The organism is Alteromonas sp., assembly GCF_984505615.1.
In genome coordinates this window covers 1-57,671 of record NZ_CFHOXV010000017.1, presented here as the reverse complement: position 1 = coordinate 57,671, position 57,671 = coordinate 1, and the positions used below count along the sequence as shown (strand labels likewise).

General features: G+C 48.3%; 44 protein-coding genes, 1 tRNA gene and 1 pseudogene (1 of these 46 running past the window's edge). 24 read left to right on the top strand and 22 right to left on the bottom strand.

The window, feature by feature from the left end; genetic code table 11:
* Together AC4PME_RS11350 and AC4PME_RS11345 are read left to right on the top strand one after the other, a co-directional pair.
* Positions 1-23, top strand: a tRNA-Leu gene (locus AC4PME_RS11350) (it extends 64 nt beyond the left edge of the window).
* A gap of 341 nt (positions 24-364) precedes the next feature.
* Positions 365-2,434, top strand: coding sequence for an EAL domain-containing protein (locus AC4PME_RS11345; RefSeq protein WP_491046002.1), 2,070 nt, complete (start codon positions 365-367; stop codon positions 2,432-2,434).
* 20 nt (positions 2,435-2,454) lie between these two features.
* Here the strand turns inward: AC4PME_RS11345 and AC4PME_RS11340 are convergent, their stop codons facing one another.
* From AC4PME_RS11340 to AC4PME_RS11325, 4 genes and pseudogenes are all read right to left on the bottom strand, one after another.
* Positions 2,455-2,802, bottom strand: a complete 348-nt coding sequence (locus tag AC4PME_RS11340; RefSeq protein WP_491046003.1) for an Hpt domain-containing protein — start codon at positions 2,800-2,802, stop codon at positions 2,455-2,457.
* The gene (locus AC4PME_RS11335) at positions 2,799-3,752 is read right to left on the bottom strand and encodes a GGDEF domain-containing response regulator (protein ID WP_491046004.1); all 954 of its coding nucleotides are present in this window, start codon (positions 3,750-3,752) and stop codon (positions 2,799-2,801) included. The genes AC4PME_RS11340 and AC4PME_RS11335 overlap by 4 nt, the downstream gene beginning before the upstream one ends.
* 97 nt (positions 3,753-3,849) lie before the next feature.
* Positions 3,850-4,505: pseudogene (gene grxB / locus AC4PME_RS11330) on the bottom strand (glutaredoxin 2).
* A gap of 252 nt (positions 4,506-4,757) precedes the next feature.
* Positions 4,758-5,528, bottom strand: coding sequence for a ParA family protein (locus AC4PME_RS11325; RefSeq protein WP_491046005.1), 771 nt, complete (start codon positions 5,526-5,528; stop codon positions 4,758-4,760).
* 212 nt (positions 5,529-5,740) lie between these two features.
* Here AC4PME_RS11325 and AC4PME_RS11320 point away from each other — a divergent pair, with 212 nt between their 5' ends.
* Positions 5,741-6,901 (top strand): tetratricopeptide repeat protein, encoded by a 1,161-nt coding sequence (locus tag AC4PME_RS11320; RefSeq protein WP_491046006.1) that lies wholly within the window; start codon positions 5,741-5,743, stop codon positions 6,899-6,901.
* Here the strand turns inward: AC4PME_RS11320 and AC4PME_RS11315 are convergent.
* From AC4PME_RS11315 to AC4PME_RS11295, 5 genes are all read right to left on the bottom strand, one after another.
* Positions 6,898-7,737, bottom strand: coding sequence for an isopenicillin N synthase family dioxygenase (locus tag AC4PME_RS11315; RefSeq protein WP_119502593.1), 840 nt, complete (start codon positions 7,735-7,737; stop codon positions 6,898-6,900). The genes AC4PME_RS11320 and AC4PME_RS11315 overlap by 4 nt on opposite strands.
* Positions 7,738-7,931: 194 nt before the next feature.
* On the bottom strand, positions 7,932-9,143 hold the full coding sequence (locus tag AC4PME_RS11310) for a NupC/NupG family nucleoside CNT transporter (RefSeq protein WP_119502592.1): 1,212 nt from the start codon (positions 9,141-9,143) through the stop codon (positions 7,932-7,934).
* A 15-nt stretch (positions 9,144-9,158) separates the two neighbouring features.
* Entirely contained in the window at positions 9,159-9,782 is a 624-nt protein-coding gene (gene udk, locus AC4PME_RS11305) for a uridine kinase (RefSeq protein WP_119502591.1), read from the bottom strand.
* Between the two features lie 177 nt (positions 9,783-9,959).
* Positions 9,960-10,925, bottom strand: a complete 966-nt coding sequence (locus AC4PME_RS11300) for a hypothetical protein (RefSeq protein ID WP_491046007.1) — start codon at positions 10,923-10,925, stop codon at positions 9,960-9,962.
* Positions 10,909-11,643: a PhnD/SsuA/transferrin family substrate-binding protein gene (locus AC4PME_RS11295; protein ID WP_491046008.1), complete on the bottom strand. Its 735-nt coding sequence runs from the start codon at positions 11,641-11,643 to the stop codon at positions 10,909-10,911. The genes AC4PME_RS11300 and AC4PME_RS11295 overlap by 17 nt, the downstream gene beginning before the upstream one ends.
* Before the next feature lie 459 nt (positions 11,644-12,102).
* Here AC4PME_RS11295 and AC4PME_RS11290 point away from each other — a divergent pair, with 459 nt between their 5' ends.
* From AC4PME_RS11290 to AC4PME_RS11280, 3 genes are all read left to right on the top strand, one after another.
* Positions 12,103-12,420 (top strand): hypothetical protein, encoded by a 318-nt coding sequence (locus AC4PME_RS11290; protein ID WP_491046009.1) that lies wholly within the window; start codon positions 12,103-12,105, stop codon positions 12,418-12,420.
* A gap of 198 nt (positions 12,421-12,618) precedes the next feature.
* Positions 12,619-15,738, top strand: coding sequence for a TonB-dependent receptor (locus AC4PME_RS11285; protein WP_491046010.1), 3,120 nt, complete (start codon positions 12,619-12,621; stop codon positions 15,736-15,738).
* Between the two features lie 294 nt (positions 15,739-16,032).
* Positions 16,033-19,062, top strand: a complete 3,030-nt coding sequence (locus AC4PME_RS11280) for a TonB-dependent receptor (protein ID WP_491046011.1) — start codon at positions 16,033-16,035, stop codon at positions 19,060-19,062.
* Positions 19,063-19,164: 102 nt separating this feature from the next.
* Here AC4PME_RS11280 and AC4PME_RS11275 read toward each other — a convergent pair whose 3' ends face one another.
* The 4 genes from AC4PME_RS11275 to argR form a co-directional block, all read right to left on the bottom strand.
* A complete protein-coding gene (locus AC4PME_RS11275; protein ID WP_119502586.1) occupies positions 19,165-20,646 on the bottom strand; it encodes an efflux transporter outer membrane subunit in 1,482 nt (493 codons plus the stop codon).
* 3 nt (positions 20,647-20,649) lie between these two features.
* The gene (locus AC4PME_RS11270; protein WP_119502585.1) at positions 20,650-23,796 is read right to left on the bottom strand and encodes an efflux RND transporter permease subunit; all 3,147 of its coding nucleotides are present in this window, start codon (positions 23,794-23,796) and stop codon (positions 20,650-20,652) included.
* Positions 23,796-24,968, bottom strand: a complete 1,173-nt coding sequence (locus AC4PME_RS11265; protein WP_491046012.1) for an efflux RND transporter periplasmic adaptor subunit — start codon at positions 24,966-24,968, stop codon at positions 23,796-23,798. Before AC4PME_RS11265 ends, AC4PME_RS11270 begins: the two co-directional genes overlap by 1 nt.
* A gap of 257 nt (positions 24,969-25,225) precedes the next feature.
* Positions 25,226-25,690: a transcriptional regulator ArgR gene (gene argR / locus AC4PME_RS11260; RefSeq protein WP_119502583.1), complete on the bottom strand. Its 465-nt coding sequence runs from the start codon at positions 25,688-25,690 to the stop codon at positions 25,226-25,228.
* Between the two features lie 225 nt (positions 25,691-25,915).
* On the opposite strand from argR, the gene mdh reads away from it, so the two are divergent.
* Positions 25,916-26,854, top strand: a complete 939-nt coding sequence (gene mdh, locus AC4PME_RS11255) for a malate dehydrogenase (protein ID WP_119502582.1) — start codon at positions 25,916-25,918, stop codon at positions 26,852-26,854.
* Between the two features lie 139 nt (positions 26,855-26,993).
* On the opposite strand, the gene AC4PME_RS11250 is transcribed toward mdh, so the two are convergent.
* The 3 genes from AC4PME_RS11250 to AC4PME_RS11240 form a co-directional block, all read right to left on the bottom strand.
* Positions 26,994-28,316, bottom strand: a complete 1,323-nt coding sequence (locus AC4PME_RS11250) for an NADPH cytochrome P450 oxidoreductase family protein (protein WP_491046013.1) — start codon at positions 28,314-28,316, stop codon at positions 26,994-26,996.
* Between the two features lie 12 nt (positions 28,317-28,328).
* Positions 28,329-28,928 carry a PepSY-associated TM helix domain-containing protein gene (locus AC4PME_RS11245; RefSeq protein ID WP_491046014.1) on the bottom strand — a complete coding sequence of 200 codons (600 nt, stop codon included), beginning with the start codon at positions 28,926-28,928 and terminating at the stop codon, positions 28,329-28,331.
* Between the two features lie 142 nt (positions 28,929-29,070).
* Positions 29,071-31,446 (bottom strand): TonB-dependent hemoglobin/transferrin/lactoferrin family receptor, encoded by a 2,376-nt coding sequence (locus AC4PME_RS11240; protein WP_491046015.1) that lies wholly within the window; start codon positions 31,444-31,446, stop codon positions 29,071-29,073.
* Between the two features lie 195 nt (positions 31,447-31,641).
* On the opposite strand from AC4PME_RS11240, the gene AC4PME_RS11235 reads away from it, so the two are divergent.
* From AC4PME_RS11235 to AC4PME_RS11225, 3 genes are read left to right on the top strand one after another with little or no spacing between them, the layout of a single operon-like run.
* Positions 31,642-32,430, top strand: a complete 789-nt coding sequence (locus tag AC4PME_RS11235; RefSeq protein ID WP_491046016.1) for a DUF4198 domain-containing protein — start codon at positions 31,642-31,644, stop codon at positions 32,428-32,430.
* A 10-nt stretch (positions 32,431-32,440) separates the two neighbouring features.
* The gene (locus AC4PME_RS11230) at positions 32,441-33,355 is read left to right on the top strand and encodes a calcium-binding protein (protein ID WP_491046017.1); all 915 of its coding nucleotides are present in this window, start codon (positions 32,441-32,443) and stop codon (positions 33,353-33,355) included.
* The gene (locus AC4PME_RS11225) at positions 33,352-34,758 is read left to right on the top strand and encodes a DUF2271 domain-containing protein (RefSeq protein ID WP_491046018.1); all 1,407 of its coding nucleotides are present in this window, start codon (positions 33,352-33,354) and stop codon (positions 34,756-34,758) included. Before AC4PME_RS11230 ends, AC4PME_RS11225 begins: the two co-directional genes overlap by 4 nt.
* A gap of 82 nt (positions 34,759-34,840) precedes the next feature.
* On the opposite strand, the gene ppc is transcribed toward AC4PME_RS11225, so the two are convergent.
* Positions 34,841-37,465, bottom strand: coding sequence for a phosphoenolpyruvate carboxylase (gene ppc / locus AC4PME_RS11220; RefSeq protein ID WP_119502575.1), 2,625 nt, complete (start codon positions 37,463-37,465; stop codon positions 34,841-34,843).
* Positions 37,466-37,698: 233 nt separating this feature from the next.
* Between ppc and bamJ the strand changes: the two genes are divergently transcribed.
* The 10 genes from bamJ (at position 37,699) to nqrM (ending at position 47,459) form a co-directional block, all read left to right on the top strand.
* Positions 37,699-38,319 (top strand): BamJ family beta-barrel-assembly machinery protein, encoded by a 621-nt coding sequence (bamJ, locus tag AC4PME_RS11215; protein ID WP_119502574.1) that lies wholly within the window; start codon positions 37,699-37,701, stop codon positions 38,317-38,319.
* 146 nt (positions 38,320-38,465) lie between these two features.
* Positions 38,466-39,644: an enoyl-ACP reductase FabV gene (gene fabV / locus AC4PME_RS11210; protein WP_491046019.1), complete on the top strand. Its 1,179-nt coding sequence runs from the start codon at positions 38,466-38,468 to the stop codon at positions 39,642-39,644.
* A 684-nt stretch (positions 39,645-40,328) separates the two neighbouring features.
* Positions 40,329-41,666: a Na(+)-translocating NADH-quinone reductase subunit A gene (locus AC4PME_RS11205; protein ID WP_119503487.1), complete on the top strand. Its 1,338-nt coding sequence runs from the start codon at positions 40,329-40,331 to the stop codon at positions 41,664-41,666.
* A gap of 3 nt (positions 41,667-41,669) precedes the next feature.
* Positions 41,670-42,869 carry an NADH:ubiquinone reductase (Na(+)-transporting) subunit B gene (locus tag AC4PME_RS11200; RefSeq protein ID WP_119502572.1) on the top strand — a complete coding sequence of 400 codons (1,200 nt, stop codon included), beginning with the start codon at positions 41,670-41,672 and terminating at the stop codon, positions 42,867-42,869.
* On the top strand, positions 42,859-43,623 hold the full coding sequence (locus AC4PME_RS11195) for a Na(+)-translocating NADH-quinone reductase subunit C (RefSeq protein WP_119502571.1): 765 nt from the start codon (positions 42,859-42,861) through the stop codon (positions 43,621-43,623). Before AC4PME_RS11200 ends, AC4PME_RS11195 begins: the two co-directional genes overlap by 11 nt.
* Before the next feature lie 12 nt (positions 43,624-43,635).
* A complete protein-coding gene (locus tag AC4PME_RS11190) occupies positions 43,636-44,268 on the top strand; it encodes an NADH:ubiquinone reductase (Na(+)-transporting) subunit D (RefSeq protein WP_119502570.1) in 633 nt (210 codons plus the stop codon).
* A 3-nt stretch (positions 44,269-44,271) separates the two neighbouring features.
* Entirely contained in the window at positions 44,272-44,880 is a 609-nt protein-coding gene (gene nqrE / locus AC4PME_RS11185; protein ID WP_119502569.1) for an NADH:ubiquinone reductase (Na(+)-transporting) subunit E, read from the top strand.
* Between the two features lie 20 nt (positions 44,881-44,900).
* Positions 44,901-46,130 (top strand): NADH:ubiquinone reductase (Na(+)-transporting) subunit F, encoded by a 1,230-nt coding sequence (gene nqrF, locus AC4PME_RS11180; RefSeq protein ID WP_119502568.1) that lies wholly within the window; start codon positions 44,901-44,903, stop codon positions 46,128-46,130.
* A gap of 66 nt (positions 46,131-46,196) precedes the next feature.
* Positions 46,197-47,216: an FAD:protein FMN transferase gene (locus AC4PME_RS11175; protein WP_442858467.1), complete on the top strand. Its 1,020-nt coding sequence runs from the start codon at positions 46,197-46,199 to the stop codon at positions 47,214-47,216.
* Between the two features lie 9 nt (positions 47,217-47,225).
* Positions 47,226-47,459 carry a (Na+)-NQR maturation NqrM gene (gene nqrM / locus AC4PME_RS11170; protein ID WP_119502567.1) on the top strand — a complete coding sequence of 78 codons (234 nt, stop codon included), beginning with the start codon at positions 47,226-47,228 and terminating at the stop codon, positions 47,457-47,459.
* A 71-nt stretch (positions 47,460-47,530) separates the two neighbouring features.
* On the opposite strand, the gene AC4PME_RS11165 is transcribed toward nqrM, so the two are convergent.
* Together AC4PME_RS11165 and AC4PME_RS11160 are read right to left on the bottom strand one after the other, a co-directional pair.
* A complete protein-coding gene (locus tag AC4PME_RS11165; protein WP_491046020.1) occupies positions 47,531-49,153 on the bottom strand; it encodes a S8 family serine peptidase in 1,623 nt (540 codons plus the stop codon).
* 450 nt (positions 49,154-49,603) lie between these two features.
* The gene (locus AC4PME_RS11160) at positions 49,604-50,116 is read right to left on the bottom strand and encodes a glycoside hydrolase family 108 protein (RefSeq protein WP_491046021.1); all 513 of its coding nucleotides are present in this window, start codon (positions 50,114-50,116) and stop codon (positions 49,604-49,606) included.
* Between the two features lie 186 nt (positions 50,117-50,302).
* Between AC4PME_RS11160 and dinB the strand changes: the two genes are divergently transcribed.
* Positions 50,303-51,379: a DNA polymerase IV gene (dinB, locus tag AC4PME_RS11155; protein ID WP_474846136.1), complete on the top strand. Its 1,077-nt coding sequence runs from the start codon at positions 50,303-50,305 to the stop codon at positions 51,377-51,379.
* 1 nt (position 51,380) lies between these two features.
* Entirely contained in the window at positions 51,381-51,611 is a 231-nt protein-coding gene (locus tag AC4PME_RS11150) for a DUF1653 domain-containing protein (RefSeq protein ID WP_491046022.1), read from the top strand.
* 75 nt (positions 51,612-51,686) lie between these two features.
* On the opposite strand, the gene AC4PME_RS11145 is transcribed toward AC4PME_RS11150, so the two are convergent.
* Together AC4PME_RS11145 and AC4PME_RS11140 are read right to left on the bottom strand one after the other, a co-directional pair.
* Complete coding sequence (locus tag AC4PME_RS11145) at positions 51,687-53,348, bottom strand: amidohydrolase (protein ID WP_491046023.1); 1,662 nt, start codon at positions 53,346-53,348, stop codon at positions 51,687-51,689.
* Between the two features lie 3 nt (positions 53,349-53,351).
* Positions 53,352-54,359: a serine/threonine dehydratase gene (locus AC4PME_RS11140; protein ID WP_491046033.1), complete on the bottom strand. Its 1,008-nt coding sequence runs from the start codon at positions 54,357-54,359 to the stop codon at positions 53,352-53,354.
* A 208-nt stretch (positions 54,360-54,567) separates the two neighbouring features.
* Here AC4PME_RS11140 and AC4PME_RS11135 point away from each other — a divergent pair, with 208 nt between their 5' ends.
* A complete protein-coding gene (locus AC4PME_RS11135) occupies positions 54,568-55,899 on the top strand; it encodes an EAL domain-containing protein (RefSeq protein ID WP_491046024.1) in 1,332 nt (443 codons plus the stop codon).
* Positions 55,900-55,920: 21 nt separating this feature from the next.
* Positions 55,921-56,295, top strand: coding sequence for a PH domain-containing protein (locus AC4PME_RS11130; protein WP_119502559.1), 375 nt, complete (start codon positions 55,921-55,923; stop codon positions 56,293-56,295).
* A gap of 52 nt (positions 56,296-56,347) precedes the next feature.
* On the opposite strand, the gene AC4PME_RS11125 is transcribed toward AC4PME_RS11130, so the two are convergent.
* A partial coding sequence (locus tag AC4PME_RS11125; RefSeq protein WP_491529593.1) for a S9 family peptidase occupies positions 56,348-57,671 on the bottom strand: 1,324 nt, incomplete at its 5' end.

The window sequence follows — 57,671 nt, the reverse complement described above, 5'->3', positions numbered from 1 at the left end:
TTCAAGTCCGCCCCTGGGCACCATTCTTTTTATACTCTTCTGTAGTAAACTTCAAAGCAGTACAATCTATTCTATATTCTCAGCAAGCTGCTGTTATTCTGAATATTCATTATTTCTTTGTTTTAGTTATTTTTTTGGCTGTTTCAGTGCAAATTGCTTATAAACTTATTATTTTCATCCTTTTGCTCTGTTAGCGGAAACGCTTGATTCCGCGCTGTATTATTAGACTAAAGTGTAGTTTTTCGTCATGTTGGTCATAACAACTTATCGAAAACTATACTTTATAAAAATGTCATATCGGTAAAATTATTGACATTAACCAATGGGTTATTGGATTTATAAATAGTTAGCAATTTTACCGGTAATGGTCAGCAGAACTCCTTCTTCACTACATTCAGCACTCTTTTCACTGCATCTGTATAAGTATGCCTTTTCCGGCCTCGCTTTTATCAGTCTGATGCTGGTGACGTTCAGCTATTCGCCATTTAATCTGGTGATTGAAGATGTGCTTGCAAATGGAAGCGTGGTAGATGTTGCCGGCTACCGGGAAGAAAGTCAGTTTGAAAAAACGAAATCAGGTTATGTTCTCGATTGTTCTGTGTCTGAGCCAAGGTTATTTGAATTATGTGGTTTGAAATTCAAATACACCGGTGCAGATAACACGTTATCACTGCCTTCATATGCGAATCTGGACGAAGTTGAAGTAGATGCATTCATTGAGTCAGATAACCCGGGGGCACAGCACCGGGCCGGTGTGACATTTATTTCTCTGAGGGATGACGTTGAGTACGACGAAAACGATCTCAGTACCAAGCGCTTTCAGTCCGTTTATTTTTTACCTGATGACGGTGTACAGCTCATCAACCGTGATCGTATCGTGGTGGATGCCTGGTGGGAAAAGCTCTATCAGGTACCCTACGACATCGCGGCAAGTGATTTGTCTGCGGTGGCCAGTATTTTGGTGTCGGTTGAAACGTTGAATCAACTGGATCCAGGACGCTATAAACTGTATCTCAATAGTTTGTTGTTAAAACGTCACATCATTACACCTGCATCGGTGAATTTGTTTCTCGCATTAATATGGCCGGCGGTAATGCTGGTTTTTCTGTGTCACTTTGTCGTCGTCAAGCGGGTAGAGATGCAAAAGCTCCAGCTGCTCGCAGACAGAGACCCCGACTCTGGATTTATTAATCTGAATGGTCTTAAGCGACTTTATCCGGGTAAGTTAAACACTCCGCTGACCATAGTGAATATCAGAGTGAGAAATTACCTTGCCCTGCAACGGGAATTTTCAAAGGAAACGGTCACATCACTGATCAAAGCCACATTTGGTCCTTTCACTCAGGATAAGCACCGTGAGGCGTTTCTGGTCCGGAAGCAGGATGAGAATATCCTGCTGGTGCTGAAGGATTTCGACGAGGCTTTCTTTGGTAATTTAATCTCGGCTTCCCAGAAAGGGGTGAATATTCCTTCTCTGGGGCATTTAAGACTGGATGTAAAGCTGGGGATTGCCCGTGGTGAGAGAGGAATGACTGTTGATGAGTTACTCGCTCAGACGACCATTGCCATCGACGCGATCATGGACAACGAACCCGGCTATAAAATTTATCAGCCTGAACTTAAGAAAGAATATCGTCAGGCGAGATTTGTTGAGCAGGAACTGCGGATCGCACTGGCGAACAAAGCCTTTCATCTGGTATTTATGCCTGTTTACGACAGTGAGGAAAACCGGATTGCCGGTGCAGAAGTGTTGTTACGGACGTCCCACTTGCCCCTTAAGAGCTTTTCTCCCGAAGTTTATATCAGAGTGGCTGAGAAGGCCGGACTCATTCGTGAAATAGACTTCTGGGTGCTTGAGCAGGCTATTCTGGCATTGCAGAAGATCCAGCAGCCGGATTTTGTCTTATCGGTAAACATTTCTTCAAAAGAGCTGATGGATACCCGGTTTGCGGAAGAACTCAGCAGGCTGATTGACCAGTATCACGTCAGGCCTGGCAGTCTGTGTCTGGAAGTCACAGAAACCTTTTTTATTGATGTAAATACCATCTGTTTTGAGTCTATTCAGGCCATCCGCAATCTTGGTGTTAAGTTATCGCTGGATGACTTCGGTACTGGTCATGCTTCTCTTCAACATTTGCTGAATATGCCGGTGAATGAAATTAAAATCGACCGCAGTTTTGTGTGGACGCTGGAGAGTGAGAAAAGTGCGGTGATTGTGGATGCTATCGTGTCGATTGCCCGCATATGTCAGTATGACGTAGTTGCAGAAGGGGTGGAGACTGCAGAGCAGCTGGATAAACTTATTGCATTGGGTTGCCGTTATTTCCAGGGTTACCTGATTGCAAAACCGGACTCACTGGATGCACTGTTGCGCTTTTGTCATGAAGTACGGCATAGCCCTGCGATGATTCAGAAAATAAGGGCTACCGGTTAGCGGTATCCTGATGCCGTAATTCAGGCGGCGGGGTTACCGGGAGCCGTTATGTTCAGTATGCGCCTGATTTCCGCAATCACATCTTCAATTTGATCTGCAGTGACATGCTCCGGCGCTGTTTTCAGGGTCTGATCAATTTGCTGCAGGGTGTAGAACAGTCTGGTGGCACCCACTTCTCCGGCAGATCCTTTCAGTGAATGCAGTGCAAGATGCTGATCTGCTATCTGGTCTTGCGGCAGTGTTTCCAGCATGGTCAGCATCTCTCCGGCCTGCTCAGTAAACATGACCAGCACTTTGTTATACAGGCTGTGATTATTTGCCAGCCGCGATAATGCGGTTTCTTTATCTAATACCGGAAAGTCATTCATCCTGCACCTACCTGTGATTCTCCGTCCGGACCGACAAACGCATAGGAGTTACGGCCGTTTTCTTTTGCCAGATATAAACATTTATCGGCCGCAAGCATGGTTTCATCAATCATGTCTGCAGAATTCGGGTGATAAGTTGCAGCACCGGCACTGACGGTTAAAAAACCGGAAGGAGACAGGGCGTGAGCAATATGCTCAGTACTCACTGTCTGAAGTATGCGCTCACATACTGTTTGCGCGCCTTCTTCATGGGTGCCCGGCAGGATAATCAGGAATTCCTCACCACCAACCCGTATTAATCTGTCCATCGGTCTTAGCAGTGAACCTTTTAAAGCCTTGGCAATTTTCCACAAGCAGGTGTCACCTTCAATGTGACCATACTTGTCGTTGTACTGCTTGAATAAATCGATATCGAAAATCGCAATCGAGAGCGGTGTGCCTGTGCGGTCGGACTCTCTGACAATATCCGGTAAGCTCTCTTCAAGATAATGCCTGTTAAAGCAGCCTGTTAGCCTGTCGGTATAAATAAGCTGCTCAAGCAGGTCAGTTTTTAGTTTATGGGCCAGGTGAGACTTTACGCGATTTATCAGTGTGGTGGCATTAACCGGCTTTTGCACAAAATCCACACCACCGGCATTCCAGCACTTTTCCTGCTCCTCATCGGACACTGAAGCAGTAACAAATACGACGGGAATGTGCTGGGTTTTGGGGTTGTTAGCCAGTTGACGGCACGCTTCGTGGCCATCCATATCTGGCATAAACACATCCATAAGGATTAAATCAGGCAGGGTTCTGCTGCAAAACTCCAGGGCTTCTTCTGCACTGGCAACAGAGTCACAACGGGCCACATTCTCCAGCAACGTCGACATGACCAGACGACTTGACGCCTGGTCATCAACGATAAGAACATGACAATCTGCCAGTGAGCGGGAAGTCGACCGGATTACCACCTGATTACTCCTTTAGTTGTACTCATTCGACCACTATAAATGCCACATTAACGGCAAGCCAAATTTAAGTACAACTTTTTTATTTTCTCTGAACGGATTATTTAGCTAAATCCGTGTACAACTTTATATCTGTAAGCTCTGCCACCGCAGCAACATACTGTGCCAGTTCATCGGGCATCGCCAAATCTTCTACCATTGTCAGGTTTCTTAAAACCGGGAAATAAAGATATCATTCCATCCCAACTGGTTCATTTGCTGAGCCGGCAAAGGGGGGGCAGGCATATCTGCCAGTGCCACTTCTACTGCCTTTTTATACTGCTCTGTATTATCAAAAGCCTCTTCAAATGACATACCGAGGGACTTCTCTTTCTTCTTCCTGAAATACTCGCGGGCTTCTTCTGTTGCAAACTCCGGCTGCTCAATCATGACATTGCGGGGAAACAGCAGCGCGTTTATTTCAAACGAAACGGATTCCAGGTGTTTGGTATATTTTTCCGGTTCTGTCTTCGGTAACAACTTTTTCCCCGCAGGAGCCTTTTCTATCAGCTTTTCCACAATATCCAGGCTTTCACCCATGGCCGTGCCGTCGTCAAATTCCAGAATAGGAACCATTTTTGCGCCGATGAGTTTGTGACAGGTCGCTTCATCATCGTTAAGCAAATACGACTTTTTATGCTCTATGCCCAGATAGTTAGCTGTCATGTCTGCGCGGACACAATAGGGGCAGTGCAGGTACTGATGTAATGTAGGCATTGTTACTCCGTAATCCGGTAGTTAATTGTAGGCTATATTGAGAATGATACTTCTTTAAGTTTGATTTTTCTGTCAATACACGGCAAACACGCGGCTATTCGACGTGATACCGTATATTAATTAATACTACTACCGGTATTTACGGGCAGCACAGAAAAAAGTTCGCCGTCCCGGAAGGGCTGACGATAAGCAGGAACAGATAGCGTCGTCAGCCGTATAAAGAAGAAAAGCGACGGGCAGGGGGCAACCCGGTCAGCGTTTTCCTTCCAGTTCCTGCCACAATGCAGCCAGTTGTTGACTGACTTTATGTGAAGGCGCGAGGTACGGAAGCGGAACACGTTTAGAATGGGATTCTTTCACTTTAACTGTACTGTTAATTTTGCTGTCCAGCACAGGTAAGGATTTCTCTTTGAGTGAAGCAATCAGTTCTCCCGGTAACTTTGCCTGCGGGTTAAACTGATTAATGATGATACCCTCCAGTTCCAGCTCCGGATTATGATCGGTACGCAATTCCAGAACGTTGTCGAGCAGACGGTCGATGGCCTGAACAGAGAAGTCATCGCAGTCAAAAGGGATAATGAAGCTGTCTGCAGCAATTAATGCAGCCTTGGAATAGAAGTTGAAATTGGGCGGCGTATCAATGTACACGCGGTCAAAATCTTCCTCCAGCGTTGCCAGTGTTTCCTTCAGCTTAAACATCTTATAGCGGGTTTCGAGTTCCCGCTCCAGCTCGGTAAGGCTGGGATGGGCGGGTAAGACAGACAAGTTTTCAAATGCTGTTGGTCTGACAAAAGCCGATGGCGGCTGAGGTTTGGAAAACCAGCCAACAACCTGTTTAAACATATCTGCAACAGTGAGGCTGTCATCGTTTACATCCACCCCGCAGTAATGCGTACTGTTTCCCTGGGCATCTAAATCGACCAGCAGCGTTCTGAGCCCGTTTCTGGCACTTTCCGCGGCTAAATTAGCACTGATAGTCGACTTTCCCACGCCCCCTTTCTGATTGAACACGACACGTTTCATTAGATCTCCGGTGAGATTTCGACTGTAAGGTTAAAATATGTCCGATTTTGGTCACTGTTGTAAAGGGATCAGCGGTTCACATTGAAAATAATCAGGGTTACCGGTGAGATTTCCTGCTCTGCGATGAACGGTTGAATATCTAGTGTGAATTAAATGTAAAATAATTGTTATAGGCTATACTTTAGTCACGCCAATTGAGCAGGGGTGACGATATGAAGCAGATTCGACTTTTAACCGGTATGCTGTTTGTTGTCCTTATGTCCGGCTGTGCATCATTACCGGAATCCTTTACCGCCAGCGAATTGCCCCTCAACGATGACGTCTTCACTCAGTACCATGAGTATACGCCGGAATCCGCAGACGAAATCTTTAAGCTTGATGCCGCTGCCAGAGAATTTGTCGACAATTCACAGTCACCTTTATCTGGCGACGGAGACAATCTTAAGAATTTGATCCGACAAATCTTCGATGGCGGAGAACTGGGGATCCGCTATATCACCAATGCGAACACTATCGCTTCTGAGACATTTGCGAACCGTGCCGCGAATTGCCTGTCGCTGACTATCATGGCGAAAGCCATGGCGGATTATGCCGGGTTTAATGCAGTATTCTACGAAGTGGATATTCCCGAATACTGGACCCGCCGCAGCGGAGTGAATTTACTCAATGGTCATATTAATTTGCGGGTATCCGTTGCGGACACGCTGAGAAAGAACCAGATTTCATCGCATTTCATCGATGTGGACTTTGATCCGCAGACCATCCGCTCCCATTTCCCCCGTAATGCCATAAGCAAAGAGAAAATCACAGCTATGTTTTATAACAACAAAGGTGCTGATGCTTTGCTCAACAATGACGACATAAAGGCCTATGCGTATTTACGTGCAGCTGCTTTGCTTTATCCTGAGTTCGGTTCCACATGGGTGAACCTCGGGGTGTTGTACCGGCGCCACGGATTACTGGACAGCGCCCGTGAAAGCTATGAGCTGGCACTGAAGCTCGACAGTGAAAATTTAACCGCCTGGGAAAACCTGGCGTTACTGCATGAACTCGAAGGTCGCACAGCGCAAGCCAGAGACATTGCCAGGAGTGTGCGTAATAAACGGGAAAGTAACCCTTTCTATCACTTCATCCTGGGTGAAGAGGCGCTGGATTTCGGTGATGCGGAGCAGGCGCTTATCCATTACAACCGGGCCCGCAGGCTGGATAACAGCCGCCATGAAATTTTCTTCGGAATGGGGAAGGCGCACTACGAGCTGGGCAATATAGATCGCGCAGCTGACTTCATGAAGCTGGCGGCTAAGCATGCGCAAAGCCGCCAGGATGAATATCGTTACATGAGTAAGCTGTCTGACTTACAAAGCGCCCGTTAAATAACGCCAAGCTCTCTGAGACGTTCCTGCAAATAGGAGTGTGCAGTATGTCTTTCTGACAACACTACATCAGGGCGCGGGTGAAGGAACAGGGGTAATGAAATCCGTGACTTAGTCATGTCCGTTCCGGCAGGATTAATCACCCTGTGAGTGGTTGACGGGAAATAATGCCCTGATGCTTCCTGCAACATATCGCCGATGTTGACGATAAGGTTACCAAAGTCACAGGGTACATCAATCCAGCTGCCATCTTTACCTTTAACCTGTAAACCCGGCTCGTTCGCGGCGGGCAAAATGGTGATAAGGTTAATGTCTTCATGGGCTGCCGCACGGATAGCATCCGGTTCTTCATCACCCTGGAACGGCGGATAGTGCAGAACCCGTAGCAGGGTCTGATCGCTGTCTTTGATCATATTCGACAAAGGCTGACTGTACAGTTTACTGACTTCAGCCGGCGAATGCTTCTCAATCCAGCCCAGTAACTCTTCTGCCAGCGTGTTTGCTTTTGCATAGTATTCCGCCAGCTGAGGACGCAACGCTTGCGGGCACTGACCCCAGGGATAGAAGTGGAAGTACTCTTTAATATCTTTTTTGGTAAATCCTTTTGCTACTTCAGATACGCTTTGCGGGAAGAATCCGTCCTGAGTCCCTTTGTTGTAGACGTAATTATTCTTTTCTTCGCTGTCGAAGAATGTTTGCCAGGACTGATAAATGCCGGTCACCATTGCCTGGCTGATTGGGTGATTTTTCAGTACGCCAAATCCTGTCTCACGGAGGGATTCTACGAATGCTTCCTGTGCACCGGGAGCCTGATAGTCAACAGCTTCTAATTGCATAACGATACCTTAATTAAATGACCGCAGAATTATAGGGAATCCCGCGTCTTCGTAAAAGTAACGGCCTTTGATATACGTCAATTACCGTTAGGTTAAGTGGTCAGTTTTCGTTACAAAGCTGACCATTTAGTCTGGTTTCTCTGGTTAAAAAAGTGAGCCGCGCTCACTTTTTTACGGTTCCGGGTGTATCCGGCTCAGCCAAGCGAGAGATAAAAGCCGGCTAGTGATGCACTCATCAGGTTCGACAGTGTTGCGGCGAAAACCGCTTTCAGACCCAGTTGTGCAATTTCTTTACGGCGGGTGGGTGCCATTGCACCGATGCCTCCCATGAGAATAGCAATGGAGGAGAAATTCGCGAATCCGCACAGGGCAAAGGTGATAATTGCCTGAGATACTTCGGATAGTTCACTCTGATGCTTAAGGAAGTCGAGGTATGCCACGAATTCGTTCACCACAAACTTCTGACCGATGAAACTGCCTGCCAGACGGGCTTCTTCCCAGGGAACACCGATAATCCATGCCAGCGGCTGTAATAAGTAGCCTAAAATGCCCTGGAAGGTCACGTCTTCATAGCCAAACAATGTGCCTGTCCAGCCGATAAGGCCATTCAGCATGGCGATAAGTGCCACGAATGCCAGCAACATAGCACCTACGTTCAGTGCCAGTTGCAAGCCTGATGCAGCACCGCTGGCAGCCGCGTCGAACACGTTAGCATAGCCGGTTTCAGACGCATCGATTTCTTCCAGTCCGTCCTTTGCTTTCTCAGTTTCCGGCAACATGATTTTTGCCATCAACAGGCCGCCGGGAGCCGCCATGAAGCTGGCCGCCAACAGGTATTTAAGCTCCACACCCATGCCGGCATAACCCGCCATGACCGAGCCGGCAATAGACGCCAGGCCGCCAACCATAACAGCGAATAACTCAGATTTTGTCATGTGGGGAATAAACGGACGTACTACCAGAGGGGCTTCGGTCTGGCCGACAAAAATGTTAGCCGCGGCGGACATAGACTCAGGACGACTGGTACCCAGGACCTTTTGTAAGAAGCCGCCAATGAGTTTGATGACCCAGCTCATCACACCGAGGTAATACAAGACGGCAATTAATGATGAGAAGAAGATGATGACCGGCAGCACGTTGAAGGCGAAAATGAAGCCGAGGGATTTGTCACCGACCACGCCGAAAACAAAATTAATGCCTTCCTGACTGTAGCCGATGATGTTGCCGACGAAGTCAGTCATACTGAGCAGTAATTGAATGCCCGGCTCAAAATAAAGAATAAATGCGCCGATCAATGCCTGAATCGCGAATGCTCCGCCCACTGTGCGCCAGTTAATATTCCGGCGTGCAGAGGACAATAAGAATGCAATTCCGGGCAATAGCAGTATGCCCAGTAAACTCACCATAATGACGTTCCTTTGTTATTGTAATGCCTGTTGTATATGTGACTTGATCACATCCAGGGCGATTTGGTTTTTGCCACCTTGTGTAACGACGACATCTGCTGTGAACCTGCTTGGTTCGATAAACTGATGGTACATCGGTTTTACCGTTGATTCGTATTGCTTGGCAATGGATTCAAGGGTACGGCCACGCTCTTTAACATCACGCATCATGCGGCGCATAAGGCAAATGTCGAGCGGTGTGTCGATGAAGATTTTTACATCGTAGTGAGGTAATAACTCTGGTCTTGCCAGCAGCATAATACCTTCAAGAATGATCACCGGAGCCGGATTCAGACGCTCTGTTTCCGGTAAACGTGTATGAGTTTTAAAGCAATAGTGCGGGTAATCAATGGGTTCGCCATTGCGCAACGCCTGCAGGTGCGCTTTCAGCAATTCGTGTTCGAATGCATTAGGGTGATCGTAGTTATTCTTCTCCCGCGCTTCCATTGGCAGGTGGTCCTGCGCACGGTAGTAGTGATCTTCCCGTAATATTTGTACTGGGCGACCTTGCGCACTGAAGGCATTTAACAGATTTTTAGTAAAAAGTGATTTCCCGGAGCCCGAAGCTCCGGATATAGCGATAATTAATGGCGACTGCATAACTCTGGACGGCTGATATTCCTCCTGCAAAGATACGCATTTGGCCCTCGCGAATCAACGTATAATTCACGATCAGTCAAAAAGTGGTTCAGTCTTTGCAGACCGGACACAACTGGCTGAGCTAATACCTGCCGTACCGGGTACGGCGTTTTCTCTGGGCTGGTGGAGCAATCAGGCTTATTTTCCGAGTATAACAATGTCCTCATCAGTAATCGGGGGAAGTGCATAAGAATGCTGTTTGGATCTGGAGCCTTCACCCTGTGCTCTGGGCGGATAATATTTTTCCTTTTCCACCGGGAAGGGCTCAAAGGTTTCATCCAGCGCCGCACGGATCTCACTTAAGGTTTTATCCAGATTGGCATTGAAGTCCGGTCTTTTACGTTTGGTATGGCCCAGTTCGATCAGACGCAGGAAAACCCGGTTAGCAATGGTTATGAGTTCCTGGGGCACATCTTTATTTTGTGGCAAGGTCGCATCAGGATTCTCAATGCAGTATCTGACCAGCGCTGCGTAAAAGCAGAACGGCTTGTTCTGCATCAGGATAGCCCGGCCGTCCGCGCCGTTGCCGATACATTTCGTGTTAAGGTCGATAACCAGTTTAGGTTGGGGCGGTGGCGGTGCTTCTTCTTTCGCAGACTTACGCTTACTTCTGGCTCGCGGTTTGTAACCAATTAACACCGGGGCAGCAATCAAAGCCGCCAGAATGGCCAGCGGATGTACCTGAGCCGAAAAGTATAGCGGAGTAAGACTCAAACCAATGTCGATACTTTGCTCTGCGGTGGATAACGTGAATGTGGCGGTTTCAACCGTTTCTTCCACCGGCTCTGCAGTGGCAGTAACGTGCTGGATTTCACTGATTGTAAGAGGGTAAGACTGCTCCGCCAGAGTTGCATTAATGCGGCGCATATAATGGCGGACCGCGGCATCATTTACCGGTGTTTTCAGCGTTTCATTGCCCACATCCAGATAGGCGAGATCAAGACTTATCCGTCGTTCAACATTATCAATAGCCTGGTGACGATCAAGCCAGGCACCGGCAAACTGACCCGCGAAAATACAGCATTGAAACAGAGCAAACAGTCCCAGCGCGGCTGCTGCTGTTCGTCCCCACTGTGAGGCTGTCATTTCACTGAGCGTTTGCATTTACACAAGGCTCCTTCAGTTCTACCTGCTGATAGTATTTTTTATTCTGTGCGGCAGAAATGGCCTGAATCACGTTTTGCACGGCACATTTTAAATCTGTATTGCGGGTCTGCATTTTCAGGTACCAGCGCATGCCTTTTACGCTGTTTTCCAGCGGTGTGATATAAGTGCGCGACAGGATCTCTCCGTCATTTTTGTCCCAGTAGGATGAAATAATATCGACCTCACCGGAAAGCAGGGCTCTGCGCATCTCTTTATGAGAGCTGTAATAATGCAGCTCTACATTATTCGGATTCAAATCTAAAGTTTTCAGCACTTTCTTCGGCACAATATGGCCTGAGCGGCTGCTCGGATAATCCAGTATGCCAATCCGCTTACCCAGCAAATACTCCTTAGACAGCACCGGCTTTTCCTTTAAAGCGATAAAGTAGGCTGCATAGTCCTGGTGGGAGGCAACTTCTTCGTAGCCATAAATTTCACTGGCACCAAAGGCGCTGACAACATTGTTCTTTACGAGGGCAAGATCACTTACGCCGTGGTTGATGTAGCGGTAGGTATCGTAGTCATTTTGTCCCACCGTAATTCTCACATTACCAAACTGACGTTTAATCACCGGGTTCTGACAGAAAGCTTTCAGCGCACTTTCTGAGAAGGTTTGCTCTGTCAGATAGATGTCGAAATCGTCTGCATTAGACGAAAAACGGTCCTCGCAGCTCAAAACCTGACCAGTTTGCGGCGCAATTAAGGGCAGATTTCTAAATTTTTGAAAAAAACCTGTAGCAAGGCAGCATGCAGCAATAAGCACGACGATGATGACCCTGTATTGTTTCAAAAATGAAAAACTGACCACTTGAATAAATTTACGTAGGTTTATTTGTTGGCGTAATTTCACCAGTTAAGCTTATTTAATGCAATAGGTAAGTTTATTTTGTTTGTATAAGTTATTGTAAATATGGGGTTTTAAATCAATGAAGCTGAATTCCAATAAGCGGTGTTTATCTGAAAAAAATCTGCGTTGAATAGTCGGGCTGGCGATAAGCTGCACGTTCTGAAGTTTTTGCGTAAATTTTCCGGACCATTTGTTCCGGATAACAATAAAAAAAACAGTATGCTCAGCATCTTAAGTGTTACTCATTTACTATTGCTGTCATAAAGCTGACATAAAACTCACGAAGAATTGCAGCCGTTTCCAGTTAATGCCGGTAGCGTCATTTTCTCTGTTTTGATGTTGCTACCGTTTGTCGATTATGACCAGGGGAAAGCCAAATCTCCAAAGTGCATGGCTATTCCCCGGTCAGAATCACAAAAACGAATCCGTAAAAAAAAGAAAAAATACGGGCGTTGCAGCCACAGTGGTCAAATTTGCGGTCACCTGGCGCCAGAAAACTCACCAGCCAACAAGCGATTGTTGGCTGGCTTCTTTCCGTTATATCAGATGGAAGTGGCGGGTTACCTGCGAAAACAAGACTGGATTCTAATACTTGAGGGTGAGTGATTTTGCCGGGTTAAGTCACCGGTAAAGTTCGCACTAAATCGTGATGTGCTTGAAATTGAATGCAAAAGTGTCATGAACTGTCACATTTCTCTGATTATTGCCATTCAGAATCATGCGAAAGAGTAAATATCTTGATTGGTTGGACAAAAATAAAAAACCAACGTTCAAAGAATTTTTAAAAAAGATAGGGAAACACACATGTTTAACAAGTCTAAGCTAAGTCGTATAGCGTTGGCTGTTGCACTTTCTGTAGGTGTTGCAACGACAGCTGTTGCAGCGAATGGTCAGTCCGCCGCTATGCGCGGTGTTATCTCCGGTCCCCAGGGTAATCCTGCTGCCGGTAGTAAGATAACTATCATCCACATGCCTTCAGGTACTGTGAAAGAGTTTACAGTGAACGAAGAAGGTGCATTCTCTGCACGTGGTCTTCGTGTCGGTGGCCCGTACACTATTTATATAGAGTCAGATAAATTTCAGAGCACAGCTGTTGAAGATGTCTATCTCGAACTGAACGATACCCTTGTATTTGATCGTTCTCTGGAAGACCCAAGCAGTGTAGAGCGTATTACTGTAACCGGTTCTCGCGACTTTTTTGCTAACAATGGTTCAAGCTCTACCTTCGGTGAAGATACAATCAATAATACACCTACGTTTAACCGTGACTTGAAAGATGTTGTACGTCTTAACCCTCTGGCAGTAGTTAGCCCGACAGGCGGCCAGATGAGCATTGCTGGTCAGCATCCTAAATCAAACTCAATAACTATTGATGGTGTGGGTTTGAATGATACTTTTGGTCTGAACGACAATGGCTATCCTTCACAACGTTCTCCCGTTTCCCTTGATGCAGTAAGCCAGATTTCTGTTGATACAGCTCCATTTAATGCCCGTGCTGGTAAATTTACCGGCGGTAACGTTAACATCGTTACTAAATCCGGTACTAATGAATTCCACGGTACAGCTTTCTACGAGAAGGTTCCATGGGCTGGTACTGCGAAAAATGACCGTACTGGTGAAGAATTCGATGTTGAAAACGAAGAAGAAACCTTCGGTGCTTCACTGGGCGGTGCCATCGTTGAAGATAAATTATTTTTCTTTGCTTCGTATGAAGAATGGGAGGAAGAAATTCCTTTCGACTACAACCTGGATACGCTGGAAGGTCATAATGTAACAAATGACCAGGTTGACCAGTTTATTTCAGCGCTGAGCTCAGTGTACGGTCTGACTGATACTAAAGGCGGTAGTCCGGCACCAGACAACGACAAGAAAACATTGATAAAGTTAGACTGGAACATCAACTCTGATCACCGTGCTGACTTTACTTATAACTATCAGGATACAACGTCTGCCCGTAACTACACCAACAGCCGTTCAACCCTGAATATGAATTCAAATGCGTGGACTCAGGCGTCTGAAACCACCATTTATACCGGTCACGTCTATTCTGACTGGAGCAGCTCGTTTTCTACTGAAGCAACTATCTCCTATAAGGAGTTTTCACAGGCTTCTAAAACTAATTCACCGTGGGGTGAAATTAACGTTCGCACTGGTACAGGCACCATTGTCGCCGGGCAGGACGAGAACCGTCACCGCAACGAACTGGCCAACGAAGTTTGGAACTTTGGGCTGCATGGCACTTATTTGGCTGGCGATGTAGAGTATAACTTCGGTGTTGAAATGGAAGACACCTGGAATTATAACCTGTACGCCAGAAACTCAGCGGGTACGTGGCAGTTCGAATCGCTGGAAGATTTCGAACAGCGTCTACCAGACGAAGTGACTTACTGGAATGCCTATAGCAATGACACTAGCGACCTTGCTTATGATGTAAGTAGCAAGCTCTATTCAGTGTATGGCGAAGCTAACTTCGAGCTTTTTGAAGACTTTGAAGTGACAGCTGGTTTACGTTATGAGTACTTGACCGTTGGTGATTCGCCGCAGTTGAACGAAAACTATCTGGAAACTTATGGTTTTGCTAACACTGAAAACCTCGATGGTACCTCTATGCTGTTGCCTCGTGTGGGCTTCAACTGGGATCTTACTGACGATGTAACTATCCGCGGTGGCGTGGGTCGTTATTCAGGTGGTATGCCACTGGTCTGGATTTCCAATGCGTACACCAACGATGGTGTAACTATGTCTAACGTATACTACTCTGGCAGTGATATTGATCCAGCCAACGTTGCGTTTGATTCAGTGCCTCAGTTCCTGCAGGATTCTGTATCTCCTGGATCAGGTAATACAGTGTCTATCGATCCCGATTTCAATTTGCCTTCTGACTGGCGTTATCAGTTGGCAGTAGACTATCGTTTCGACATTCCGAAAGTGGGCGATAATTTTGCATGGTCTAATGAGATCACTTACATCGATAAGTCGGACTCAGTTTACTGGATTGAAATGGCTCGTGTACCGGAAACTACGCTGGCTGATGGTCGCATCATCTACGGAACCCGTTATGAAGGGACAGACCGTGAAGACAATTACGACATGCTGACTACCAACTCTGATGATGGCGGCCGTAATATCGTATTTACTTCTGCATTGAACAAGCAATGGGACAATGGTGTTTCAATGAGCTTGTCATACACCCATCAGGATATTACTGAAGCGGCTGCGCAGACTTCTACTACAGCACACTCTAGCTACGTATACAAAACCACGCTAAACCGTAACGAGCCAATCGTAGATACAGCTTATTATGAAGTTCCACATCGTTTCGTGTTTAACTTAGGTTACACCACGGAGTTCTTCTCTGGTTATAACACAACATTTAACCTGTACTGGGAGCGCCGTTCAGGTCGTCGTTTCACACCTACTTTAGGTCTGTATAACGATGGCGATTTTGGTGACCAAAGTGCACTGGATGGTGGTGATTACCTGGTTTATATCCCTAATGGTCCTGATGATGCTCTGATGGATTATGAAGGCGGCATGAGCTACGATGAAATCATGGAAGTAGTTGCCAACGCTGGTCTGGAAGGCTATGCCGGTTCTGTTGTACCTAAGAACATCGGTAAGCAACCGTGGATCACCTCTATGGATTTGTTCGTTTCTCAGGAAGTACCCGGATTCCACGAAGACCATAAAGGCATGGTTTACATGAGCATCGAGAACTTTGCTAACCTGCTGAATGACGACTGGGGTAAGGTCTACCAGGCTAGCTATTCTTCAATCGATCTATTCGATTTAGGTGGTCTTTCTGATGATAATCGTTATCAGTATTCCCGTGCATACGACGGCGACTCAGGTCAAAACTGGGATACTTTCGAAACTGATGAATCTACATGGCGTATTAAAATTGGTGTACGTTACACCTTTTAATGCTCATTTTTGAATGTGTTTAAGTCTTACTTAACACGACGAATTTAAAAGGGCCTGCTGCGATAGCAGGCCCTTTTTTTACGTTAGAATCGAGACAAATAATTAAGTTATATAAATAAAAATTTTATAATAAATTGATATGCTTGAATAAGATAAATTTAACCATTTCATGTCATAGATCTGACATCATGGTTTCGCAAAATTGGTTAAAGTAGCAACAATTACAGATTACCTGACAATAAGAAAAACTGGGCATCTGTAATAAGTTTAAAAACAACGATAGGGAAAACACACATGTTTAATAAGTCTAAGCTTAATCGCGTTGCGTTAGCGGTAGCAATGTCTGTAGGTCTGTCTACGGCGGCGATGGCACAGGTTACATCATCCGACCTGGGCGGTCAGATTTTGGGACCAAATGGTAGTCCGGCAGTAGGTACCGTTATTAAAGTAACACACGTTCCAACCGGGGCCGTTAAAACTGTGACAGTTAATAACGGTGGTTTGTTCAATTTACGTGGTTTACGTGTTGGTGGTCCTTATACGATAGAAATAGACTCTGACCAGTATGCCGATCAGACCATCAATGATGTGTATCTTGAACTTGGGGAAGAGGCAAGTATTCAACGTGTTCTTGAGCCAGTTGCTGACGATGTAGAAAACATCGTTGTAACAGCTTCGCAGGTAGGTAGTCTTGCGTTCGGTCAAACTGGCCCTGCAGTAAGTTTTGGTCTGGAAACGATGCAACAGGCACCGGCCATTAACCGTGATATCACCGATATCGTGCGTATTGATCCGCGTATCTATGTTGACGAAGGTGGCAGCAACGGTATTCAGTGTGTGGGTAAAAACCCGCGATTCAACAGTCTGACAGTTGACGGTGTACGAATGAACGACCTGTTTGGTCTGAATTCAAATGGCTACCCAACTGAGAGAATGCCTTTCTCTTACGATGCTATCGAAGGTGTATCTGTTGAGATTGCTCCGTTTGATGTTATCTACGGTGGTTTCTCTGCCTGTAATATCAGCGCGGTAAGTAAAACAGGTACTAATGAAGTTCATGGTAGTGCATTTTACGACTACGGTAGTGACAGCCTTAAAGGTGATTCATTACAAGGTGATGATGTTAACCTGGGTTCTTATACAGAGAAACGTTACGGCTTCACTGTTGGCGCACCACTGATTAAAGATAAATTATTTATCTTTGCTGCTTATGAAAAACTGGAAGGTGCTAATACGTTTGATCGTGGTGCTCTGGGCTCAGGCGCAGTGAACGAAGTGAACATTACTCAGGAGCAAGTTGCTCAGATTCAGGCGATTTCTCAGGAAATGTACGGGTTTGATGCCGGTACCGTGCCACTGAGTATGCCAAATGAAGACGAGAAGTTACTGGTTAAGCTGGACTGGAACATTAACGATGCCCACCGTTTTGCTTTTACCTATAACTATAATGATGGAAATAACTATGCCGAATCAGACGGTGACGTGAATGAGTTTGAATTCTCCAGTCACTTATATGAGCGCGGCGCTGAATTAGAATCCTTCATCGGTGTACTTTACTCAGATTGGACTGACAAATTCTCAACCGAGATCAGACTGTCCCGCTCTAAACTGGATAATCTGCAGCGCTCTATGTATGCGTCCCCTGTTGCCGGTGGCGCTGATTTTGGTGAAATCAAGATCGATCTTGCCAATGATCCTGACGACGATTCTGATGATCTGACAGTATATCTTGGTTCTGATGATAGCCGTCATGCTAACGATCTTGACTGGACCGGCACAAGCATGATGTTCCGCGGTCACTACTATTTCGACAACGGACACACGCTGACCTTCGGTTACGAGAACGACAAACTGGAAATCTATAACCTGTTCGTACAGCATGCTGAAACATCAATTCAGTTTGAAAGTATCGAAGATTTCTCAACAGGCTCAAATGCCGAAATCGAATACGGCTACGCATATTCCGGAAACCTGAATGACCGTGCCGCGGATTGGGGTTATACAGCCCATTCTACGTATGCACAGGATGAGTTTTATCTGACAGATGACCTGCGGGTTGTAGCAGGGCTTCGTTATGATTGGTATACCACTTCAGACCGTCCGGTTGAGAATGCCGAATTCACAGAGTCTTATGGTTACAGCAACACTGCTACCCTGGACGGTATCAGCTTACTTCAGCCGCGCATTGGCCTTAATTATACCTTAAGCGACAGCACCGAGCTGCGTGGTGGTGTAGGTTTGTTCTCAGGCGGTAACCCAAATGTGTGGATGACCAACAATTACCAGAACACCAACGTAACCGGTGGTGAGGTTGAAGGTTTCTATGAAAATCTGTTTACCGGCGTTACCTGGGTAAATACCGAGGACGGTGCGCCTGAAGGCCCTGGCTATTCCATTCCTTCCGACCTTGATGCACTCATGGATGCAGGCGAAGGTTCTAACTTTGAAAGTAACAATCTCGACCCTGATTTCGAAATGCCAAGCGAGTGGAAATTGTCTGCGGGTATGACCCACATCACTGAAGATGACTACATCATTAACCTGGATTTACTGGTAAGTATTACTCAGGACCAGGCGATGATTAAATATAAAGGTATTGAGGCAGTAGGTCTAACCGAAGAGGGTTACGTGGATTATGACAGAACGGGTTATGGGTCGCTCGAGCTGACAAACTCAAGCGAAAGCTCTACCTCTTACTCGTTAACTGCGACGGTTAACAAATCCTGGGATAACGGAATCAGCATTACTGGCGGGTATAACTACAGTGACGCGGAAGACGTGCAACCTATGACCAGCTCCGTGGCGTTCTCTAACTTCCAGTATCGTGCATTCACTAACCCTAATGAGGAAGTGTCTTCAACTTCAGACTGGAACATCAAACACCGATTTACAATGAACCTGGTGTACGTTAAAGAGTTCTTCGACGGACTTAATACAACTTTCTCTGCCTTTGCGCTGGCACAATCTGGCAGACCCTACAGCTTTACTCTATCTCAGGATGCATCAAATGGCGTATTTGGTTTCACGCCGTATCTTGACAGTAACAATGTATTACCAATGGGCGCTGAGCGCAATGGTGAAGAGAGCAGTTGGTGGACAAAGGTTGACCTTGCGGTAAGACAGGACATACCTGCATTCCTGCCTGAGCATACAGCACAGGTCTCCCTGGTAATCGATAACTTTACCAACATGCTTAACGACGACTGGGGTATTCTTGAACAAACTAACTACAACACAATTGTCGTTGGAACTGAGAATCCTGAGCGTCGCGTTGGTGACGCATCACTGTGGGAAATCCGTGTAGGTGTTAACTACAACTTCTAATCTGACGACAGGAAGCAGAGCTTCTTAACTCAGAAACAAAGCATATAAACCGCCGTTTTCTACGGCGGTTTTTTTATGCTTGTAGAAAAACTACCTCAGCATTTACTCACCGGCAGTTTCTGCATCGCCATCATCAACGCCACCCAGACCTCCACCCATCACCCGGTAAAGGGTTATGCGGTTGCTCAAGTCAATTAACTGTGTAGAAATCAGCGACTGCTGCGCACTGTACAGGGTTCGTTGTGAGGTGAGGGCATCCTGAAAACTGTTCACACCATTTTCATAGCGGGCCAGTGACAGGCGGTAACTGTCTGAAGCTACATCGACTAAATCCTGCTGCGCCCCAAGCTGACGGGCAATGGTGCCCCGTCTTGCCAGCGCATCTGCCACGTCAGAAAATGCGGTTTGGATGCTGTACTCATAAGCGGCAACCATTTTATCCCGATTTGCTTTCGCATAATCAAGCTGCGCATCGTTGGCGCCACCGGTGAAAATAGGCACCGACACTGAAGGGATAAGGCTCCAGATAGTGGACGCGCCACCGGTAAAAATGTCGGCCAGTACATTACTGGCCAGCCCGCCGGTAGCAGTTAGCGTCACAGACGGGAAGTAGTTTGCTCTGGCGGCACCAATATCTGCATTGGCTGATTTAAGGTTATGCTCCGCGGCAAGTATATCCGGTCTGTTAAGTAAAATGTCGGACGTCAGCCCTGCCGGGATCACACTGATGAAATCATCGTTTTCCGGCAGACCATCAGGTAACCATTGCTTGTCTACGCCACTGCCTGCGAGCAACATGAGCGCATTGATGTCCTGCGCCACCTGCGTAGTGTAGCTGGCAATATCTGCCATTGCGGTGTGATAGGTGGTTTGCGCATCCAGCACATCCACTTTTGAGTCGACGCCAAGCTCATTGCGGCGGCGGGTGATCTCCATGGCTTTCTGCGCGTTTTCTGCGGTTTCTTCTGCCAGTTTCAGCAAGCTCTGATCCGACGCCAGCGTCAGCCAGGCATTGGCGGTTTCGGCAATCAGCGTGATCTTTGCCGCTCTGGCTGTCTCCACAGAATAAAGCCAGCTTTGCTTATCAGCTTCGGTTGCGCTCTGATTCTTGCCGAACAAATCAATTTCGTATCCGCTTAGGCCGGCATCAGCTTCATAACTGGTGCTTACGGAGCCGTCTGACGATTTCGCCCGCGTACCGGTTACACCCGCATTCACTGTAGGAAACAATTCAGCCCGCTGAATGCGGTAGGTGGCTCTTGCTGCCTCTACATCTGCAAGGGTTTGTCGTAAATCCCGGTTGTTATCCAGTGCGGTCTGAATCACTTTCTGCATTCTGTCGTCGGTAATGAACGACTGCCAGGGAAGCTGCAAAATGGCGTTGTCTTCTTTGGTGTTAGCGTCCTGCATCGAAGTTTGATCAACCTTCGTTGTATCTGTGTAAGCCTCGCCTGCCGGCCATTCAGAGGGTACCGGTGAGGCAGGGCGCTCATAGTCCGGCGTCAGGGTTGCACAGCCGCTCAGCGACAGTGCGACAACTAAAGCGCACAGAGTTAACTTGCTGGAATGACGTGTAGATTGCATTGATTACTCCTTATCCGCAGCATTGTCATAAACGGGCTTTCTGGCCGGAAACGCGGTTCTTACCAGTACGAAAAACATGGGAATGAAGAATATGGCCAGCAAGGTTGCGGTAAGCGTGCCGCCCAGAATGCCTGTCCCGATGGAAATCCGGCTGTTTGCTCCTGCACCCGATGCGATAACCAGCGGGAAAATACCAAAGACAAAGGTAAGCGAGGTCATGATGATCGGGCGCAGACGTTGTGCTGCTGCGTGAATGGCAGCATCGACGGCGCTTTGCCCTTTTTCATACGCTGCTTCGGCAAACTCGACAATCAGGATGGCGTTTTTAGCCGATAACCCGATGGTGGTTAGCAGCGCTACCTGAAAGTAAACATCGTTTTCCAGGCCACGGAAAGTGGCCGCCAGCGCAGCACCAATTAATCCCAGCGGAATAACCAGCATCACCGAGAATGGAATAGACCAGCTCTCGTAAAGTGCGGCCAATGCCAGAAACACCACCAGAATAGAAATGGCATACAAGTAAACAGATTGTCCGCCGGACAGATTTTCCTGATAGGACAATCCGGACCACGCATAGGTCACCTTGCCGTTACCCACTTCATCGGCAAGGCGTTCCATTTCCGCCATCGCCTCGCCTGAACTGACGCCCGATGCTGCGCTGCCCTGAATTTCGTAGGAAGCCAAACCGTTAAAGCGGCTCAATGTTTGTGGCATCTGCGACCAGGAGACACTGGAAAAGGCACTGAATGGTGTCATGGTGGTGTTGCCGTCACTGTCAGTACCGCGTACGTGCCACTGGCGTAGATCTTCCGGTTTGGCGCTGTAGTTACTGTCGCCCTCAATGTAGACTTTTTTCACCCGGCCACGGTCCAGGAAATCGTTCACATAAGAACCGGCCCAGGCCGTAGATAGGGTGTCGGCCACATCTGACAAACTTAACCCCATGGCAACGGCTTTTTCGTTATCAATATCGATATCCAGTTGCGGGGTTTCACTAAGCGTGCCTTCACGCACACCGCTCAGCAGCGGATTAGTGCGGGCTTGTTGTAAGATGGCATTCTTAATTTCTGTCAGTTCGTCACGGGTCGTGCCCGCCGCTGCCTGTAACTCGAAGGTAAAGCCGTTACTTTGACCGAGACCCTGAATCACCGGCGGCAGCATAGCTATCACACTGCCGTCGCGGAGTTCGCTCATCTTCATCATCAGGCGACCAGCAATGTCTGATGCCGATTCACCGTCGCCGGTTCTTTCGTCCCAGTCTTTTAGTGACAGGAAGCCCATACCTGCGTTCTGGCCGCTGCCGGAAAAGCTAAAACCGGAAACTGTGAAGAAGTGATCAACCAGATCCGATTCCTCTTCCTGAATATAAGTCTGAATTTCATCAGCAATGGCGGTGGTACGGGTAATCGATGCACCGGCAGGCAAGTTAAACATCACCATCACATCACCCTGATCTTCCTCTGGCAAAAAGCTGGAGGGGAGTTTCACCATCAGCAGGCCCATTACGGCAATAATTACCACATAACCAGCCAGCCAGAATTTAGGGCGCTTAATCGCTGATACCGCACGCAGGTTATATTTGTCGGCAAACTTGTCGAACATGCGGTTAAACCAGCCGAAAAAGCCACCGGTCTGACGGCTTGCACCGGTATCTTTCAGAAGTGATGCACACAGCATGGGGGTCAGCGTTAGCGCCACAAACACCGATAGCAGCATGGACGAAATTACGGTTACCGAAAACTGGCGGTAGATAACGCCAGTTGAACCACTGAAAAAAGCCATAGGCAGGAACACGGCGCAGATCACAATGGATGTACCGATGAGGGCAGAGGTGATCTCTTTCATAGACAGGATCGTGGCATCCCGGGGCGACATCTTTTCCTCTGACATCAGCCGTTCCACGTTTTCAATTACTACGATGGAGTCATCTACCAGTAAGCCGATGGACAGCACCAGACCAAACATGGTCAGGGTGTTGATGGAGTAGCCCATCGCGGCCATGATGCCGAATGTACCCAACAGCACCACGGGCACGGAAATGGTAGGGATAATCGTAGCCCGCCAGTTTTGCAGGAACAACCACATGATCAGTACCACCAGAACGATGGCAATGATCAGGGTTTCCACGACTTCCAGAATCGATAACTTGATAAACGGGGTTGCGTCTTTCGGAAACGCCATTTTGTAGTTGTCCGGGAAATTCTTTTCCAGATCACTCAATACCGCTTTAACCCGTTCTGATGTATCCAGCGCATTGGCACCGGGAGCCAGCATAATGGCAATACCGGATGCAGGATGACCGTCGAGACGGGGAACCGCAGAATATGATTCACTGCCCATTTCAACACGGGCAACCTGAGATAACCGTACATCGGTGCCCTGACGGTCAGACTTCACAATGATGTTTTTAAAATCGGAAACACTCTGCAGCATGGACTGAGCCGTTACGGTAGCATTCAGCTCTTGCGTATCCGGCGAAGGCATGTCACCGATTTTACCGGCGGGCACCTGCACGTTCTGGGCGCTCAGGGCGGAGGTAATATCTGAGGGCATCAGTTCGTATGCCGCCAGCTTTGCCGGGTCGAGCCATATGCGCATGGCATACTGGGAACCGAACACGTTGATGTCACCCACACCTTCAGTTCGGGCAATGGTGTCCTGCATATTTGAGGCGATATAATCCGAGATATCGAACTCAGAGTCCTCGTCGGTTTCGTCGTAAACAGCAGCGATAAGCAGCATATCGCTTTGCGATTTGGTTACCGTCACCCCTTCAGACTGCACGGCAGAGGGCAAGCGGGAGTTCACCTGTTGCACTTTATTCTGAACCTGTACCTGGGCGTAATCGGCATCAGTTCCCTGCTCAAATGTCAGCGAGATACTGGCGCTTCCCGCAGATGAGCTGGAGGAAGAAAAATACAGTAGACCATCCAGACCCGTGAGCTGTTGTTCCAGTACCTGTGTGACGCTGTTCTCTACGGTCTGGGCGTCTGCACCGGAATAGTTGGCACTGATGCTTACTGTAGGCGGCGCAATATCAGGATATTGGGCAATGGGTAAAGAGAGTATGGAAGCGGTTCCCGCCAGCATAATAATAATGGCGACAACCCATGAAAATACGGGCTTATCTATGAAGAATCGGGCGAACATTACTCATTTCCTCCCTGATTTTTCGCTTTAGGTGCTGCCACTCTGCCATCTTCGTTCAGCGTCACGTCGGTAACGGTGATGTCTGCGCCGTCCTGTAAACCGTCGATACCCTCCACAATCACTTTTTCACCGGCCTTAATGCCGTATTCAGTCAGCCATTTATTACCGGTGGCTTCCTGTAAGGTCAGCGATCTTTTCACCGCTTTACTCCCTGAAGCGACCCAGGCGAAAGCATTACCTTTATTGTCAAACTGCACGGCTTGCTGGGGTACAAGAATCGCGTTTTCGTCTACCGCTATGGTGACTTTGGTGCGGATAAACATGCCGGGCATGAGAATGCCGTCCGGATTGGGAAAAGTCGCCCGTAAGGTGATAGAGCCGGTGGCTTCATCAACAGCCACTTCATGCATAGTGAATGAGCCGGTTTCATCATATTCAGTATTATTTTCCAGCATGGCGATAACATCACTGGAGCCGGATGTTACGCCCTCGCGCTGCATCATTGCACGGCGCTCAAGCACACCTTCGCTGGTTTCTGTCATATCTATATAAATCGGGTCGAGCTTGCGGATGGTGGTTAACGCCGTGTCCTGCCCCTGAGTGAGCAATGCGCCTTCGGTCACATTAGAAATGCCAGTACGGCCACTGATGGGGGCAGTAATGCGGGTGAAAGCAAGATTCACATTGGCAGAGTCCAGCGCTGCCTGTGCTTTCGCCAGTGAGGCCTGCGCAACCAGATAGTCTGCATGGGCGTTATCGGCATCCTGTTGGGAAATACCTTCTATCTTTAACAGGTTCTGGTAGCGCTCATCAATCAGCCGGGTTGACTCCACAGACGCTTTCGCGCTCACCAGATCGGCTTTTGCTTCGTTCACGCTGGCGCGATAGGTTGAATCTTCAATCTGGTAAAGCAACTGTCCTTTTTCTACAAAACTGCCTTCTTCGAACAAACGCTGTTCAAGTACGCCGCCCACCTGCGGCCTGACCTGTGCGGTTTGCTGCGCCACAACACGGCCTTGCAGCGTGCGGGTAATCGGGAATGTTTGTGCGGCTATGGTAATTGCACTGACGGCGGTGGCGCGGGGCGCAGAGCTTTGATTTTGTGTTGTGTCACTGCAGGCTGAAAGGGTAAGCAGGCTGGTGAGAACACAGAGGGTGGTGGCGATCTTCATGGCGATTCCTTGTTTAATCCGGAGCTGACGGCGCTAAGCGCTTTCCCGTCAGTTTGCTGAAGCAGAGTGTATCGACAAGGAGGGTTAAGGCAGGGTTAACGCGGTTTTATGAGAAGGCAGATTAGCGAAAAAGCGGGACGAATTTACTCATTCACCGGCGTTTATGTCGCGAAGGGACGCGCCATTTACAAAGGGGTTACAATGCTGAAGGAATAAAAAAAGCACCTGAAAAGGTGCTTTGTGCAGTAACAACTGTGTCAGACGTTTTCGAACAGGTTCTCTACGCGCTGACGAATTTCTTCAATTCGGGTGACGTCAGCAGGAGCGATAAAAATCGTATCATCACCGGCAATGGTACCCAGCACGCCGTCTTTCTGACTCAGAGAGTCAAGCAATCTTGCGATAAGCTGTGCGGCACCGGGGCTGGTTCTTATGATTACCATCACATTATTGTGTACAATGTCGAGCACGAGCTGTTTAAGCGGACTCTTCGCCGTAGGCATGCCAAGTTCAGGTGGTAAACAGTAAACCATATCACCGCGGGCATTTCGCGTTCTTACCGCGCCGAATTTACTCAGCATACGGGACACTTTTGATTGGCTGATGTTATCAAAACCCTGTGATTTCAGTGCTTCAACGATTTCACCCTGAGACCCGAAGCTTTCTGCTTTCAGGATCTCTTTGAAGGCTTTGATCATCTTTTCTTGTTTTACGTTAGCCATATTTTCCTGTCGTATTTGGTGTTTAAGGGTACAAACCGCTATTATTGTGCCGTAGTCATCACATTTAAGCAATATTTATGCATATCCATTCAAATTATTGCATAATCTTGCGGCTTATACCCATTATGCATGCATAAGACCATTGGGTGATTGAGTTTTTTTACGCGTTGATTTACTGTGACGCTCCGTTTTTTTGACGAGTAACTATTCCATAGGAGAAATGGTATGAAAGTAGCCGTGTTAGGTGCTGCCGGTGGTATTGGTCAAGCGCTGTCATTGTTGTTGAAAACACAATTGCCAGCAGGTTCTGAATTAGCGTTATATGACGTTGCGCCAGTTGTTCCTGGTGTTGCTGTTGACCTGAGCCACATCCCCACCGCGGTGAAAGTTACCGGTCATGGTAAAGATGATCTGGCTGATGCGCTAACCGGTTGTGACGTTGTTCTTATTCCGGCCGGCGTTCCGCGTAAGCCTGGTATGGACCGTTCTGACCTGTTCAACATCAATGCCGGTATCGTTAAGAACCTGATTGAAGGTGTTGCTGATAACTGTCCTTCTGCTTGTGTTGGTATTATCACTAACCCTGTAAACACTACTGTTGCTATCGCTGCTGAAACGCTGAAAGCAAAAGGCGTGTACGACAAGAACAAGCTGTTCGGTGTTACTACTCTGGACGTGATCCGTGCTGAGACTTTCGTGTCTGAACTGAAAGGTCTGGACGTATCAAGCGTACATGTTCCTGTAATCGGTGGTCACTCCGGTACGACAATCCTGCCTCTGCTGAGCCAGGTTGAAGGTGTTTCTTTCACTGACGAAGAAGTAGCAAGCCTGACTACACGCATCCAGAATGCAGGTACTGAGGTTGTTGAAGCGAAAGCTGGCGGCGGTTCTGCGACGCTTTCTATGGGTCAGGCTGCAGCACGTTTCTGTCTGTCTCTGGTTGCTGCAATGCAAGGTGAAAACGTTGTTGAGTACACCTATGTACAAACTGACGACAGCGATGACGCGGCATTCTTCGCACACCCTGTACGTTTAGGTCCTAACGGCGTTGAAGAAATTCTGCCATACGGCGAGCTGAGCGCTTTCGAACAAAAAGCGAAAGACGACATGCTGGAAGGCCTGCGTGGCGACATCAAAATTGGTGTTGAATTCGTAAACGGCTAATTCCGTTTCGGTGATGCATTGAAAAAACCGGCTTTTGAAAGCCGGTTTTTTTATGCCCTGCTTTCAGGCACAGAATGAATTGTTTGAAAGTAAAGGATGATTTAAGGATGACAGCGCTCCTGAGCGATTTCAGAGCGACTTAATACACATCCCTGTGATAACGGTGGCTGTCGGTTAACTGCTGCACCTGTTCCTCTCCGAGCATCCTGATTAATGTGTGGTGTACGCCTTCACCCATACCATCGTAGCTGCCGCAGAGGTATATCTGGCCATCATTGTTTACCACATCACGCAGCGCGTCTTCGCTTTGCTGCAGCGCTTGTTGCACATACATGGGATGGTCCGGACAACGTGAGAATACCCGTTTCACGGTGACATTGGCTGCGTTCAGCACCTGTGCAGGAATAACTTCTGACAGAATGTCATCAAGTTCCCGTGTGCGTTCACCAAATAACACGTAGACCGGTGCTGTATGTTGCTGCTCTGCTGCCTGCATCCACTGAGCACGGATACCTGCCAGTCCACTGCCGGCAGCTATCAGAAGTAGTGGTTTGTTGTTAAGCGTGAGGTGGCAGGCGGGGTTTACATGCAACCTGGCTTTAACTGTGTCGTTTATTTTCAACTGCTGTGTCAGCCACCCTGAGGCCAGGCCCTGACTGCCGTCCTCTTTTATCGCCAGCCTTACAATCAATTTAATGATGTTACTTTCGCTGCTTAAAGAGGCGATGGTATAGCTGCGGGCGATTTCCTCTGATGTATTCAAAGGCAGTACATCAAGAATATCACCGGCTTGCCATTGCTGAGCATTGTGCCCGGCGTAAAGATCGATTTCAAAAAGCGGGTGACGGGGACCACTGTTGAGTTGTCGCCGGCGGATAAGCGTGAAATCCTCATACGCGAGTACAGCCACACTTGCAGATGAGTATTGTGCCAGTTCCGCAGTCTCTTCACCTTTACTGTGATCAAGCTTAACCAGTGGCGCAACGGGGCTGGCACCCAATGCATTCAACCGCTTATCAATATGTTCGCCGAAAGCACAAAAATGCGGATATTTACTGTCTCCCAGCGCGACGACTTCATACTCGAGATGAGATAAATCAGTTTCGTTCCTGCGGGTACGGTTCAGGGCTTTGAAAAATGAACGTCCGTTATCGGGCGGCTCACCATGACCGTAAGTACTTACTACAAATACAGCCCTTTCGAATTCTTTCAGACGCTCCGGTGAGATGGCTGATAATGGCATCAGCACACCGTGTTTAAATTCACTGTGGTTTGCAGCATATGCTTTTGCCAGTGCCTGTGCGGTACCTGTCTGGCTTGCCCAGGCAATCAGAATGTTGCTTTCCTGAGTGTGCTGCCTAAGCAAATGCTTCCCTTTGTGTTTCCAGAACAGATAGCCAACCCAGAGGGAATAGGCCGCTACCATGCAAAGCCCCGTCAGTAATCGTTCAAACTCGGTCACAACCAGAATACCTTAATGAATAAAAACCAGCATAATGAAAACAGGGATGAGGAAACCCAGTGCCGTTACCGGCCAGGTTGACGCTTTGTGAGGCGCCTGTTTTATCAGTAATTGCAGTCCGGTGACGGTGAAAATAATCACTACCACAGAAAAAATATCAATAAACCATTGCCACACTGTGCCGGTATTCCGGCCTTTATGTAAGTCGTTAAAGTAAGCTATCCAGCCGCGATCTGAGCCTTCGTAAATTAATTCACCCATTTCGGTATCCACCGACAACCAGTGATCCTGACCGGGACCGGGCCAGGAAACATACAGCTCAACACCATCCCATTCTCCTTCCTTATCAGACGGCGGCGTGATGCGCTGAACGTCAGCCAGCCAATTTCTTAATGAAGCGGGCAGGGCGACAGAGCCTTCAGGCAACTCACTGATATCAGACAGCACATTATCCGGTAATTCCGCCTCAACATTTCTTACCTGCGGCGCAACTTCAATATCCGCCGCGTGATTAAGCGTGATACCGGTTATGGCGAACATGAACATGCCAATCATACAGATGGCGGCTGAAATCCAGTGCCATTGCCGGGCACTGCCAAAGGAAAATCGCATAGTGTTACTCAAATTCGGGAATACAGGCTTTGTAACATAATTCAAAGCAGGATAGGGATATGATAATGGGAATTATTATTTTTTGAAGTGAAGCCGGCCCGCATAGCAGGCCGGTTATCGTCATATCAGAGTAATTTGGTTATCAGAAAGTGTAAGTGATATAGGCACTTGCGCTTCGTCCCGGTTCAGAGAACCGCTGGTAACCGGTACCGCTTACACCTGAGAAGAAACCACCATTACCTGAGCGAAGATTGTCTACAACACCCCAGTTGTAGAATTCCTTATCTGTCAGGTTGTAGATAGCTGCTGTGAGTGTCAGGTTTTCTGTTATCGCATAGAAACCGGTGAGGTCAAACACTGTATAGCTTTGCGGGTAGAAGAAAGGGCCACTGCCATTGTTCAGCGAGGTGAAACTCTTCTGATCAGACTCATCCATTCCGGCTGAATAAACCATGTGGGCTTTAATACCCCAGTTGCGCTCGTCTGAAAGGTAACCAAGGCTCACCGTCGCAGAGTCAGGTGCCAGAGTCTCAAGATCATCTCCTTTATCGTAGAAGTCGAAATCACCTTCGCTGGCCGGTGTGTATTCAGACAGGTATTCACCGTCCAGGGCGGAATACGTCAGGCGACCGGTAATATTGTCTGTGAATAAATAAAAGGCACTGAATTCAATCCCTTCTACTTTTATTTCACCGGAGTTCTGTGCCTGGGTATAGACGTCTTCTGTCAGTACTTCACTTGTACAGGTACCGGTGTAGTAACTGCAGGTTTCAATATTTACTTCAGCATCGTAAGGGGTAGAAAAGGTTTCGCTTTGGATGCGGTTTGTATAGTTTGTTCTGAACGCGCTCAGGCTGATAAAGCCTCGTTCGAACTGAGCCAGGTAGCTGATTTCATAGTTAACAGACTTTTCCGCATCCAGGTCCGGATTCGATATTTCGTCAATGTCCTGATACACGGTGCCGGTCACTGTATCCGTAATTTCTTCGCCGGAGTTAGTACCAAAATAGAGTTCCTGCAGCGTCGGTGCTTTATAGCCCTGACTGATTTTTGCCTGAATTTCCTGACCGGGAACGAATTCATAGCTTAATCCTACTTCACCGATTAGAGCATTAAACTGCGCATCGGAAACGCTCTGGCCCAGCGGATCGGAAAAACTGTCATTTAATTCCGGTTCATAGTCTGTTTTGTCGTAGCGTGCACCTACATACAGTTTTACTGCTTCGTTCAGTGCCATGGTGTCGGCAGCATACACAGACAGTACGTTTTTATCTGATGCAGGAACAAAACCCTGATCCAGAATAGGATAGCCATCGAGTACCGGGTCGCTGGTGGTTTCACCATCGTAGCGGCGGTCATACATGATGTTTTCTACGGATACAGACTGATAATTCACACCATAAGCAAAGTCATGGTTGATATCCCCTTCAACCGACTTTTTAAGGTCGATATTCAGACTGGTGGAATCCTGTTCAAAGCTGCGATCTTCCTGACGAAGAACTACAGCGCCACGGCTTGAGTAAAGAAAAGAGGTCAGGCCGGATGTGTACAGCTGCTGATAATCCACTTTCACTTCAATGCTGTCGAAGAAAAGGTTACCGGCATTGTCCTGTTTATAGAAAATACCCGCGCGCTCGCGGTTATTTTCGTCATTACTGCTGAAATTATAATAGCTGGCAGTTTCACCTTCTGCCGGTTCACGGGACAACGGCGTGCCATCTGAAGAGCGGTCAGTTTTTTCGTAAACCACACCAATTTGCGCATCTTCAGATAAGTTATAGGCCAGCTTCAGCAGCACGGCATCTGAAGTGTTATCCATCGGATCGGCCTGTCCACGTGCGGGTCCGGCAATACCTGCACCGTTACTGTGGGCTTCCGTTTCATTGCCGTCACGACGGGTGTATTGCAACAGGCTTTCAAAATTGCCGGTACGGTTTGCAACAGAGCCGTTGATCAACCATTCGTTTGAACGTGAATCGAAACCGGTTTTGACTCTGCCGCCGGTTGCATCGCCGGACACAGGCAGAAAATCTGAGGCATCATTAGTGACATAGGTTACTGCCCCGGCCAGTGCGCCTGAGCCGTTTGCGACAGCACTTGGACCTTTCGAAATTGTTACGGTTTTAACGTGTTCAAGTTCTACCTGACCACGGCTCGAACCGAACATGCCGTAAGCCGCAAAGCTTGACGGGTTAAGTGTTTCGCCCTGAGAGATACCGTCTACGGTTACGGCAACAGCATCACCTTCCAGACCGCGGATATTGAATCCGTCATCACCGAAGCGGTTTCCTGAATCATTAATTTGAACGCCGGCTTCATAGCGGGCGGTATCTTCGATATTGGTGATAGATTGTTCTGCCAGCGTTTTAGCATCCAGAGTAACCGCAGTGGATGTCATTTCTTTACTGTCTTCGCTCTGTACTTTGGTTGTGGCGAGTTGTTCTTTTTCTTGTGCGAAAACATTACCAGACAAGATCGCCGTGACTGCAAAAAACAGGGCTGACCGTTTGAAGTTCATGAGTGGCTCCGTGCAATATTAATAAAAGTGCAAATAATTAGTATTTAGATCTAAGTGGCGAAAAGGGGAGAGTTATGCGATGCGCAGAAAAGGTGTTTAACACTATCGCCGCTCAGATTTGATTGAGGATGATATTGATAACAATTCCTATTTGCAATAAGATCGGGAAACTTTTTACAACCTAAGTACTAAAAAATGAAAATAAAATCCTTAGCACTGGCAAGTACAATGATATTGCTTGCACCCATAGCGAACGCCCACACTCCTTACCTGAAACCGCTTAGTTTTGAGCCGGTTAGCCGTGACTCGATGACCCTGGATGCGTCATTCGCAGAGCAGTTTTTTGTGCCCGAAGTGGCCATCAGTAATGCGCCTTTCGAGGTTGAGCAGCCGGATGGCAGTGTCGTACCGGTAGAGAGGGTAGTGAATCTGAAAACCCGTAATGTCCTTGAACAGACACTGGAACAGGAAGGGACCTATAAGTTTTCCACCGGTAAGCGGTTGGGGGCGATTTTTCGCGTTTACGATTTGAATGGTGAGCGCGGTTCGGTGAGAGGAAATGAAGAACCTTTACCGGAAGGGGCTGTGTTGACAGAGCACTTTCAGTCGGTGACCAGCGCGGTTGCTTACGTGACGAAGAAAGGTCCTACTGAAAAAGTACTAGCCGGTACGGGTAAAGGACTGGAGATCGTGCCGGCGACCCATCCTAATGGTTTGTTTGCGGGAGACCGGTTTGAATTCACCCTGCAGTACGAAGGTAAACCGCTGGCTGAGCAGACGGTAACGGTGTATTTCGCCAATGATCAGTTCAGCGAAGAAGCTGATTTTCAAAAGTTAACGACCAACTCAAAAGGTGTTGCATCGGCCACCCTGGATAAACAGGGATTGTATTTGCTGCAGGTCCGCGTGAAAGAAGCTGCACCGGAAGGCGAAGCGGTACCGCTTTACAGCTACACAACCACGTTGACGTTAGAAGCTTTTTAAGGAGTCCATCATGAAAACCCGTATTTCTATTATTGCTACAGCTTTGACCCTGCTTACCAGCACCTGCTCACTCGCCGCTCCTCACAGTGCCAGCGGTATTATTTTAACCTACGATCTGGATGGTAACGAAAAGCTGTCTCTGGAAGAATTTGTTGATGCCCGCAGACAGCGTTTTGCCGCAACGGATACCAACCACAACGGTACCATCGAAGAAGATGAGTATGTTTACGAGTGGGAAGGTCATATGAAAACACGCATGGCGGCTGACAGAAAAGCGTCGGTGAAACAGACACATATTCGCTTCAACGCCATAGACAAAGATGACGATAAACAAATCACCAAAGCTGAAATGGATGCAGTGGGCGGTCGGGGCTTTGACTTCATGGATCAGAATAAAGACGGACTGATCCTGGCCTCTGATCCTGAGCCGGTACGCGAAGGCCGCAGTGCAGACAGTGATGACAAGCCAAAGCTTGAGCAGCGCCCCATGTTGCGCATGCCGACCACACATAATATCAAAGGCTTCATGGATTTATATGACACCAACGGTGACGGCAAAGTCGATAAGGCAGAGTTTCAGGCTGTCAGAGATGAACAATTTGCCCGTACTGACGAGAATGGCGATAAGGTACTGACTGAGCAGGAATATGTGCTGGAGTTTGAAGACCGTCTGGATGCGCAGTATGAAAAAACCTACGAGGGACAGGTAAAACAGACTTACGTGCGTTTTGGTGTACTGGACAAAGACGAAAACGGATACATGACGTTTAACGAATACATGCAGTCCGGCTTCCGTTCTTTCAGCCGCTATGATACCACCGGTGATGGTTTCATCACCATCGACGATCCGGCTCCGGTATTTGAACGAGAAAGCAATGATAATGACGACAAGGCAACGCAAACTGCGAGTGTCAGTAATCCATGAAACGTCGCTTCATTATCTGCCTTCTGAGTACCTGGACAGCGGCAACTGTTCAGGCCGCCGGTTCAGCTCAACCTGAGCCGGCAAAGCAATCTTTTCACATTCAGCAGCCCGGCTACGACGTCACGGTCATCATGGAAAGTGGCTATGCAAAGGTTGAGCAGGAAGCGCTGAATGCACTGGTGCACGACACGGCAGAGGCTACAAACCCGCAAGGCAGCTTACTGACGGAACTCTCCCGCGGGGGAACGCATGAATTGCCATCCTGGTTGTATGAGGGCATCGCGAAATGTGAAGCCTGGTTTCAACTGACAGAAGGGAAAGTCAGTTGCCGTAATGGTGCGCTGTACCGTTACTGGGAGCAGTATGTTGCCGGGAATGAGTCTTTGGAACGGCGGGATGCACGGAAACTGGCGAGAGCATCCAGAGTTACGGCAGTGTCGTTAACTGCGCCGGCACAACTTACCATGCCGCAGGCTATGCCTGACGGACCATTCTGGAACGTTGGCATTATCGGTGACGCACTGATGGTTAACCGGATTTCCGGTTACCTCGCTGAGAGAGCCGGTGCCGGCGCTGCCTTTTCCGTTCAGGTGAACGACACAGTGTCCTTTTACGGGACGTCGCCGGAGGAGCGTATGCTATTTGGTGAACCTGTGGCTGATCATACCGGACCCTTTTCCGGTTCGGTCATAAATACTGTCATGAGAAAAGTTGTTGCCGGTGCAAAGGAAGCCGGCGTGCTGGACAGCAGTGATGGCTGGCCTTCCTCCGGTTTAACATCTCATGTGGTGGCGAAAAATGTGTTTGATGCGGCTCTGGCCGCTCAACTGGCGGTGATAACCACAACGACACAGATGCAGGATTTACTCAGCGACAAACTGGATGTGCTGGTAAAAACCACTGATAAGAAAGGCAGGGTGAATACGTCAGACGGTTACTTTGCCTTCTGGCGGGGGAAGGATGATGCCGGTGTGACTGCGCTGGATATCGATGTGACGCTGCCCCGTTTTAATGTCAGTAATTATCATGGCCCCTATGCATCGGTATGGCTTACCGGGGAAGATGCACAACTGGTTAAAAGCTTATTAATTCGCGGAGACAGCCAGCGCTGGCTGACAGAATTAAGAGTGTGGTGGCGTAAAATCGGACGTACACATGAAGATTTCATTGACGGTTTTGCCGGTGCGACCCGCAAGAACAAGCCTCTGCACGTACACTGGGACGGATTTGACGAACAGGGAAGGCCGGTCACGGATAAGAAACTTGTGCTGAATGTAGAAGTTGCCCGGGAAGATGGCGGCCGTAACTATCAGAAAATCCCGCTGGACCTGAATGCCCTGATTAAGCAGCCCCTCCATACAGCCGGTAAAGGGGAGATTGGTGACATAACCGTATCGTTATAAGTGTGTGTGGCGGACAAGCCGCAACAGAAGCAAAAAAGCCGTCATAATGACGGCTTTTGCATTTGGAAACGCTGACGGCGGATTAACCGGTGTTACGCATACCGATTGCGATACCGGCGATGGTTACCATCATTGCACGTTCCAGCACAGGGTTTTGCGCGTCGTCACCGGCGGCACGGATACGTTCCAGTAACTCAATTTGCAGATAGTGCAGAGGCTGTAAGTAACCGGCGCGGATGTTCATGGATTCTTTACCCATAGGATCTTTATCCATGATGCTTTCCTGGCCCGTGAGACTCAGCAGCGAGTCAATACTCTCCTGCAGCTCATCACGCAGTGCTTTACCGAAATGTTTCAGTTCCGCAGGTACCAGACGCTCATCATAAGCTTCACTGATACGCGGATCGGCTTTGTTGAATACCATATCCAGCATAGAAAGACGGGAACGGTAGAATGGCCATTCAGCGAACATTTCCTCAACCACTTTCGGGTCGCTCTCTGCTTTAACTGCATCAATGGCGCGCATTACGCCCAGCCATGACGGCAGAACCAGACGGGTTTGCGCCCAGGCGAAAATCCACGGGATCGCACGCAAACTTTCAATCCCACCCTGTGGCTTACGCTTGGAAGGACGACTACCTAAAGGTAACTTACCCAGTTCCTGTTCAGGTGTGGCAACACGGAAATACGGCACAAAGTCTTTGTCCTGACGAACGGTACCGCGATAGTTATCGCGACCATTTGCTGCCATTTTGGTGATCAGCTCACGCCATTCCGGTTTTGGCTCCGGTGGCGGGAACAGCATCGCTTCAATAATGGCCGATGCGTAAATGCCCAGACTTTGCTTCGCCAGTTTAGGCATACCGAACTTATAACGGATGGTTTCACCCTGTTCAGTCACACGGAAGCCACCGTCTAATGAGCCCGGAGGCTGTGAGTGAATAGCTGCGTGTGCAGGCAGACCACCACGACCAATTGTACCGCCACGTCCGTGGAACAGGGTCAGTGTGGTTTCAAATTCGTCCGCCACTTTTACCAGCGCTTCCTGAGACTCGTACTGTGCCCAGCCCGCTGCCAGTGCACCGGCATCTTTTGCTGAGTCAGAGTAGCCAATCATGACAAACTGTTTGCCTTTGATGTAGCCACGGTACCAGTCGATGGACAGCAGCTTGCGCATGACGGCAGGAGAGTTGTTCAGATCGTCCAGCGTTTCGAACAGCGGCGCCACCGGCATTGGCCAGTCTACACCGGCTTCCTGAAGCAACAACTGAACAGCCATAACGTCAGACGGTTCACTGGCCATGGAAATAATGTAAATGCCGAAGCCTTCTTTGCCATGCTGGGAAATAACCTTACAGGTATCCAGCACTTCTTTCACGTCGGCAGAGGCATCCCACTCGGCAGGGAACAGCGGACGTTTCGAGCTCAGTTCACGTAAGAGGAATGCCTGTTTGTCAGCTTCACTCCACTGCGCGTAGTCACCCAGACCCAGATAGCGGGTAATTTCACTGAATACATCAGCATGACGCTCAGAATCCTGGCGCACATCCAGTTGCAGCAGGTGAATGCCGAAACATTTCACCCGGCGGATGGTATCAAGCAGTAAACCGTTGGCGGTTACACTCATGCCACACTCGACCAGTGAGTCGTAACACAGTAACAGCGGCTTCAGCAGTTCATCGTTATGTTGTACCCAGTCAGACTGGTCGACTTTTTTGCCGGACAGATAGTCTGCAATACCGTCGCGGGTTGCACCACAGCGGCGAACCAGCGGACGCAACAGAGCGCGGTATGGTTCGTTAGCTTCTTCGCCCACTTCTTCACGAAGGGCTGCGCTGCAATCGAACATGGAAAGTTCGACCTGTAAGCGGTCGAGGTCAGAGGCAAACAGTTTTGCTGCGCGTTTACGGGCCAGCAGCAGAACCTGCTCAGTCACTTTTGCGGTAACAAACGGGTTACCGTCACGGTCACCACCCATCCAGGAACTGAAGTGCACAGGTGCTGCATCCAGTGGCAGACTAACGTTGTAATCGGCTTTTAAGCGCTCATCCAGGTCACGGAGGAAATCCGGTACGGCTTCCCACAAAGAGTTTTCGATGACGGAGAAACCCCAGCGTGCTTCATCAACAGGCGTCGGACGAACTGAACGGATTTCTTCGGTATGCCATGCCTGACTAATCAAATCAGCGATACGGGTTTCAATACGCGTACGCTCGTGATCATCCAGAGATTCCTGGTGAATGCTTTGCAGGCATTGGGCGAGTTCTTTCTGCTTATGGATTAACGTACGGCGGGTCACTTCTGTCGGGTGAGCCGTGAGTACCAGGTCGATGTTCAGCTTCGACACTGCTTTTTGTACGTTTTCAACTGACAGATCAGCTTTATCGAGGTGTTTGAACAATGCATCCATAGATGCATCAACACTCATTGCACTGTTGTATTCCTGCTCGGCAATATTACCAAGTGTCAGGAACTGAGCGAAAGCTCGTCCGACCGTCAAAAGATCAGAATCCGTCAGATTTTTGAAAATTTCTTTCAGATTTTCGCTACGGGTTGCATCGCCCTGAAATGAAGAACGACCATCTTTTCTGATGGTCTCAATGCGGTCTAACCATTCCTGACCTAATTCAGCTTTAATGGTTTCGCCAAGGACTTTTCCCAAGTACCGGACTGTGTCTTTCAGTTCGGCATCATAGTGTGATTGCATAGCATCCTCCTACTGTATATGCCCATAACCTTACTTCAAAATTGTTAAACTTGTCTAACCACTTTGAGTTATAAATTAAACCTTAATGAAAAGTTCATTTAACAAATCCCAAGCCCCAAGCATGTTGCAGCCCGATATGGTAAACTTGCCGGCAGGTTATTTCTTGGCCTTCAATGTAGTCATAATTAGCCCAAAAAATAAACAAATCTTGTAATTTAATTTCAGGAGTCAATGTGACCGATAAATATACCAGCGTAGAAACGCAAGCAAGTTACGGTGTTGGTTTCCAAATGGGAGAGCAACTTAAATCTAACCCATTCGAAGGCCTTGCGCTAGAAGCAGTTGTAGAAGGGTTAAGCGATGCGTTTAACGGCCAGGCAGCACAGGTTGACACCGATACCCTGCGTAATGCGTTCGGCGAAATCCATCAGCGTATGCAGGCTGCTAAAGCTGAGCAAAGCAAAGCGGTAATCGAAGAAGGTGAAGCATACCTGGCAAAGAACGCCGAGCGTGAAGAAGTCACTGTGACTGAAAGCGGCCTGCAGTATGAAATCATCGAAGCCGGTGAAGGCGACAAGCCTGCTGCTGACAGCAATGTGCGTGTTCACTACCACGGTACACTGATTGACGGTTCTGTTTTCGACAGTTCTTACAAGCGCGGTCAGCCTGCAGAATTCCCTGTTAACGGTGTTATCCGTGGCTGGACTGAAGCACTGCAACTGATGCCTGTTGGCTCTAAGTGGAAACTGTATATCCCTTATGAGCTGGCCTACGGCGAACAAGGTGCGGGTGGCGCAATTGCACCGTACTCTACATTAGTATTTGATGTAGAGCTGCTGGATATTCTGGGTTAACCGCCTGCTGCGGCAGCCATTAGACTGCCGCTCTTTGCATCTTTGACGACTTTTCTCTTTAATAATTCAGAGCTGGATCTGCTCAGAGTTGTTATCCCGACAGACGCTATTACAATACGCGCACAATTAATAAAGGAAAAACTACTATGGTTATCAAGCCTAAAGTCAGAGGCTTCATCTGTACAAATGCGCACCCGGCAGGCTGTGCAGCTTCCGTAGCTGAGCAAATTGAATACGTTCGCCAGCAGGGCGTTCAGGGTGAAGGCCCGAAAAATGTTTTAGTGATCGGTTGTTCAACAGGGTACGGTCTGGCATCGCGGATCACTTCCGCCTTTGGCTATGGTGCTAAAACCTTAGGTGTTTGTTTCGAAAAAGAGCCGTCTGAACGTAAAACAGCTACTGCAGGCTGGTATAACACTGCTGCATTTCATCAGCAGGCAGAGAGCAACGGACTGTACGCAAAAACCCTAAATGGCGATGCGTTCTCTGACGAGATGAAGGCGCAGGTGATTGAGCAAATTAAGGCAGACCTGGGTTCTGTGGATCTGGTCATTTACTCACTGGCATCTCCCCGCCGTACCGATCCTGTTTCAGGCGAAACTTATAAGTCTACGTTGAAGCCTGTTGGTCAGGCGTATACCACTAAAACCTACGACACAGATAAAGACAAAGTTCATGATGTGACGTTAGAGCCTGCCAACGATGAAGAAATTCACAACACCATCAAAGTGATGGGTGGCGAAGACTGGGAACGCTGGATGGATTTCCTGGGCGAAGCCGGTGTTCTGGCTGAAGGCTGTAAAACCACTGCCTATACTTATATCGGTAAAGAGCTTACCTGGCCTATTTATGGTCAGGCGACTATCGGTAAAGCCAAAGAAGACCTCGATCGCGCAGCCGCTGCGATTATTGGCAAGCACACAGAAAAACTGGTTGAAGCGAATGTTTCTTCATTGAAAGCGCTGGTCACCCAGGCCAGTTCAGCTATTCCTGTGATGCCTCTGTATATCTCTCTGATCTATAAAGTGATGAAAGAGGAAGGTACTCACGAAGGCTGTATCGAACAAATCGCCGGCTTGTTCAGTGAGTGCTTGTACAGCGACAGCCCGACACTGGACGAAGCGAACCGTTACCGTATGGACGGTAAGGAAACCAATGATGCAACACAGGCGAAAATTAAAGCCCTGTGGGATCAGGTAACACAGGAAAACTTCCATGAGTTAAGCGATTATGCCGGTTATCATCATGAGTTCCTGAAACTGTTCGGTTTTGACATTGCCGGTGTTGATTACGACGCCGACGTGGATCCGCTGGTTAAGTGGTAATTCATTAATATTTTGCAGAAGCCGTCGTGACAGACGGCTTTTTTGTACATTTTTTAATGTATCTGCAAAGTGTGTTTTGACAATGTGGATGAAATTTATGCAATAAGGGTTAACACGCAGTAATTAGGCGTTAAGTCTTAGTCAGTTTCGAAAAACTTTGTGGTAGACTTTCGCCGCCAATCCCAACCAGTGACTTATGTCATGGCATTACAATGTGTGACCCCGTTAAGCGTCAGACCAAAGATAGACTACAATAGAAGAGTTTTGGCTGAGGCGGATGTAACGATTACATAGCGAAAAACACACAGTGGTTATATTAAAAATTAACAAAAATTGTGGATAATCCATTATTTGCATAGCCTAAAGTGCTGCGATAATGCTAAAATCCCGTAGTTAAGTAGAGGGTATTTATATCTCTGCTTCCGGCTCACGCTTCAGTACCGCACCGGCAATAGCATGTGTGCAGGTTTCAGCTGATGTCCGGCCCTATAAAAATATAACGATAATATCCCGGCACGTATCGAAGTTTGCAACGCCGCAAGGTGAGTGCATGAACGCTGCAACGGAAAATCAATAAATAGTTTAGGTGACGGATACCTAATTTAGTAAGTGCGCTTCTGCATGCAGGCAGCGGATGCTGCAGTCATGCATAAGGGTTCTTCTATTAGAGTAGTGCGATTACGTATGATAAAAATCAAGAAAGGTCTCGACCTCCCTATTAAGGGAGCGCCGCAACAGCAAATCTCCGATGGATCTGCTGTCACGCGCGTTGCCGTTCTGGGAGAAGAATATGTTGGCATGCGTCCTACCATGCATGTCCAGGTTGGTGACAAAGTGGCTAAAGGCCAGATTCTTTTTGAAGACAAAAAGAATCCGGGCGTTAAGTTTACTGCACCAGCTGCGGGCGAAGTGGTAGAGGTAAACCGTGGTGCTAAACGTGTTCTTCAATCTGTAGTAGTAAAAATCGAAGGTAACGAAGCTGTTACTTTTGAGAAAATTGCTGCAGACCAGATCGCAAACGCTTCTCAGGAACAACTGCAAACCTTACTGGTGGACTCCGGTCTGTGGACTGCGTTACGCACGCGTCCGTTCAGTAAAGTACCTGCTTTAGGTTCTGTACCATCCTCCATTTTCGTGAATGCAATGGATACCAACCCGCTTGCTGCAGATCCTGTGGCAATCATCGCTGAGCGCAGTGATGATTTTGTTGCCGGCCTGAAAGTGCTGAAGCAACTGAGTGGTGGCAAGGTTTACGTTTGTAAAGCCGCAGGCGCGTCAGTGTCTACCGGTGATGCGACTGTAGACGTTGCTGAGTTTGGCGGTCCGCACCCTGCAGGTCTTGCGGGTACGCACATTCACAACCTTGATCCGGTTGGTGCCAAGAAAACCGTCTGGTCTGTTAACTACCAGGACGTTCTTGCGTTCGGTGCTACCGTGACTACCGGTGAACTGGACAACCGTCGCGTTGTTTCGCTGGCAGGTCCTGCTGCGAAAAATCCTCGCCTGGTCAGAACACTTCTGGGTGCTGACATTGCAGAGCTGACAGCCGGTGAACTGGTTGATGGTGAAGTACGTACAGTGTCAGGTTCTGTCCTGAACGGTACTACAGCGCAAGGTGTTCACGGTTTCTTAGGCCGTTATCACTTACAGGTTTCAGCGTTAAAAGAAGGTCGTGAGAAGAAATTCCTCGGCTGGATCACGCCGGGTTCTGATAAGCACTCTGTAACCCGTGCTTATTTAGGTCACCTGTCGTCGAAAGATTACGACATGACAACCACCACTAATGGTTCAGAGCGTTCGATGGTACCAATCGGTAACTATGAGCGTGTTATGCCATTAGATATTCTTCCTACACTGTTGTTACGTGATTTGATTGCGGGCGATACGGACAGTGCTCAGGCAATGGGTTGCCTTGAATTGGACGAAGAAGATTTAGCTCTGTGTACTTACGTGTGCCCGGGCAAATACAGCTACGGTCCAATCCTGCGCAGTTGTTTAACCACCATTGAGAAAGAGGGTTAAGTCATGGGTTTGAAAGCGTATCTGGAAAAAATCGAGCCGGATTTTGAACCGGGTGGTAAGTATGAAAAGTGGTATGCACTGTATGAAGCAGCGGCAACGATTTTTTATACCCCCGGTAAAGTAAACAAAGCCGGTACTCATGTTCGTGACAGCATCGACCTGAAACGTATTATGATCATGGTATGGATGGCAACATTCCCGGCCATGTTCTTCGGTATGTACAACATCGGATTGCAAGCGCAAGACGCGCTGGGTGCCGGTGCAACTGTACCAGACAGCTGGCAGGCTGCTATTTTCACTGCATTAGGTGGTGATTTGGCCAGTGCCGGCGGATTAGGCCTGTTCTTCTACGGTGCCTGCTTCTGGTTACCCATTTACGCAGTAACATTCGCTGTAGGTGGTTTCTGGGAAGTCCTTTTTGCATCAGTTCGTAAGCACGAAGTTAACGAAGGTTTCTTTGTTACTTCTGTTCTGTTCGCACTGACACTGCCCGCAACGATTCCATTATGGCAGGTTGCTCTGGGTATTACTTTTGGTGTTGTTATCGCTAAAGAAGTCTTTGGTGGTACTGGCCGTAACTTCCTTAACCCTGCACTGTCTGGCCGTGCTTTCTTATACTTTGCGTACCCTGCACAAATTTCAGGTGACCAGGTATGGGTAGCAGCCGATGGTTTCTCAGGTGCTACATCTTTAAGCCAGGCGGCTTCCGGTAACTTAGATTACAGCAACATGGATCAGTGGATGAACAGCTTCATCGGAACCATTTCAGGTTCTGCGGGTGAAGTATCTGCACTGGCTATCATGATTGGTGGTCTGTTCATCATGTATATGCGAATTGCAAGCTGGCGTATTGTTGCCGGTGTTGCAGTAGGTGTAGCCTTCTTTGCTACTCTGCTTAACATGATTGGCAGCGACACTAACCCGATGTTTGCAATGCCTGCTCACTGGCACTTCGTTGTAGGTGGTCTTGCCTTTGGTATGTTCTTCATGGCAACTGACCCTGTATCAGCGTCGTTTACCAATAAAGGTAAGTGGGCATACGGTATCTTCATTGGTTTCATGACGGTACTGATCCGCGTCCTCAACCCTGCCTTCCCAGAAGGTGTAATGTTGGCCATTCTGTTTGCCAACCTGTGGGCGCCACTGTTCGACTATTTCGTCGCGCAAAGCAATATCAAGCGGAGGGTAGCTCGTGTCGGCTAAGAAAGAATCTTTAGGAAAAACAGTTGGCGTAGTAGTTGCCGTCTGTCTGGTTTGTTCAATTGTTGTGTCGGGTGCGGCTGTTGGTCTGCGTTCACTGCAACAAACAAACGCTCAATTGGATAAGCAAACAAACATTCTTACTGCTGCAGGTCTGTATGAGACTGGCATGAGCAACGACACCATCAATGCAAAATTTGATGAGTTTGTTGAGCGCCGTTTTGTCGACTTAGACTCTGGTGAATTCACTGAAATGCCTTCACCTGATTTCGACATGTACAAAGCTGCAAAAGTAACTGAGACAAGCACGAAAGTGGTAAACAGCAATGTTGGCTTCCAACGTCGTCCTAATGTTGCCAGTGTCTATCTGGTGCACAATGACGCCGGTGAAGTTACCCGCGTGATCCTGCCGGTACACGGTAGCGGTCTGTGGGATCTGATGTATGGTTTCCTGGCAGTTGATGCCGACGGTGAAACTGTGAAAGAACTGATTTACTACCAGCAGAAAGAAACGCCGGGACTTGGCGGTGAAGTGCAAAACCCTGCATGGCAGGCAAAGTGGGATGGCAAGAAGCTGTATGAAAACGGCGATGTTGCTATCGAGGTTAAGAAAAATGCTAACCCTGATAATCCTTACTCTGTAGATGCACTTTCCGGCGCAACCCTGACCAGTAATGGTGTTGAAAACACAATTCAGTACTGGGTAGGCGAGCAGGGCTTCGGTCCGTTCCTTAAGAAACAAGCATGGCGTTCATAAAGGGGTCTTATCGTGGCTGACACTAAAGAAATGAAAAAGGTCCTCTTTGGACCGATTTTAGACAACAACCCGATCGCCCTGCAGGTACTGGGTATCTGTTCTGCACTGGCGATTACAACTAAGCTGGAAACAGCTTTGGTTATGTCGCTGGCGCTGACAAGCGTTGTGGCGTTCTCTAACCTGTTTATCTCGGCAATCCGTAACCAGATTCCGTCAAGCGTACGTATCATCATTCAGATGACCATCATCGCTTCTCTGGTAATCGTGGTAGACCAAATCCTGAAGGCTTACTCTTACGAGGTATCCAAACAGCTCTCAGTATTCGTTGGTCTGATTATTACCAACTGTATCGTAATGGGTCGTGCAGAAGCGTATGCGATGAAGAGTCCTCCGCTGATGAGCTTCCTGGACGGTATTGGTAATGGTTTGGGTTACTCTTTCATTCTGATTTGTATCGGTACAGTTAAAGAGCTGTTCGGCTTCGGCACCATCCTTGGTTTCGAAATTCTGCCGCTGGTACAAAACGGTGGCTGGTATCAGGGCAATGGCCTGTTGATCCTGCCATTCAGCTCATTCTTCCTGATCGGTGGCATGGTATGGATTATCCGTACTTTCCGTCCGGAACAAGTCGAGCCTAAGGAGTAATTCGTGGAACATTATCTGTCTTTATTCGTTCGCTCGATTTTTATCGAGAACATGGCGCTGTCGTTGTTCCTGGGTATGTGTACGTTTCTGGCCGTATCTAAGAAAGTAAAAACAGCGATGGGTCTGGGTGTAGCCGTTATTGTGGTACTGGGTATCTCTGTACCGGTAAACCAGGTTATCTATGTAAACATTCTTGCTCCGGGCGCGCTGGCATGGGCCGGTTTCCCTGATGCAGACTTAAGCTTCCTGAACTTCCTGACGTTTATCGGCGTTATCGCTGCGTTAGTACAGATTCTGGAAATGGCGTTAGATAAGTTTTTCCCTGCGTTATACAACGCTCTGGGTATCTTCCTTCCGCTAATCACAGTTAACTGTGCAATCTTCGGTGGTGTGGCATTCGCGGTTCAACGTGAGTACAACTTCACTGAGAGTATTGTCTACGGTGTGGGTAGTGGTATGGGCTGGGCATTAGCTATCGTTCTGCTGGCCGCTGTTCGTGAAAAACTGAAATATGCTGATATGCCAGATGGTGTACGTGGTCTGGGCTCTGTGTTCATGATCGCAGGTCTGATGGCGTTAGGCTTCCAGTCTTTCACTGGTATCGCACTGTAATAACGCAAAGGAGCATATAAATGAGTATAGAAATGTTACTTGGCGTTGGCATGTTCATTGTCATCGTTCTGGCACTGGTATTTATTATCATGTTTGCCAAATCTAAGTTAGTACCAAGCGGTGACGTGACTATCATGATCAACGATGATCCTGAGAAAGCGATTACTACACAGCCAGGCGGTAAACTGCTGGGCGCACTTGCTGAAGCGGGTATTTTCGTATCATCAGCATGTGGTGGTGGTGGTTCTTGTGGTCAGTGCCGTGTAGACATCAAAGAAGGTGGCGGTGAAATTCTGCCAACTGAGCTTGATCACATCACTAAGCGTGAAGCCCGTGAAGGTTGTCGTTTATCATGTCAGGTTGCTATCAAGCAGGACATGAAAATTGAACTGGAAGAAGAAATCTTCGGTGTTAAAAAGTGGGATTGTGAAGTTATTTCTAACGACAACAAAGCCACGTTCATCAAAGAGCTTAAGCTTAAAATTCCTAACGGTGAAAGCGTACCTTTCCGTGCCGGTGGTTACATTCAGATTGAGGCGCCACCCCATCACGTGAAATACAAAGATTACGACATTCCTGAGAAGTTCCGTGGTGACTGGGAGCGCTTTGGTTTCTTTGACATCGAGTCTAAAGTCGACGAGGAAACTATCCGTGCTTACTCCATGGCGAACTACCCGGAAGAAGAAGGTATTATTATGCTGAACGTGCGTATTGCTACGCCGCCGCCTAATAACCTGACTCTGCCTGCCGGTAAAATGTCTTCGTACATCTGGAGCCTGAAAGAAGGTGATAAAGCAACGATTTCTGGTCCGTTCGGTGAGTTCTTCGCGAAAGAAACTGACGCAGAAATGGTGTTTGTTGGCGGTGGTGCAGGTATGGCACCTATGCGTTCACACATCTTCGACCAGCTTCGTCGTCTGAAAACCGATCGTAAGATCACATTCTGGTACGGTGCCCGTTCACTGCGCGAAATGTTCTATGTTGAAGATTTCGATGAGCTGGCTGCCGAGAATGACAACTTCGAATGGCATGTTGCACTTTCTGACCCTCAACCTGAAGACAACTGGGATGGCTATACCGGTTTCATCCACAATGTCTTGCTTGAGAACTATCTGAAAGATCACCCTGCTCCGGAAGATTGTGAATTCTACATGTGTGGTCCTCCCATGATGAACGCAGCTGTTATCAACATGCTGAAAGATCTTGGGGTAGAAGACGAAAATATCCTGCTTGATGACTTTGGTGGTTAATCAGCAAACGGTATAATTGAAAAAGGGGGCATCGCCCCCTTTTTTAATAGATAAGGATAAGAAGTGATTAATCAGTATCTGCGTTTTAGTGTACTTGCTTTCGTTGTACTCTTTCTTAGTGCCTGTGGTGAGGAAGCCAAACAGGTTGTGCATTTACACGGAAATACCATGGGCACCACATACAATGTTAAGTATGTGGTGGATGATCGTGGTCAGGTTGATGGTCTGCAAGAGGCTATTGATGCCCGGTTAGTAGAAATTAATAAACTTATGTCGACCTATGACCCCACATCAGAATTATCCCGTTTTAACCAGAATCGTTACACCACGCCATTTCCGTTAAGTGACGAAACTTCACTGGTGGTGACTGAAGCTATCAGGCTCGGTAAGCTGAGTCATAACGTGCTGGACGTAACAGTGGGACCGCTGGTGAATTTGTGGGGCTTTGGTCCGAACAAACGTCCTGAAAAGGTGCCATCTGAAGAGCAGATTTCTGAAGTCCGTGAGTATGTCGGGCTGGATAAAATCAGTATTTCAGAACAGGGTCTGAAGAAAACGCATCCAATGGTTTATGTCGACCTGTCGACTATTGCCAAAGGCTACGGTGTAGACCAGGTTGCTGCGATTATGGAAAAGCATGATCTGCACAACTACCTGGTGGAAATCGGCGGTGAAATGCGTGTTAAAGGCGAACGGGGGAATGGTGAGGAATGGTTAATAGCCATTGAGAAGCCGGTCTCAACGGAACGCTCGGTGCAGAAAATTGTCTCTATTGGTACGAATGCCATTGCCACCTCAGGGGATTACCGTAATTACTATGAAATGGACGGTAAGCGTTATTCGCATCTGATTGATCCCCGTACCGGTAAACCCATTACTCATAATCTGGTGTCGGTAACGGTGGTGGACCCGTCGTCTATGACTGCAGATGGCCTTGCCACTGCGTTTAATGTGATGGGGTGGGATGAAGCCAAAGCGCTGGCGGAGAAAGAACATCTTGCCGTTTTCTTAATTCGTCGCACAGCAGATGGCTTTGAGGAGTATGCATCTCCTGAGTTTGATACTATGGTTGAAGTTAAGAATTAGGAGACGATGATGTCTACATTTATCCTCGCGTTTGTGTTTTTTCTTGCCATGGTACTGGCAATGGCTGTGGGTTATCTGATCCAGAAGAAGTCCATTTCCGGCAGTTGTGGCGGTTTAGGCGCACTGGGTATTGAGAAAGCCTGTGATTGTCCTGAGCCGTGTGACCGTAAGAAAATGCGCCTGGAACGTGAAGAAGCCAGACAGAAGAAAATTGCTGAGTGGAAGGATAACCAGATCCTGTAAATACTCAGGTTTATCAGCATACACTCTGTGATGATGAAAATGGCCGGACGAATGTCCGGCCATTTTTGTTTCTACTCGTAGCTGTAACTTAACGTTACGTTGCTGTAAGTGCTGTAAGCTCTCAGGCCGATATGCCAGGTGCCGTCAGCCGGTGCAGTAAACGTGCACACCTCACTGTTGCCGTTCTTGTAAGGACGACAATCATAGGCCGATGTGGAAGGCTGGCTGCCGTATCTCACATACAGATCGGCATCACCACTGCCGCCGGAGATTTGAATTGTCATCGTGGAAACGCCAGCCGGGATATCCCAGGTGTAGCGATCCCAGGATGACCGTGAACCTGATAATCCTGTTAATTGTCCTGATACCGGTTCCACACCCGGATCGGTCGGGTCTCCACCGCCGTTACCGCTGCCATCACAACCGTTGTTGTTCAGGTAGCTGTTTGCTTCCGCTACCCGCACAATGCCGTAACCGTACTGGTTATCTCTGCCTGAACTGCCACGATCTTCTGCGGTGGCATTTAACGCGTTTCTAATCTGCGTAGCGCTGCACTGGGGATGAAAGCTCCAGACCAGGGCCGCTGCACCGGCAACGTGTGGCGTGGCCATAGATGTGCCGCTGAGGGTGGCGTAGGTGCTGTCCGGATAGGTGGAGTAGACTGAACTGCCGGGGCCGGCAATTTCCACCTGCGAGTTGTACTGTGAATAGCTGGCGCGGTTTTTACCGGAATCAACGGCTGCAACAGATACTACGGCATCGTAGGAGGCAGGGTAAGACAGTGAACTGTTGCCGGCGTTACCGGCTGCGGCGACCAGCAGCATGTTATCGTCTGTGAAACCCTGCATGGCAGACGCTTCTGCCGAAGACGAGCCTGAGCCCCCTAAACTCATGTTAACCACATCAGCGCCGGCATCCTGACACTGGTCGATAGCAGTAATGATGTCAGAGGCGTAAGTCCAGTCACCGTTGTCGTTGAATATTTTCACAATATGCAGGCTGGCACCGGGATAGACACCGATCACACCCTCTGAATTGTCATAGGCGGCAATCGTACCGGCAACATGCGTTCCGTGGCCGTTGCCATCGTTATACCAGTTACCCACTGCACTGTTATTGCCAATTCCGGTAACCCCGTCATTGGTGCCCGGTAAATCCGGATGACCCAGATTATAACCGGTATCAATAATACAGACTTTGCGGGCGCTGGTATCAGACTGGATCAGCTGATTCGCCTGTACCATGGTGTAACCATATGGCGTGGACTGGGCCATTAACTCCCGCACCGGATCAGGGGCGATATCAACGTCCTTACTCTTGCGCAGGGCGTTGAGTGCTTTCTTATTTAATGTGACGACAGCCATGCCATGGCGTTCCATCACTTTAAGTGTCTTGCCACCTGCCTGTTGTATGGCAGATTTCACTGATGCCACATCCAGCGCCTTGTCACTGGCATTAATGCTGCCTTTGCCCGCCATTGCGCCTTTACCATTTTTAAAGGTGACAATGTAGCGTTCATTGCTTTCCTGTAAACGCAGATCCTGGCGCAGGTTCTTTAACTGCTCAAAGGTAAGTGGTTCAGGGGAAACACTGACCGGCCCGTTGACGGCAGACGCTGCAGTAGCGGTTAATGTGATTAAACTTAACGATGTAGCGAGTAACGATTTGGATGGTAATGTGCGTAATATGGACATTATTTTTTCCTGTCTTGTTGTTATCCCCTCCCGCTCTGTGGCGTGTTACTACGGGGTATTTTTACCGGGTCTGTACACATCGGTTTACCTGCTTTAGTGATGACAAAAACTGTTCCGTCAGCTTGTCATTCAGGAGAAATAAACCGGCTATGCACAAACGTTGTAAACGCTGCTTTTTTCTGCAGCTCGAAATCCATACTACTTAAGTCTATCGTGAGTTACGCATATAGCCGTATAACTATGAATGGCATTTAATACGTATAAAAAACGGGGGTATTGGTATGCCGGCCAGACATGACGGGCAGCGAAGAAACAAAAACTGACTAAAATTTAAGTTAAGAAAAAGATAAATAAAAACAAATTTATCCCGAAATCCAACTTAAATTTTGTGTAAAGATGTAATCAGGAGGAGGTACGTTGGCGTGTCCGGGGCGGAGCCGGAAAGGTTTGCTATGCAATACCTTTCAGCGTCCGGTTTATCCAGCCAAGAAGGAACTTTGCCTGCGAGGGATTATGATTAACAATTTCCGCATAACGGGCGACTTTCTTGAGTGCATAGCCATGCAGAAATACTTCCGGTGGCATGTTGTTGATGGCCTTTAAGGATTTCGTACCGATGATCCCGTCAACGTACACATCAGCAACTTCCTGAGTCAGTTTCGACGCTGCAGACAGGCCGGCATTAACGGCGAAATCAAAGAGGGTTTCAGCTACACGTTGAGAATCAATAAAGTCTCCGCGGATCCGTTCCCAAAAGTGCTGTTGGTAGAACGCTGCGACATGGGGCATCAGTTGACTGTCGGGCACGCCGGCATCAAGTAGTGGCCAGCCTTCCCAGTCAGGATGAAAATTGCGGGCTATACCGGCATAGGTAGCACCACCGCGATCACCCTCCACACGATGAAGTGTATAGCCCCCTTCGTTATCAATCATTTTTTCAAAGGCGGGTAAAAAAGCAGCCATGACATCCTCCCTGATGAATGGTTAAATTTTACGCTTATAACCAGTGTATCTTTTCAATAATGTTTTACAATCCTGTTGTATTAACTTTTTGCAATATTTTGACCTTTTATTCAGTGTTGAACTTTGCACTGGCATAGTTGACATAATCCGCTAAAATGCTGTTCATATATACAGTGTGGTGGCAGAGTGCGAAAGATTATTCACGTTGATATGGATTGCTTTTACGCTGCAGTTGAAATGCGCGACAATCCGTCATTGATCAATAAGCCCATAGCGATTGGCGGCAGCGCTGATCGCCGTGGCGTGATATCAACGTGTAACTATCCGGCAAGAAAATTTGGCGTGCGCTCTGCCATGGCAACAGCATACGCAAAGCGTTTGTGCCCTGAGCTTATTCTTGTACCCGGCAGAATGGATATGTACGTCCGCGAGAGTCAGCGTATCCGTGAAATTTTCAATGACTATACCGACCTCATCGAGCCTTTATCTCTGGATGAAGCCTATCTGGATGTCACTCACACCACTTTGTTTAACGGCAGCGCCACACTCATAGCACAGGATATCCGCCGGCGAATTAAAGAAGAACTGAATCTGACTGCCTCGGCTGGTGTGGCATCATGCAAATTCGTGGCTAAGGTAGCCAGTGACGAAAATAAACCGGACGGGTTATGTGTGATCACACCGGATAAGTTGGATGCATTTGTCAGAAATATGTCGCTGTCAAAAATTCCCGGCGTGGGCAAAGTCACACAGCAGAAGTTGCAGCGTCTGGGCCTGACTACCTGTAATGATGTCCGGCAATATCCCTTTGAACGTCTGCAGAAAGAGCTGGGGAAATTCGGTTCAGTGCTGTGGAACCGTGCTCACGGTGTGGATGAGCGGGATGTCAATGTCAGCCGGGTAAGAAAATCAATCGGAGTGGAACGTACCTTCAGCAGCGATTTGCATACACTTGATGAATGCAAGGCGGTACTGCCTGTACTGTGGGAGAAGATGCAGCAACGCATTGAAGGGCATTTAAAAAAGACCGGTGAACGGAAATGTCTGATAAAATCTCAGGGCGTGAAGCTCAAGTTTCAGGACTTCCAGCAAACCACCGTTGAGCACCGTCATCACGATATCGAAGAAGCATTTTTTTATGAATTGCTGGATGAAGCGTGGCAGCGGGCCAGAGGCCGGGGTGTCAGGCTGGTGGGCATTCACATTGGATTAGCCGGCGGTTTGCCGGCAGAGCAGCTGCTATTGCCACTGGAGGATGAATAATATGTCAAAGTCGGTTGTGCCCGGAACGTATCAACACTACAAAGGCAACTTTTATACTGTCATCGGTGTGGCCAAACACTCGGAAGATGAATCGGAATTGGTGGTGTACCGGTCGGAATATGGTGAAAAAGGGCTTTGGGTCCGTCCGCTGACCATGTTCACTGAGCAGGTGGAAGTGAACGGAGAAACGGTTCCCCGTTTCAAACATATTGAAGAACAGGACCGGGATTAATCATCCGGTAGAATAAAATCACAAAAGGGGCGCAAAGCGTCCCTTTTGAATTACTTGTATCCGCTGTTTTGGCTGTTACTGGTTGCGCTCAGCATCAAATACCTTAATTCCGGCTGTCCAGGTCTGCAGCACCCGGGTGCGCCAGATATCTTTCGGATCCACATCGAATATATCCTGATCCACAAGAATAAAGTCAGCCCATTTCCCAGGGGTCAGCGTACCCAGACTGTCTTCCATATGCGCGGCGTAGGCAGCATCCAGCGTAAAGCCTCTGAAAGCCTGCTGAACGGTCATCGCTTCGTGAGCATACCAGCCCTTTACCGGCTGGTTGTTTCTGTCCTGACGGGTAACGGCAGCATGAATACCGTAAAACGGATTGGCCAGCTCTACAGGAAAGTCTGAACCCAGTGGAATGGGGATCCCTGAATCCAGCAAAGTCTTCCACGCATATGCACCGGCCATGCGATCCTTTCCGAGGCGGTCTTCTGCCATGTTCTTATCGCTGGTAGCGTGGGTGGGCTGCATGGAAGGCAGTACACCCAGCTCCGCAAACCGGGGCAGATCGTCGGGATGAATCACCTGAGCATGTTCAATACGGTTTCTGAAGTCAGCATCAGGATGTTTTTTCATTTCCTTTTCAAATTGATCCAGCGCCATACGGTTTGCGCGGTCGCCAATGGCGTGAAAGTTAAGTTGAAATCCGGCGTTCATGACTTTACTGAACAGGGGAGCCATTTCTTCAGGCTGGGTAAGCAGTAAACCTGTCTGATGCGGATCGTCGGTATAGGGAGCCAGCAAAGCCGCACCACGGCTTCCGAGAGCGCCGTCACCATAAGCCTTTACACTGCGGATAAACAGAAAATCATCACTGCTGCGCACCGGTCCGTTATCCAGCATGGCGTCCAGGTCCTTGTCTGTAGCACTGACCATGGCGTAAATACGGACCGGCAACGATTGTTCTGCTGCACGGGCCAGATAAAAATCGTAAACCTGATGAGGTACACCGGCATCATGCATGGCGGTAATACCCACAGACAGTAAATGCTGACCGGCGGCATTTAGTTGCTGATGGTAAAGTTCTGCGCCCGGGGCAGGCATCACCTTTTCCATCAGTCCCATAGCATTATCAATCAGCACGCCTGAGGGATTACCATCAGCATCACGCATAATTTTTCCGCCCACCGGGTCTGGTGTGTCGCGGGTAATACCGGCCAGTTTTAATGCGGCTGAATTGGCCCAGCCTGCATGGGCATCAACTCTGGTCAGCCACACCGGGCGACGCGGGATTGCTTTATCCAGAATGCCTGCGTCCGGGAAGCTGCGATCCGGCCACATTTCCTGATTCCAGCCACTGCCAGTGATCCAGCGCTGTTCCGGATTGGCAAATGCGTAGGCAGCAGCCAGCTTAGCCGCATCCTGCGCACTTTTACTCTCACGTACATCCACTTCCAGTAAACTGCTGCCAAGGCCAAGCAGATGACCGTGGGCATCAATAAGACCGGGCAGTAAGACATTGTTGTGACCATCTACTACTGCGTCGGCGCGGGGAGATTCCGGGTCCAGTTTTTTCACTTTGCCGTTTTCTATCAGCACAGAAGAAAAGGCGATCAGCTCGCCTTTTTTATTCAGGGTATAGCCGCTGATATTATTGATTAATGTCGTGCCGGCAAGGGAGTTAAATGAGGCAGTAAGCAATACGGCGGCACTCCACCGTAATGAACGTTTAAACAATGACATGGCTTAGTCCTGCTCCTGTTCAGTTAGATTAGGTGGCTGAAGTAAATAGTCTGTCGCCCAGATTTTTTGCATGCTCTGCTGGCTGATATTCCCGCCGGTGAGTATTACCAGGGCGGTCTGGCCTTTTGGCGCTTCCAGTGCCCAAGAGGTTACCGCTGCCATGCTCATGGCACTGGTGGGTTCTACATGTAGTTTCAGCAAATGTTGTAACCACTGGGTCCAGTAGGCAATCTGGATTTCATCAACTTCGTAAAAGTCATCCAGTTGCTGTAAAAGGGGGAAGGTATGCAAGCCAACTGAAGGTGTGGCCGCACCGTCTGCCAGTGTATTTGCCGGCCCCGGTAGTGACTCAATAATACCGCTTTGCAGAGAACGTGATGCATCGTTGGCTGCCTGAGGTTCAGCGCCGATGACTTTGGCATCCGGTTGCAGGGCTCTGGCAGCAAGCAAGGTGCCGCTGATAAGGCCACCGCCGCCGCAAGGCGCAAATACGGCATCCACTTTACCGGCATCTTCCAGCGCTTCCATACATGCTGTGCCCTGACCGGCGATAATATCCGGATGATCAAAGGGCGGGATCCACACAGTTCCTTCTTCTTTTGCCGCTTCGGCCACCGCTGCATCGGCTTCAGGCCGGGTGGGGTACAACGCCAGTGTCGCGCCATAGCTTTTAGTCGCAGCGGCTTTTACCGCAGAGATATTTTCGGTGGAGTAAATCGTTGCCGGAATATTTAGTTGTGCAGCAGCATAAGCCACGGCCTGGGCATGGTTACCTGAACTGTTTGCCACAATGCGTGAAGGGAGAGCATTTTGCTCTGCCAGCTTGCTGATAAAGTTTGTTGCACCGCGCATTTTAAATGCGCCGGTAGTTTGCAGGCATTCTGCTTTAAACAAAATACGCTGACCCAGCCAGCGGTTTAATAATGAGGATTCCAGCAGAGGTGTGCGGCTTACTTTTCCCTTAAGCCGTAATGACGCTGCATGCACGTCATCAAAGGTGGGAAGGCGGATATCTGTCACTTTTGTTCCTTGATAGTCTTCGCTATTTCAACCTTCTACACTATCACTGTTTCTGTGATGCTGCGACTTAATAAAAACTTCATACTTTTGTAGTATTTTTCCCGGTTTCAACATAGCCGGGTAGTGATGTGATGCCAGTCAACTGAAAAACAGTTTTGAGCTGTTTTCTGCAGAGCGTCGTCAGGCAATGATCAGTCTGATGCAGACCTGGCCTGCTTTCTCTCCCAATGAAATTGACTGGTTCAACGTTCAGGCTGTGTCGCTGATGAATATTCAGCACGGCTATACGTCATTGTCTGTGACAGACAGAAACGGAAAGATCAGCTGGATGACTATTCCGGAAGGGCAGGGGGCAGAAGCTGCCGGCTTTTCAAAGCCTGAAAGGAAAGAGTTGCCGCTAAGGCTCCCTTCACTTCGCCTGTCTGATGATTTTCATAGTATGCTGGTGCGGTCGCAGACAAGTGGCCATTATTTCTTAGTATACGCCCGCGCCATCAGTACGCAGGAGCCTGAACTGGGTTTCCTGGTAGCCACTTTCGATGTCAGTGAAATTCTTGACGCCATGGTCGGCGAGCTGGTTGGGCCTCAGTTTAATTTCATGATCCGCGATATTGATGCACATTTACTGGAAGCCGGTGATTTTGCTGATGACGGTTCAATTGTCGAAACCGGCAATATTGCTTTTCTGGGCCGCAACCGCTATGTGGTGCATCAGCCTGATGGCTGCGGAAGCGGGCTGAATAAAGAAAGCAGTGTGTTGCATGCACTGCAACGGGCGATCCAGCACGGGCTGTTTGAATTGCACAGTCAGTCCATAGTGCCAATGCACAAAGAAGAGCAGGCGCTGGAACACTACGAAATATTGCTCAGGCTGCCGGATGGTAAAGGCGGGCTGATTAGTCCCGCATTGTTCATTCCGCTGGCTGAAAGACATGGTCTGATGAATCAGGTTGACGGCTGGGTGGTTGACCGCACTTTGTCTGTACTGGAAGCACATCCTGCTCACCTGGAAAGACTGGGTAAAGTGGCAATTAATTTGTCCGGCCTGACATTGGGCGACCCGTCGAGGCTCGCGGGTATCGTAGACAGGGTAATGCGATCAACAGTGCCTGCACACAAAATCTGCTTTGAAATAACGGAAACTGCCGCAGTAACCAATATTAATGCAGCCAGACATTTCATTGAGACTTTACGTAGTAAAGGTTGCCTGTTTGCACTGGATGATTTCGGTGCAGGGATGTCATCGTTTACCTATCTGAAAAATCTGGAAGTCGATTTTGTGAAAATTGACGGCTCCTTTGTGAAAAATATGGCCAGAGACAGTATCGACCATGAAACGGTGAAAGCGATCAGTGCTATCGCGCAAAGTATGGGCAAGAAAACCATCGCTGAGTTCGTTACTGACCAGGCTACCTGTGATGCATTGCGGGAATTGAACGTCGATTACGGTCAGGGTTTTGCTCTGGGTAAACCACTACCATTGATGAATCGTCTGCATACCCGTGATAATGTTAATCTGTTTCGGGCATAAACGTCATTTTAAGGAGAACCCATGGGATTGTTTGATGCGTTGTTAGGTAATGCCAGTGAAACTGATGCGCAGGCTGTGGCTGAAGAATTAGCACCGGTACTGGGCGCAGGTGAATCTGTTGTAAGTGCTTACAAACTTGTCAGAGACTTAATCGTCTTCACATCAGGGCGTATGATCCTTATTGATAAGCAAGGGCTGACAGGCCGCAAAGTGAATTACCATTCAATTCCCTACAAATCCATTACCCAGTTTGTAGTGGAAACGGCGGGACACTTCGATACGGATTCTGAATTGAAAATCTGGGTGTCGGGTCAGGATGCACCAGTTGAAATTGAGCTGAGCAAAAATGCCGCACAGGGCGTACAGAACGCACTGGCTAATCAGATGTTCGGTTAAATCCGGACTGCATGGAAATCAAAACGGGCTGCAATCGCAGCCCGTTTTTCGTTTAATCCGCTTTCGAAGGATGCAGATTACGGTTAAAGAAGTTGGTGATGGTCTTGTACAGGTGAATACCGGTTTCTTTGCCGCGGATACTGTGTTTCTTACCCGGGTAATCCATGGTTTCAAATGGGATAGCCATATCCTGAAGATGCTTGTACAGTTTAGTGCTGTGGGTAAACAGTACGTTGTCGTCTGCCATACCGTGGTAAATCAGCAAATCGCCTTTTAAGTCTTTCGCGTAAGGAAAGACGCTGGAGGCTGTGTAAGCATCATCATCAGTTTTCGGATTACCCATGTAGCGTTCAGTGTAATGCGTGTCGTACAAGCGCCAGTCGGTGACAGGCGCACCGGAGACACCGGCAGCGAAGTAGTCACCGGCTTTGAACATCGACATCAGTGTCATGTAGCCGCCATAGCTGTGGCCATGAACACCGATGCGGTCTGCATCAACATACGGCAGTGTACGCAGGAATTTCACACCCGCCACCTGGTCATCCACTTCTACCGTTCCCATTTTCTTGAAAATAGGATCTTCGAAGGCTTTACCGCGGTAGTTTGAGCCACGGTTATCGATGCTGAAAACCACATAGCCCTGGTCTACCCAATATTGCATCAGCAGACCGCGGTTTCCGCCCCAGCTGTTAGTCACAACCTGTGCATGTGGTCCGCCGTAAAGATAAACAATGACAGGGTGCTTCTTTTCCAGGTTTTCCGGCTTGTACAGACGATAGTAAAGCTCTGCGCCATCGTCAGTGGTAATGGTGCCGAATTCGGGTTTTGTCCAGCTGTCCATGTAGGCACTGAGAGGATGATTTTCGTCTACAGCATTCTCTTCAAGCCAGGTAATTTGTTCGCCACCGGCTTTGTGCAGACTCACCTGTGCAGGGTGATTCACCGTTGACATGCTGTCTACATAAATCGAGGCGTCGGAAGAGAAAGTGATGCTGTGGTAGCCGTCTTTCTCTGAGATACGCTGAATGTCACCATCATCAATTGAAACACTGTATAAGTGACGCTCAAGAGGCGTGTCTTTCCTGCCGGTAAAGTAAATGTTGCCCGTTTCAGGATCGATGGCTTCAAGCTCATCCACGACCCATTTGCCTTTAGTCAGCTGCTTTACCAGAGAACCATCATTGTTATACAGGTAAAGATGTTTGTAGCCGTCGCGCTCCGATGCCCAGATGAACTGATTGCGCTCTGGCAGGAAGGTCAAATCATCGTTCAGGTTCACCCAGGTATTACTGTTTTCTTCTATCAGTACGGTCTGTTTTTTACTGCTCAGATCATAAGCACGTAACTCCAGCGCCTGCTGGGTACGGTTTTGCCAT

What these genes read in the sequence shown, in the direction of transcription:
- AC4PME_RS11345 (WP_491046002.1), top strand. Translation starts at nt 365, where the DNA reads ATGGTCAGCAGAACTCCTTCTTCACTACATTCAGCACTCTTTTCACTG.
- AC4PME_RS11340 (WP_491046003.1), bottom strand. Translation starts at nt 2,802, where the DNA reads ATGAATGACTTTCCGGTATTAGATAAAGAAACCGCATTATCGCGGCTG.
- AC4PME_RS11325 (WP_491046005.1), bottom strand. Translation starts at nt 5,528, where the DNA reads ATGAAACGTGTCGTGTTCAATCAGAAAGGGGGCGTGGGAAAGTCGACT.
- AC4PME_RS11320 (WP_491046006.1), top strand. Translation starts at nt 5,741, where the DNA reads ATGAAGCAGATTCGACTTTTAACCGGTATGCTGTTTGTTGTCCTTATG.
- AC4PME_RS11315 (WP_119502593.1), bottom strand. Translation starts at nt 7,737, where the DNA reads ATGCAATTAGAAGCTGTTGACTATCAGGCTCCCGGTGCACAGGAAGCA.
- AC4PME_RS11310 (WP_119502592.1), bottom strand. Translation starts at nt 9,143, where the DNA reads ATGGTGAGTTTACTGGGCATACTGCTATTGCCCGGAATTGCATTCTTA.
- udk (WP_119502591.1), bottom strand. Translation starts at nt 9,782, where the DNA reads ATGCAGTCGCCATTAATTATCGCTATATCCGGAGCTTCGGGCTCCGGG.
- AC4PME_RS11300 (WP_491046007.1), bottom strand. Translation starts at nt 10,925, where the DNA reads ATGCAAACGCTCAGTGAAATGACAGCCTCACAGTGGGGACGAACAGCA.
- AC4PME_RS11285 (WP_491046010.1), top strand. Translation starts at nt 12,619, where the DNA reads ATGTTTAACAAGTCTAAGCTAAGTCGTATAGCGTTGGCTGTTGCACTT.
- AC4PME_RS11280 (WP_491046011.1), top strand. Translation starts at nt 16,033, where the DNA reads ATGTTTAATAAGTCTAAGCTTAATCGCGTTGCGTTAGCGGTAGCAATG.
- AC4PME_RS11275 (WP_119502586.1), bottom strand. Translation starts at nt 20,646, where the DNA reads ATGCAATCTACACGTCATTCCAGCAAGTTAACTCTGTGCGCTTTAGTT.
- AC4PME_RS11270 (WP_119502585.1), bottom strand. Translation starts at nt 23,796, where the DNA reads ATGTTCGCCCGATTCTTCATAGATAAGCCCGTATTTTCATGGGTTGTC.
- AC4PME_RS11265 (WP_491046012.1), bottom strand. Translation starts at nt 24,968, where the DNA reads ATGAAGATCGCCACCACCCTCTGTGTTCTCACCAGCCTGCTTACCCTT.
- argR (WP_119502583.1), bottom strand. Translation starts at nt 25,690, where the DNA reads ATGGCTAACGTAAAACAAGAAAAGATGATCAAAGCCTTCAAAGAGATC.
- mdh (WP_119502582.1), top strand. Translation starts at nt 25,916, where the DNA reads ATGAAAGTAGCCGTGTTAGGTGCTGCCGGTGGTATTGGTCAAGCGCTG.
- AC4PME_RS11245 (WP_491046014.1), bottom strand. Translation starts at nt 28,928, where the DNA reads ATGCGATTTTCCTTTGGCAGTGCCCGGCAATGGCACTGGATTTCAGCC.
- AC4PME_RS11240 (WP_491046015.1), bottom strand. Translation starts at nt 31,446, where the DNA reads ATGAACTTCAAACGGTCAGCCCTGTTTTTTGCAGTCACGGCGATCTTG.
- AC4PME_RS11235 (WP_491046016.1), top strand. Translation starts at nt 31,642, where the DNA reads ATGAAAATAAAATCCTTAGCACTGGCAAGTACAATGATATTGCTTGCA.
- AC4PME_RS11230 (WP_491046017.1), top strand. Translation starts at nt 32,441, where the DNA reads ATGAAAACCCGTATTTCTATTATTGCTACAGCTTTGACCCTGCTTACC.
- AC4PME_RS11225 (WP_491046018.1), top strand. Translation starts at nt 33,352, where the DNA reads ATGAAACGTCGCTTCATTATCTGCCTTCTGAGTACCTGGACAGCGGCA.
- ppc (WP_119502575.1), bottom strand. Translation starts at nt 37,465, where the DNA reads ATGCAATCACACTATGATGCCGAACTGAAAGACACAGTCCGGTACTTG.
- fabV (WP_491046019.1), top strand. Translation starts at nt 38,466, where the DNA reads ATGGTTATCAAGCCTAAAGTCAGAGGCTTCATCTGTACAAATGCGCAC.
- AC4PME_RS11205 (WP_119503487.1), top strand. Translation starts at nt 40,329, where the DNA reads ATGATAAAAATCAAGAAAGGTCTCGACCTCCCTATTAAGGGAGCGCCG.
- AC4PME_RS11200 (WP_119502572.1), top strand. Translation starts at nt 41,670, where the DNA reads ATGGGTTTGAAAGCGTATCTGGAAAAAATCGAGCCGGATTTTGAACCG.
- nqrF (WP_119502568.1), top strand. Translation starts at nt 44,901, where the DNA reads ATGAGTATAGAAATGTTACTTGGCGTTGGCATGTTCATTGTCATCGTT.
- nqrM (WP_119502567.1), top strand. Translation starts at nt 47,226, where the DNA reads ATGTCTACATTTATCCTCGCGTTTGTGTTTTTTCTTGCCATGGTACTG.
- AC4PME_RS11165 (WP_491046020.1), bottom strand. Translation starts at nt 49,153, where the DNA reads ATGTCCATATTACGCACATTACCATCCAAATCGTTACTCGCTACATCG.
- AC4PME_RS11160 (WP_491046021.1), bottom strand. Translation starts at nt 50,116, where the DNA reads ATGGCTGCTTTTTTACCCGCCTTTGAAAAAATGATTGATAACGAAGGG.
- AC4PME_RS11150 (WP_491046022.1), top strand. Translation starts at nt 51,381, where the DNA reads ATGTCAAAGTCGGTTGTGCCCGGAACGTATCAACACTACAAAGGCAAC.
- AC4PME_RS11145 (WP_491046023.1), bottom strand. Translation starts at nt 53,348, where the DNA reads ATGTCATTGTTTAAACGTTCATTACGGTGGAGTGCCGCCGTATTGCTT.
- AC4PME_RS11135 (WP_491046024.1), top strand. Translation starts at nt 54,568, where the DNA reads ATGCAGACCTGGCCTGCTTTCTCTCCCAATGAAATTGACTGGTTCAAC.
- AC4PME_RS11130 (WP_119502559.1), top strand. Translation starts at nt 55,921, where the DNA reads ATGGGATTGTTTGATGCGTTGTTAGGTAATGCCAGTGAAACTGATGCG.